46 protein-coding genes and 1 riboswitch (2 of these 47 only partly in view) are annotated in these 57,671 nt (G+C 41.9%); of the genes, 40 read left to right on the forward strand and 6 right to left on the reverse strand.

The window, feature by feature from the left end:
* The 5 genes from gltB to iadA form a co-directional block, all read left to right on the forward strand.
* On the forward strand, nt 1-4,315 hold the 3' portion of the coding sequence (gene gltB, locus E2626_RS08920) for a glutamate synthase large subunit (protein WP_134381396.1). It extends 263 nt beyond the left edge of the window; 4,315 of the gene's 4,578 nt are visible here — the last part of the coding sequence; the start codon falls outside the window, past its left edge; its stop codon occupies nt 4,313-4,315.
* A gap of 18 nt (nt 4,316-4,333) precedes the next feature.
* Nucleotides 4,334-5,821 (forward strand): glutamate synthase subunit beta, encoded by a 1,488-nt coding sequence (locus E2626_RS08925; protein WP_134381397.1) that lies wholly within the window; start codon nt 4,334-4,336, stop codon nt 5,819-5,821.
* Between the two features lie 458 nt (nt 5,822-6,279).
* Nucleotides 6,280-8,316 carry a catalase gene (locus tag E2626_RS08930; RefSeq protein WP_244094284.1) on the forward strand — a complete coding sequence of 679 codons (2,037 nt, stop codon included), beginning with the start codon at nt 6,280-6,282 and terminating at the stop codon, nt 8,314-8,316.
* A gap of 105 nt (nt 8,317-8,421) precedes the next feature.
* A complete protein-coding gene (locus tag E2626_RS08935) occupies nt 8,422-9,855 on the forward strand; it encodes a DEAD/DEAH box helicase (protein ID WP_134381398.1) in 1,434 nt (477 codons plus the stop codon).
* 10 nt (nt 9,856-9,865) lie between these two features.
* Entirely contained in the window at nt 9,866-11,032 is a 1,167-nt protein-coding gene (gene iadA / locus E2626_RS08940; RefSeq protein WP_134381399.1) for a beta-aspartyl-peptidase, read from the forward strand.
* Between the two features lie 220 nt (nt 11,033-11,252).
* Here iadA and E2626_RS08945 read toward each other — a convergent pair whose 3' ends face one another.
* Entirely contained in the window at nt 11,253-11,861 is a 609-nt protein-coding gene (locus E2626_RS08945; RefSeq protein ID WP_134381400.1) for a YIP1 family protein, read from the reverse strand.
* Nucleotides 11,862-12,189: 328 nt separating this feature from the next.
* On the opposite strand from E2626_RS08945, the gene E2626_RS08950 reads away from it, so the two are divergent.
* Nucleotides 12,190-13,368 (forward strand): ParM/StbA family protein, encoded by a 1,179-nt coding sequence (locus tag E2626_RS08950; protein ID WP_134381401.1) that lies wholly within the window; start codon nt 12,190-12,192, stop codon nt 13,366-13,368.
* Between the two features lie 10 nt (nt 13,369-13,378).
* Nucleotides 13,379-13,909, forward strand: a complete 531-nt coding sequence (locus E2626_RS08955; protein ID WP_134381402.1) for a hypothetical protein — start codon at nt 13,379-13,381, stop codon at nt 13,907-13,909.
* A 281-nt stretch (nt 13,910-14,190) separates the two neighbouring features.
* Here E2626_RS08955 and E2626_RS08960 read toward each other — a convergent pair whose 3' ends face one another.
* From E2626_RS08960 to E2626_RS08970, 3 genes are all read right to left on the reverse strand, one after another.
* Nucleotides 14,191-14,391 (reverse strand): hypothetical protein, encoded by a 201-nt coding sequence (locus tag E2626_RS08960; RefSeq protein WP_134381403.1) that lies wholly within the window; start codon nt 14,389-14,391, stop codon nt 14,191-14,193.
* A 20-nt stretch (nt 14,392-14,411) separates the two neighbouring features.
* Nucleotides 14,412-15,638 carry a peptidase T gene (gene pepT, locus E2626_RS08965; RefSeq protein ID WP_134381508.1) on the reverse strand — a complete coding sequence of 409 codons (1,227 nt, stop codon included), beginning with the start codon at nt 15,636-15,638 and terminating at the stop codon, nt 14,412-14,414.
* A gap of 109 nt (nt 15,639-15,747) precedes the next feature.
* On the reverse strand, nt 15,748-16,323 hold the full coding sequence (locus E2626_RS08970) for an ECF transporter S component (protein WP_134381404.1): 576 nt from the start codon (nt 16,321-16,323) through the stop codon (nt 15,748-15,750).
* A 133-nt stretch (nt 16,324-16,456) separates the two neighbouring features.
* Nucleotides 16,457-16,591: riboswitch (FMN riboswitch) on the reverse strand.
* A gap of 252 nt (nt 16,592-16,843) precedes the next feature.
* Here E2626_RS08970 and E2626_RS08975 point away from each other — a divergent pair.
* The 21 genes from E2626_RS08975 to E2626_RS09075 all read left to right on the forward strand — a co-directional run bounded on the left by E2626_RS08975 (nt 16,844) and on the right by E2626_RS09075 (nt 40,096).
* Nucleotides 16,844-18,628, forward strand: a complete 1,785-nt coding sequence (locus tag E2626_RS08975; RefSeq protein WP_134381405.1) for a S9 family peptidase — start codon at nt 16,844-16,846, stop codon at nt 18,626-18,628.
* Nucleotides 18,629-19,056: 428 nt separating this feature from the next.
* Nucleotides 19,057-20,886, forward strand: coding sequence for a nucleoside-diphosphate sugar epimerase/dehydratase (locus tag E2626_RS08980; protein ID WP_134381406.1), 1,830 nt, complete (start codon nt 19,057-19,059; stop codon nt 20,884-20,886).
* A 17-nt stretch (nt 20,887-20,903) separates the two neighbouring features.
* On the forward strand, nt 20,904-21,503 hold the full coding sequence (locus tag E2626_RS08985; protein WP_134381407.1) for a sugar transferase: 600 nt from the start codon (nt 20,904-20,906) through the stop codon (nt 21,501-21,503).
* A gap of 1 nt (nt 21,504) precedes the next feature.
* Nucleotides 21,505-22,152 carry an acetyltransferase gene (locus tag E2626_RS08990; protein WP_134381408.1) on the forward strand — a complete coding sequence of 216 codons (648 nt, stop codon included), beginning with the start codon at nt 21,505-21,507 and terminating at the stop codon, nt 22,150-22,152.
* Entirely contained in the window at nt 22,149-23,312 is a 1,164-nt protein-coding gene (locus tag E2626_RS08995; RefSeq protein ID WP_134381409.1) for an aminotransferase class I/II-fold pyridoxal phosphate-dependent enzyme, read from the forward strand. Before E2626_RS08990 ends, E2626_RS08995 begins: the two co-directional genes overlap by 4 nt.
* A gap of 24 nt (nt 23,313-23,336) precedes the next feature.
* Nucleotides 23,337-23,684 carry a helix-turn-helix domain-containing protein gene (locus E2626_RS17480; RefSeq protein ID WP_134381410.1) on the forward strand — a complete coding sequence of 116 codons (348 nt, stop codon included), beginning with the start codon at nt 23,337-23,339 and terminating at the stop codon, nt 23,682-23,684.
* A 27-nt stretch (nt 23,685-23,711) separates the two neighbouring features.
* Entirely contained in the window at nt 23,712-24,485 is a 774-nt protein-coding gene (locus E2626_RS09005; RefSeq protein ID WP_166786780.1) for a YveK family protein, read from the forward strand.
* A complete protein-coding gene (locus tag E2626_RS09010) occupies nt 24,454-25,155 on the forward strand; it encodes a CpsD/CapB family tyrosine-protein kinase (protein ID WP_134381412.1) in 702 nt (233 codons plus the stop codon). Before E2626_RS09005 ends, E2626_RS09010 begins: the two co-directional genes overlap by 32 nt.
* Nucleotides 25,156-25,179: 24 nt before the next feature.
* The gene (locus tag E2626_RS09015) at nt 25,180-26,415 is read left to right on the forward strand and encodes a glycosyltransferase family 4 protein (protein ID WP_134381413.1); all 1,236 of its coding nucleotides are present in this window, start codon (nt 25,180-25,182) and stop codon (nt 26,413-26,415) included.
* A gap of 32 nt (nt 26,416-26,447) precedes the next feature.
* Nucleotides 26,448-27,341 carry a glucose-1-phosphate thymidylyltransferase RfbA gene (gene rfbA / locus E2626_RS09020; protein ID WP_134381414.1) on the forward strand — a complete coding sequence of 298 codons (894 nt, stop codon included), beginning with the start codon at nt 26,448-26,450 and terminating at the stop codon, nt 27,339-27,341.
* Between the two features lie 31 nt (nt 27,342-27,372).
* The gene (gene rfbB / locus E2626_RS09025; RefSeq protein WP_134381415.1) at nt 27,373-28,395 is read left to right on the forward strand and encodes a dTDP-glucose 4,6-dehydratase; all 1,023 of its coding nucleotides are present in this window, start codon (nt 27,373-27,375) and stop codon (nt 28,393-28,395) included.
* A 30-nt stretch (nt 28,396-28,425) separates the two neighbouring features.
* On the forward strand, nt 28,426-29,448 hold the full coding sequence (locus E2626_RS09030; protein WP_134381416.1) for a polysaccharide biosynthesis protein: 1,023 nt from the start codon (nt 28,426-28,428) through the stop codon (nt 29,446-29,448).
* Nucleotides 29,445-30,554 (forward strand): polysaccharide biosynthesis C-terminal domain-containing protein, encoded by a 1,110-nt coding sequence (locus E2626_RS09035; RefSeq protein WP_134381417.1) that lies wholly within the window; start codon nt 29,445-29,447, stop codon nt 30,552-30,554. Before E2626_RS09030 ends, E2626_RS09035 begins: the two co-directional genes overlap by 4 nt.
* A 2-nt stretch (nt 30,555-30,556) precedes the next feature.
* Entirely contained in the window at nt 30,557-31,687 is a 1,131-nt protein-coding gene (wecB, locus tag E2626_RS09040) for a non-hydrolyzing UDP-N-acetylglucosamine 2-epimerase (RefSeq protein WP_134381418.1), read from the forward strand.
* A complete protein-coding gene (locus E2626_RS09045; protein ID WP_166786781.1) occupies nt 31,684-32,676 on the forward strand; it encodes a glycosyltransferase in 993 nt (330 codons plus the stop codon). Before wecB ends, E2626_RS09045 begins: the two co-directional genes overlap by 4 nt.
* 32 nt (nt 32,677-32,708) lie before the next feature.
* Nucleotides 32,709-34,073, forward strand: coding sequence for a hypothetical protein (locus E2626_RS09050; protein ID WP_134381420.1), 1,365 nt, complete (start codon nt 32,709-32,711; stop codon nt 34,071-34,073).
* Nucleotides 34,036-35,049, forward strand: a complete 1,014-nt coding sequence (locus E2626_RS09055) for a glycosyltransferase family 2 protein (protein WP_134381421.1) — start codon at nt 34,036-34,038, stop codon at nt 35,047-35,049. The genes E2626_RS09050 and E2626_RS09055 overlap by 38 nt, the downstream gene beginning before the upstream one ends.
* Nucleotides 35,050-35,051: 2 nt before the next feature.
* Nucleotides 35,052-36,812: an ABC transporter ATP-binding protein gene (locus tag E2626_RS09060; protein WP_134381422.1), complete on the forward strand. Its 1,761-nt coding sequence runs from the start codon at nt 35,052-35,054 to the stop codon at nt 36,810-36,812.
* A 23-nt stretch (nt 36,813-36,835) separates the two neighbouring features.
* The gene (locus E2626_RS09065) at nt 36,836-37,798 is read left to right on the forward strand and encodes a glycosyltransferase family 2 protein (protein WP_134381423.1); all 963 of its coding nucleotides are present in this window, start codon (nt 36,836-36,838) and stop codon (nt 37,796-37,798) included.
* Nucleotides 37,799-37,833: 35 nt separating this feature from the next.
* On the forward strand, nt 37,834-39,060 hold the full coding sequence (locus tag E2626_RS09070) for a type III PLP-dependent enzyme domain-containing protein (RefSeq protein WP_134381424.1): 1,227 nt from the start codon (nt 37,834-37,836) through the stop codon (nt 39,058-39,060).
* Nucleotide 39,061: 1 nt separating this feature from the next.
* Nucleotides 39,062-40,096 (forward strand): ATP-grasp domain-containing protein, encoded by a 1,035-nt coding sequence (locus E2626_RS09075; RefSeq protein WP_134381425.1) that lies wholly within the window; start codon nt 39,062-39,064, stop codon nt 40,094-40,096.
* Between the two features lie 15 nt (nt 40,097-40,111).
* Here the strand turns inward: E2626_RS09075 and E2626_RS09080 are convergent, their stop codons facing one another.
* Nucleotides 40,112-40,912 (reverse strand): hypothetical protein, encoded by an 801-nt coding sequence (locus E2626_RS09080; protein WP_134381426.1) that lies wholly within the window; start codon nt 40,910-40,912, stop codon nt 40,112-40,114.
* A 235-nt stretch (nt 40,913-41,147) separates the two neighbouring features.
* Here E2626_RS09080 and E2626_RS09085 point away from each other — a divergent pair, with 235 nt between their 5' ends.
* Nucleotides 41,148-42,224 carry a lipid II:glycine glycyltransferase FemX gene (locus E2626_RS09085; RefSeq protein WP_134381427.1) on the forward strand — a complete coding sequence of 359 codons (1,077 nt, stop codon included), beginning with the start codon at nt 41,148-41,150 and terminating at the stop codon, nt 42,222-42,224.
* 12 nt (nt 42,225-42,236) lie between these two features.
* Nucleotides 42,237-43,223 carry a metallophosphoesterase gene (locus E2626_RS09090; RefSeq protein WP_134381428.1) on the forward strand — a complete coding sequence of 329 codons (987 nt, stop codon included), beginning with the start codon at nt 42,237-42,239 and terminating at the stop codon, nt 43,221-43,223.
* An 18-nt stretch (nt 43,224-43,241) separates the two neighbouring features.
* Here the strand turns inward: E2626_RS09090 and E2626_RS09095 are convergent, their stop codons facing one another.
* Nucleotides 43,242-43,796 carry a biotin transporter BioY gene (locus E2626_RS09095; RefSeq protein ID WP_134381429.1) on the reverse strand — a complete coding sequence of 185 codons (555 nt, stop codon included), beginning with the start codon at nt 43,794-43,796 and terminating at the stop codon, nt 43,242-43,244.
* Nucleotides 43,797-44,435: 639 nt separating this feature from the next.
* Here E2626_RS09095 and E2626_RS09100 point away from each other — a divergent pair.
* The 10 genes in view from E2626_RS09100 to E2626_RS09145 are tightly spaced (at most 29 nt apart) and all read left to right on the forward strand, a layout consistent with a single transcriptional unit that may run on beyond the window.
* The gene (locus E2626_RS09100; protein WP_166786782.1) at nt 44,436-46,601 is read left to right on the forward strand and encodes an NAD-dependent epimerase/dehydratase family protein; all 2,166 of its coding nucleotides are present in this window, start codon (nt 44,436-44,438) and stop codon (nt 46,599-46,601) included.
* Nucleotides 46,594-47,457 (forward strand): hypothetical protein, encoded by an 864-nt coding sequence (locus E2626_RS09105; RefSeq protein WP_134381431.1) that lies wholly within the window; start codon nt 46,594-46,596, stop codon nt 47,455-47,457. Before E2626_RS09100 ends, E2626_RS09105 begins: the two co-directional genes overlap by 8 nt.
* A gap of 17 nt (nt 47,458-47,474) precedes the next feature.
* The gene (locus tag E2626_RS09110; protein WP_134381432.1) at nt 47,475-49,304 is read left to right on the forward strand and encodes a DUF2194 domain-containing protein; all 1,830 of its coding nucleotides are present in this window, start codon (nt 47,475-47,477) and stop codon (nt 49,302-49,304) included.
* 2 nt (nt 49,305-49,306) lie between these two features.
* On the forward strand, nt 49,307-50,734 hold the full coding sequence (gene pelF / locus E2626_RS09115) for a GT4 family glycosyltransferase PelF (RefSeq protein ID WP_134381433.1): 1,428 nt from the start codon (nt 49,307-49,309) through the stop codon (nt 50,732-50,734).
* Entirely contained in the window at nt 50,722-52,176 is a 1,455-nt protein-coding gene (gene pelG, locus E2626_RS09120) for an exopolysaccharide Pel transporter PelG (RefSeq protein WP_134381434.1), read from the forward strand. Before pelF ends, pelG begins: the two co-directional genes overlap by 13 nt.
* Nucleotides 52,160-53,887 (forward strand): CotH kinase family protein, encoded by a 1,728-nt coding sequence (locus E2626_RS09125; protein WP_166786783.1) that lies wholly within the window; start codon nt 52,160-52,162, stop codon nt 53,885-53,887. The genes pelG and E2626_RS09125 overlap by 17 nt, the downstream gene beginning before the upstream one ends.
* A gap of 15 nt (nt 53,888-53,902) precedes the next feature.
* Nucleotides 53,903-55,450, forward strand: coding sequence for a CotH kinase family protein (locus tag E2626_RS09130; RefSeq protein WP_134381436.1), 1,548 nt, complete (start codon nt 53,903-53,905; stop codon nt 55,448-55,450).
* Nucleotides 55,451-56,161 (forward strand): polyphosphate polymerase domain-containing protein, encoded by a 711-nt coding sequence (locus E2626_RS09135; protein ID WP_134381437.1) that lies wholly within the window; start codon nt 55,451-55,453, stop codon nt 56,159-56,161.
* A gap of 29 nt (nt 56,162-56,190) precedes the next feature.
* Nucleotides 56,191-56,871 (forward strand): DUF4956 domain-containing protein, encoded by a 681-nt coding sequence (locus E2626_RS09140; RefSeq protein ID WP_134381438.1) that lies wholly within the window; start codon nt 56,191-56,193, stop codon nt 56,869-56,871.
* A 15-nt stretch (nt 56,872-56,886) separates the two neighbouring features.
* Nucleotides 56,887-57,671, forward strand: the 5' portion of a protein-coding gene (locus E2626_RS09145; RefSeq protein ID WP_134381439.1) for a DUF4832 domain-containing protein. Its footprint extends 601 nt past the window's final position; 785 of the gene's 1,386 nt are visible here — the first part of the coding sequence; its start codon is at nt 56,887-56,889; its stop codon lies beyond the right edge, outside the window.

The raw sequence follows: 57,671 nt of genomic DNA on the forward strand, positions 1-57,671 counted from the left end.
AGACGAAGGCAAGTATGGAGTAGGAATGGTTTTCCTTCCGCAGGAACATACGACCAGAATGAAAAGTAAAGAACTAATCGAAACGATCATACAGGAAGAAGGTCAGGGATTCCTTGGCTGGAGACCGGTACCGATTAACGATTCATTCGTTGGTAAGGTTGCTACAAAGTCAAAACCGGCGATTCGACAGGTATTTATAGAAGCTTCTGAAGCCCTTACAGATCAAATGGACTTCGAGCGGAAGCTATTCGTGATCCGCCGGAGAATTGAACGGGAATTACCAGTTATTGAGGGCTTTGAAGACGTATATGTGAGCAGTCTTTCAACGAGAACCATCGTGTACAAAGGGATGTTGATCCCGGAACAACTGGATTCTTTCTACATTGACTTGAATCACCCAGACTTCAAATCCGCGCTTGCGCTAGTCCACTCACGATTCAGTACGAACACCTTCCCTAGCTGGAAACGTTCCCACCCGAACCGTTACACGATTCATAATGGGGAATTTAATACGCTCCGGGGAAATGTGAACTGGATGAGAGCACGTGAAAAAATGTGTGCTTCTGAACATTTTAACGAAGATGAACTGCAAAAAATCCTTCCAGTGATTGATGATGACGGAAGTGATTCATCTATGTTTGACAACGCATTTGAATTCCTTCACCTTTCAGGACGTTCGCTTGCACATACTGCCATGATGATGGTTCCGGAACCATGGTCAAATGACAGTACAATCCGTGAAGAAAAAAGGGACTTCTATCAATACCACAGTACATTGATGGAGCCATGGGACGGACCAGCTGCGCTTGTGACAACAAACGGCAGCCAGATTTGTGCTTTCCTAGACCGTAATGGCCTGCGCCCGGCACGTTATTATGTCACAAAAAGCGGCATGATTGTGCTTGGTTCAGAAGTTGGTGCACTTGATATTTTTGCTGATGATATTGAATATAAAGAGCGTCTTGCACCAGGAAAAATGCTGCTTGTGGATCTGGAAAAAGGCACAATTATTCCGGATGAAGAAGTGAAGCTCCAGGTAGCATCTGAGAAGCCATATAAAGAATGGCTGTCAAACCTTAAAAACTTGGAAGATGTAGAAGAACCAAAGGAAATAGCGCCTGAAATTACAGGAGAATCACTTGCTGAACAGCAGGTTGCTTTCGGTTATACACGTGAAGAACTGAATAAGATCATCAAACCGCTTGTTTCAGAAGGAAAAGACCCGGTTGGTTCAATGGGCTATGACTCACCAATCGCTGTACTTTCCAAAAAACCTCAGCTTTTATATAACTATTTTAAACAACTGTTTGCACAGGTGACCAACCCTGCAATTGATGCGATACGTGAGAAGTTAATTACGATGGTTGAAACAACGATTGGACCGGAGGGTAGTCTTGTTCAACCGGGACCTGAAAGCTGTAAACATATTCGCTTGAAAACGCCGCTTTTAAATAATAAGCAGCTTGAATCACTCCGACAGCAGAATCTTGATGGGTTTGGAGCAGTTACGATTTCAACGCTGTTTGATGCAAAAGAGGGCAGCCTTGAGCCGGCGATGGAAGAGATTTTTGAAAAAGCCGATCAGGCAGTAGCCGATGGCAAAGTGCTATTGATTCTATCTGATCGCGGTGTGACTGCTGAAAATGCTGCGATTCCTGCACTACTTGCAGTAGCAGGTCTGCACCACCACCTGATTCGCCAGGGAACACGTACAAAAGTCAGTATTTTAATTGAATCCGGTGAACCGAGAGAAGTACATCATTTTGCGACGCTGTTGGGTTATGGTGCTGAAGGTATTAACCCTTACCTTGCGTTTGAAACGGTGCGTGACTTGATTAAAACCGGTGAGATTGAAGATAAAACGTATGACGAAGCAGTAGAAAGCTATATTAATGCTGCTACAGACGGCGTGATTAAAGTGTTGTCAAAGATCGGTATATCGACAATCCAGAGTTACAGAGGTGCACAAATCTTTGAAGCATTCGGTATTCATGCTGAAGTGGTAGACAAATACTTCACAAGAACGCCATCAAGAATCGGCGGAATCAAGATGAATATGATTGAAAAAGAAGTGCTTCTTCGTCATGAACGCGCTTATAAAGATAAGCGTGCCGGTACGCCAAGCCTGGATTCAGGAGATGATTATCAGTATCGTGCAAACGGCGAGGATCACACGTATAACCCAAGCACGATCCATACATTGCAGCATGCCTGCCGCACCAATGATTATGCAACATTTAAAAAATACTCATCGCTGCTTTCAGGAGAAGGTGCAAATCTCCAGTCGCTGAGAGGCCTGATGAGATTTAAGAAGGGGCAATCGATCCCGATCGAAGAGGTTGAGTCAGTAGAGGCAATCTGTCGCAGATTTAAAACGGGTGCGATGTCTTATGGTTCGATTTCACAGGAAGCCCATGAAGCACTTGCAATTGCGATGAACCGTATCGGAGGACGCAGTAACTCAGGTGAGGGCGGTGAGTCACCTGAACGCTTTAAGCCGTCGCCGAACGGAGATTCACGCAGAAGTGCAATCAAGCAGGTTGCATCAGGACGCTTTGGTGTAACGAGTCATTATCTTGTCAATGCAGATGAAATTCAAATTAAAGTAGCGCAGGGTGCGAAGCCTGGTGAAGGCGGGCATCTGCCTGGTAAGAAAGTATATCCGTGGATTGCAGAAGTCCGTGGTTCTACGACGGGTGTTGAACTGATTTCACCACCGCCTCATCACGATATTTACTCAATTGAGGATCTTGCTGAACTGATTCACAACCTGAAGAATGCAAATCCAAGCGCGCGTATCAGCGTGAAGCTTGTATCAGCTGTCGGCGTCGGAACAATTGCTGCAGGTGTCGCGAAGGGTCGTGCAGACCTTGTCCTGATCAGTGGTTATGACGGCGGTACAGGTGCTGCGCCGAGAACAAGTCTGAAGCATACAGGTCTTCCGTGGGAAATCGGTCTTGCTGAAACGCACCAGACATTGCTGCTGAACGGTCTTCGTGACCGTATTGTGCTCGAGACTGACGGAAAAATGATGACCGGGCGTGACGTTGTCATGGCTTCACTGCTTGGCGCAGAAGAATATGGTTTTGCTACAGCGCCACTCGTTGTACTAGGCTGTATTATGATGCGGGTATGTCATCTGGATACATGTCCGGTTGGTATTGCGACGCAAAACCCTGAACTCCGTAAAAAGTATACTGGTGACGCTGAGCACGTAGCAAACTTCATGCGATTCATCGCGATGGAAACACGTGAAATCATGGCAGAGCTTGGGTTCAGAACAGTCAATGAAATGATCGGACGCACAGATTTCCTTGAGCGCAATCCGAACATTGATCATTGGAAAGCTGGAGACATTGACCTTGCTCCATTGCTTTATTCACCGGATCTTCCGGCAAAAGTGGGCCGTTATCATATGCAAAATCAGGATCACGGCTTAGAGAAGACGCTTGATTATCAGGAACTGATTCCACAGGCGAGAAAAGCAATTGAAGAAGGAGAAAAAGTCTACTTTACAACAGCAATCAGAAATATTAACCGTGTAACAGGCTCAATGCTCGGCAGTGAAATCAGCCGCCGTTACGGAGCAGAAGGGCTGCCGGAAGACACGATTAACTTTACATTCAAAGGATCAGCGGGCCAGAGCTTCGGTGCATTTGTACCTAAAGGAATGACGCTCCGTCTAGTCGGAGATGCCAATGACTTTGTTGGAAAAGGACTGTCCGGCGGAAAGATTATCGTCCACCCGGATCCTGTTGTCACATTCCAGCCTGAAAAGAACATCATCATTGGAAATGTTGCTTTTTATGGCGCTTCTGATGGAGAGGCTTATATTCATGGTATTGCAGGAGAGCGATTCTGCGTACGTAACAGCGGAGCGGAAGTCGTAGTTGAAGGTGTTGGAGATCACGCATGCGAATATATGACCGGAGGACGTGTAGTTGTGCTCGGTGAAACCGGACGGAACTTTGCAGCCGGTATGTCCGGCGGTGTCGCATACATTTTTGATGAAAATGGTACGTTCAGAGAGCGTTGCAACGAAGATCTCGTGCTTGTAGAGTCAATCGGCGATGCGCAGGAGAAACAGGATGTTTATCACATGATTGAAAAGCACGTTGAATATACAGGAAGCGGCCACGGAAAACGCATTCTGACATATTGGGAAAAGTATTCGGAGCAGTTTGTCCGCGTTGTGCCTAAAGCTTACCTGAAGATTAATACACGTATTAATGAGTTGGTTGAAGGAGGCGCAACAAGAGACGACGCTGAGATGACAGCATTCGAAGAAAGTAAGCGTCCGATGGTTGCACAATAATCGTTAAGGAGGGGTTTGATGGGGAAAGCTACTGGATTCATGGAATATGAACGTCATTCGCAGCATGAACGCGATCCTAAAGAGCGAATCAGTGACTGGAAAGATTACACTGCACGGATGCCTGAAGAAGAAGTGAAGCTGGAAGGAGCGCGCTGCATGGATTGTGGCGTGCCTACCTGCCACACAGGAACAGAAATTAACGGACAGACAACGGGATGCCCGGTTAATCATTTAATCCCTGAATGGAATGACCTTGTCTACCAGGGGAAATGGAAAGAAGCGCTTGCGCGTGAACATGAAAAGAACAACTTTCCTGAATTCACAGGACTTGCATGCCCGGCTCCCTGTGAAGGTGCTTGTGTGCTTGGAATCAACGAAGACCCTGTTGCGATCCGAACTGTAGAACGTTCGATTATTGAGCGCGGGTTTGATGAAGGCTGGGTTGTGCCTGAACCGCCAGAGCAGCGGACAGGGAAAAAGGTTGCTGTAGTAGGATCAGGTCCTGCAGGCTTGGCAGCAGCAGCTCAATTGAACAAAGCAGGTCACTGGGTGACTGTATTTGAAAAGAGCGATCGCGTAGGCGGACTGCTGACTTATGGTATACCTGAAATGAAGCTGCCTTATTCAGTTGTTGAAAGACGTGTGAATATCCTCAAAGAAGAAGGTATTCAATTTGAAACGAATGCAGAAATCGGTGGAAATGTACCGGTCCAGAAGCTTCGTGACGAATTTGATTCGATCATTCTATGCGGCGGCTCACAGGTACATCGTGATATCCCGGCTGAAGGTCGTGAACTGAAGGGTATTCATTATGCAATGGACTTCCTTCATGCCAACACAAAGAGCCTGCTTGACTCAAATCTTGAAGACGGTAACTATATTTCGGCTAAAGGGAAAAACGTCATTGTAATCGGCGGTGGCGACACAGGAACTGACTGCCTGGCAACTGCTATCAGGCATGAATGCAGCAGCCTGACCCAGTTTGATATTTATGATAAAAAAGGGTCAATCCGCGATGCGATGGGTAACCCGTGGCCGCAGTATCCAATTGTACACCGTATCGAATACGGACAAAAAGAAGGCGAAGCAAAATTCGGCTCTGATCCACGGGCATTTGCTGTACAAACAACAAAGTTTGTTGGCGATGAAAATGGTCAAGTGAAAGAAGTACACACGGTAAACGTAAAGCTGCGCATTGACGAAAATGGCAACCGCATCCGTGAAACAATCCCAGGCACTGAGAAGGTCTGGAAAGCAGATCTTGTACTGCTTGCAATCGGATTCAGCGGACCGGAGCAGGGGTTAATCAAGCAGCTTGAGCTTGAAACAACTGAGCGTTCGACCGTGAAAGCAGAATACGGAGATTACCGTACAAATGTAGAAGGTGTCTTCTCGGCAGGAGATATGAGACGCGGACAAAGTCTGATCGTTTGGGCAATCAACGAAGGCCGTGAAGCGGCGCGCGAATGTGACCGCTACCTGATGGGAGCTACAGTATTACCGTAAAATATTGATTTTACTGTACACTTAAACCGGTTCATTTCCGCTCCAGGCGGGAGGCTTTCCGGACGGTGGACCGTTTTGTGGTCCGATATGGCCTCCTCGGCTTCGCCTGTGGGGCCTCAGCTTCCCTCTAATCGTCCCGGAGTCCCCCGCCTTCCGCTACAATGAACCTGGGTGTAGCTATGATATTAAGTTAAAAGAGAAGATGAAGCTCAAGTAAACGAGTTTCATCTTCTTTTCTGGTTGTTAAATGGCTATGACCACACAATCTCTTTTGTTAAGTTAAACAATATATTTATTGAAATCATAGTGAAGCGCAGCGAAACGACTATTGAACCTGAGACTTTTGTCCGGGTTCTTTTTATTTTCGAAATTTTTCGCAATAAACTGTTTGTCGCAACAACTAAAAGGGAAACAGAAAAAGGTAGATGCATCACTTATTTACATAAGGAGGAATAGCAGTGAGCAATGACAGCAACCCTAACAAAAAGCAGCAGCAGCTCGAACAGTTCAAGACAGATGACTCCGGTAAAAAGATGACAACCAATCAGGGGCTTAAAATATCAGAAGATGAATTTTCGTTGAAAGCAGGGGTAAGAGGACCGACGCTTCTCGAAGATTTTCAATTTAGAGAGAAAATGACACATTTTGACCATGAGCGTATCCCAGAGCGAATTGTACACGCAAGAGGATCAGGTGCACATGGTGAATTTGAATTATATGACTCGCTTCAGGACGTAACAAAAGCGAAGTTTCTGACAGATACATCACGTAAAACGCCTGTTTTTGTCCGTTTTTCTACGGTGGCAGGTTCAAAAGGGTCAGCAGACCTTGCGAGAGACGCGCGTGGATTTTCAACAAAATTTTATACTGATGAAGGTAACTATGACTTAGTCGGTAACAATATACCTGTATTTTTTATTCAGGATGCAATTAAATTCCCGGACCTGGTGCATGCTGTAAAACCTGAGCCGCACAATGAAATCCCTCAGGCCGCATCTGCGCATGATACATTCTGGGATTTTGTTGCGAATAACCAGGAATCTGCGCATATGGTTATGTGGACAATGTCCGACCGTGCGATACCGCGTAGCTACCGTATGATGGAAGGTTTCGGTGTCCATACATTCCGTTTCGTAAACGAAGAAGGCAAGGCGCATTTCGTGAAATTCCACTGGAAGCCAGTGCTGGGAACTCATTCAGTTGTATGGGATGAAGCGCAGAAACTGAACGGTAAAAATCCAGACTTCCATAAAGCTGATCTGTTTGAATCTATTGAGAATGGTGATTATCCTGAGTATGAACTGGGCGTTCAGCTTTTGGCTGAAGAAGATGAATTTAAATTCGACTTTGACGTATTGGATCCTACGAAATTGTGGCCGGAAGAAGATGTGCCGGTCCGTATTGTAGGGAAAATGACGCTGAACCGTAACCCGGATAATTTCTTTGCGGAAACTGAACAGGTAGCGTTCCACCCGGGTCATCTTGTGCCGGGTATCGATTTTACAAATGATCCGCTTCTGCAGGGACGACTATTTTCGTACACAGATACACAGCTGATCCGTTTAGGCGGCCCGAACTTCCATGAGCTTCCGATCAATCGCCCTGTATGCCCATTTTATAATAATCAGCGCGATGGCTATGGCCGTCAGACAATAAATAAGGGACAGGTAAGTTACCACAAAAACTCTCTCGCTAACAATACACCTGAACCTGCAACGCCTGAAGAAGGCGGCTTCGAGCACTATCAGGAAAAGATGGAAGGCCGTAAAGTGCGCGCAAGAAGCGAAAGTTTTAAAGACCATTTCTCTCAGGCAACACTTTTCTGGAATAGTATGAGTGCACCTGAAAAAGATCACATTAAAGAAGCATTCAGCTTTGAACTTGGAAAGTGTGAAAGTGATTCAGTACGCCGTCAGGTAGTCGACATGTTTGGAAACGTCAGCATGGAACTGGCATCTGAAGTTGCTAAAAATATCGGTATTGATGCACCTCAGGGCAGTGATACCGGCGTAACAAAATCTTCTCCTGCGTTGAGTCAGGAAAACACAATTAATTCTGCAGCAACGCGAAAAGTACTGCTGATTGCAGGAAATGGATTTGAAGGAGACGTTCCTTCAATTATTGAAAAGCTTGAAGCTGATGGTGTAGAGGTTGAAGTTGTAAGTGATTCAATGGGTGTACTGAAAGGTACAGATGGTTCTGAACTGAAAGTGGATCAGACATTCCTTACAGCCGACTCAGTCCTCTATGATGCACTGTACGCTGTTGGTGGCAAGGAACTCAGTAAAAAATTCGTACAGACGACTTCTTACTTCCTGAACGAAGCCTTTATGCACTTTAAGCCAATTGGTGCAACGCATGAGGGAACAAAATGGCTTGAAGCAAATGATATTGCAGACAGTCCAGGTGTCGTTCACAGTAATGATACTGACAGCTTCACACATTCATTTATTGAAGCAATCAAAGCACACCGTCACTGGAGTCGTGAAGTTTAAACCTATATATGATTGGCAGACTGCCCGCATCTTATCTGATGACGGGCAGTTTTTTCTGTTTCTGCCGTGGTATACTAAACAACATTACTGAAAAAGGAGCAACACATGACTACTAAATGGAAACAATTTGATCTCAGTCCTTCGATCTTAGAGGCGCTGGAAAAACTTTCTTATACATCACCGACAGAAGTACAGGAACAAGTCATCCCGGCTTTAAAAAGCGGAAAAGACCTAATGGCTAAAGCTCAGACAGGGAGTGGAAAAACAGCCGCTTATGCGATCCCGATTTGTGATCAGGTAGAGTGGGAAGAAAACAAGCCTCAGGCACTGGTGATTACCCCTACACGTGAATTGGCAGACCAGGTACGTCTTGACGCACTTGCAATCGGACGTTTCAAACGTCTGAAGGCGGCAGCATTATTCGGCAGACAGCCATTTGCAAAGCAGAAACTTGAATTGAAGCAGAAAACGCACATCATTGCAGGGACACCGGGCCGGTTGCTCGATCATTTAGAAAAAGGCACATTCGACCCTTCTAAATTAAAGTACGTCATTATCGATGAAGCGGATGAGTTGTTTAATAGAGGATTTGTAGAACAGGTAGAAGCAATTATGGCATTCATGCCGAAAACGAGGGTCACAGCGCTCTTCTCAGCGACTTTTTCTAAAGAAGTAGAGTCATTGGCTTCTAAATGGTTAAAAACCCCTGAGCGCTTTGAGATCGCCTCTGAGAACAAGGTGGAGGATTTGATTCAGCACTTCTATATGCAAACAGATGAGAAACAGAAGTTTGAGCTGTTGAAGCAGGTTACGATGAGTGAGAATCCGGATACATGCATGGTTTTCTGCCGGACTCAGGATCGAACTGACGAGTTAACCGAGCGCCTGGATCGTGCAGGTTATTCATGTGATAAAATCCACGGCGGTATGGTACAGGACGAACGATTTGATGTCATGAATGAATTTAAAAGAGGCGATTTTCGCTATCTGATCGCAACTGATATTGCAGCAAGAGGAATTGATGTTGCCAATGTATCCCTGGTAATCAACTATGATCTACCTCTCGAACTGCCGGCTTACACGCACAGAAGCGGCAGAACAGGGAGAGCAGGAAACAGCGGGAAAGTGGTCTCTTTTGTTGAAACAGGACGCGAAGAACATCGTCTTGATTCGATCAGAGAATACACAAACGCAAATCTGGTTGAATTAAGCGCCATGCCTTCAGCTGATATCGGTGCATTCTGGGCGAAAATGGACGAGCAGCAGGAACGAAAAACTGCGGCGATCGAAAAAGTAAGTGAAGATATCCTGAAAATCTATATTAATGGCGGTAAGCAGAAAAAGCTGAGAGCCGGGGATTTTGTAGGGACGATCACTGCAATTGATGGAGTAACGGCGGATGATATTGGCATTATCACGATTGAACCAACTTGTTCATTCATTGAAATCCATAATGGGAAAGGCCACCATGTCATCAAAGCATTAAAAGAAACAACGATCAAAGGGAAGAAGTTAAAAGTTTACCCTGCCAAAAAGTAGGAGGAATTTGATGCTGACACTGATTAAGAATGCTGATGTATACGATCCGGTTCATCTGGGGATCAAAGATATTCTGATTGCAGATAAAAGAATCGCTGCAATTGAAGATCATATTGATTTTAATGCACCTGGCTTAATGACTATAGATGCACGTGGAAAGATAGCAGTTCCCGGATTCATTGATTCCCATGTTCATATTATTGGCGGGGGAGGGGAAGGCAGTTATCGTACACGTACCCCTGAACTGCAGCTGACTGATGCCACACTTGGTGGTGTTACTACGCTGGTTGGCGTCATTGGGACAGATGGAACGACGCGTACGATGCCTGCTCTCATTGCGAAGGCAAGGGGTCTTGAAGAAGAAGGGATTACCTGCTATGTTCATACAGGTTCTTATCAAGTGCCTGTTAAAACCTTAACGGGCAAAATTGAAGATGATCTGATTTTGATCGATCGCGTGATTGGTGCAGGAGAAATTGCCATATCTGACCACCGTTCCTCACAGCCCACTGCTCAGGAACTTGCAAAAATAGCTTCTGCATCAAGAATAGGTGGGATGCTTTCCGGTAAGGCAGGCATTGTTAATGTGCACGTCGGTGACAGCCATGATCATCTTTCCTTAATCGAGGAAGTGATTAAAACGACAGATATCCCGATCAAACAGTTTTATCCGACTCATATCAATCGGAATCCACATCTATTTGAGGCAGGAATCAGCTATGCGAAAAAAGGCGGCTATGTAGACTTCACGACCAGTTCAATTCCTAAGCTCCTGGAAGAAGGAGAAGTGAAATGTGCCACTGCGCTCAAAAGAATGCTGGATGCAGGAGTAAATTCGTCGCTGATCACTTTTACATCAGACGGACAGGCAAGCTTGCCTGATTTCGATGAGAATGGTGACTTAATAGGGTTACAGTTAGGTAAAGTAACATCATTGTTTGAGGCAGTACGCGAGGCTGTTATTGAAGAAGGAGTTGAATTCAGTACAGCCTTGCGTGTGATTACGCAGAATCCTGCTAAAATCCTGAAGCTTTCACAAAAAGGAGAGCTTAAGCCAGGAAAAGACGCTGACCTTGTCCTGCTGGAGCCTGAAACGTACAGAATTAATACCGTAATGGCTTTAGGTAAGGTGATGGTGGAAGCGGGTACTCCAACGGTTAAAGGGTCCTTTGAATAAAGATTTTGCTTATGTTTCCTTATAAAAAAGCGCTTCGCCTTTAATTCAATAAAGGCGGAGCGCTTTTTACTATATAAGCTCTGTTAAAGTTGGCTGTTGATTTCCGCTTCAGGAAGGACGCCGCGGCCGGGCGCTGAGCCATCTGGCTATGACTCTCTCATCGGTCCCTTCCGCTCCAATCACCAGCAGTGCAGAATAACAATGGACTTTAACACAGACATTATATAAAGACTAAAATTAGCACGAGTGGAATGAAGATAATAGCCAGTGAAACACCTATGACTAATGATACCCCAAACCCTCTCCAGCTGGAGAAGTGGTGTACAACCCCGATCATTTTACTCGTAATCACGACATTCCATATCCCGACGGTTAAACTGATTACATTAAGGAGCATAGCAGCTTCAAATGGAAGTATTGACGACTGTGGCCATTCTGGTCTTTGAAAGAACTGCTCTCCAAAGATTGCGATATAAACGACTAATACAATCAATAACACCATATTAGGAATGGCTGTAACACCAATGGCTCTTTTCATATCACTCAGCTTCCCGGTACCGCCCATCCATTTCCCGACTAGCGTATATAACCAGCTCCCCGTGTATAACCCAATCAGCCCTGCAATCGGTCCGGATATTAATATGATGACCGTAAGCATTGCGTTCGATAGATTATCAGTATCAGTAAAACCTGTTCCCTGTAAGCCATTTAACACGCCTCCATATGAAGCAATTATGAAGAGAATAATAGAGTATTTAATACTCTTGTGAGCCATTAAATATTCAGTTGTCTGTTTAGGTTTTAACCATACTGAAAAAATAGGATTCATTTTCGCAGCTCCTTTCTGTTCCTTAAGGTACGAATGACACTGTTAAATAGTTTCATAAAATAGATATTTTTTCATAAAAACATAACTGTATACAAATACGTGTACATGTAAACAAATTGTAAACATGGTGTATACAATGCAGTGTACATGTAAACAAATGTGTATACATGCTGTTAAATCAATATGTTTACACTAATGTAAACACGTGTACATATTTGTATACAATCAATCTGATTTTTCAGTACTTAAGGTTGATTGACGTTTCAACAGACTTTATATAGAGTAAGAAAGAACGGTTTAATCCGTAGATTTTATCAGGAGGTTTATTATGACTAATACAAGAATTGCAGCAGTAGATGTTGGAAATGATTCAGTAAAAGCTTTATTTGGAAAATCAGATTATGAATTAAATATGCCGAACGTAATTGCAAGAGACCGTGAAGATCGACCGGTAATCGGAATTGAAGATCTTCATCAGAAAGATCCGCTTGATGGCTTACATATTCGCGTGCACTCCCCTGCCCTGCAGGACAACAACGCAATTTACCGAGTGGGTAACCTTGCTACTAAAAGTGATAATGCAACGGAATTAGATCCCGGCAGCAGTAAATCAGAAGAAGATCAGTCGCTGGTTATGTTATTTGCAAGTATCGCACTGGATGCTGCGCGTGAAAACAGCGGATTTGAAGTGAAAAATAACGTAATTGATGCATCTTACACGCTTGGAACAGGCCTTCCTTTAAGAGAAGTGAAAGAAGGAAAAGACGTTGGTTTCCGTTCTCAGCTACTGGGCTCTGTTCACCAGGTAGAGTTCCTGGTTACACCTAAGCATCAAGGTAAAAAAGTTAATATCAAATTTGAAGAAGTGAAGGTTTATCCTGAAGGATTCGCAGCATTTATCAACCTTGTCATGGACAATGAAGGCAAAATTATCAACCGTGACTTAATTGATAAACAGATCCTGATTCAGGATATCGGCGGTTTATCAACGGACATCGCAGTTATTCGCAACCGTAACGTTGATGATGACAAGGCACAGGGCTTTAATCTCGGTGTCTCTGAGTCTCTTGAAGCCATTCGTGAGGAAATACGTTCACGCCATGGTGTTGAGCTTGATACGCGCCGTGACGTAGTCGATATTATTACTAAAAAGAATGACCGTAATCACATCATGGTAAAAGGTTCCCGTACGAGCGTTCACGATATTACTGACCGTATCCTGCTTGACTTAGCTAAAAAAGAATACCGTCATTTGCGTAACGTATGGCAGAAAAACTCACAAACTGAAATCTGTTACTTTGTCGGCGGCGGATCGATGGTTCTCAAAGACTACCTGAAAACACTTAATAACAACCTTGATGGCTACAATATCGACTTCTTTGAAGACGAAAAAGAAAGCATCTGGATGATGGCTAACGCTTATCATAAACTGATCAGTGACTTTGTTCGCAAAAATAGTAAGGAAGCTGCTCCGAAGAAGTCTGAAGCGAAAGCAGCTTCAAAGTAAGGTGTATTGAATGAGCAGTAACATCAAGAAGGGACAGGCGATTACATTTCGCCTGCCTTCTGATACCCCTGATCATTTATTGCGCGAGCTGCAAAGACTGAAGGAGAACGAGAAAAGAAATTTTTCAAGCAAGATAGCCGAATTTGCTCTTGAAGGACTAGGGCAGAACTCGCAAAAAGAAAGAGAAACAATTACAGTTCCGCTTCCGAAACAGCTGTCTAAAGAACAACGTGCATGGATCAGGCACGCGCATTCAGAAGCGCTTCTTGGTAACATTGTGTATCAGCTTTTAAATGATCCGGTAAGAGCAACAGCCATACTGGCATCCATGAATAGCACATCTCTATCAGTAGATGAAGCACTCTATTTGCAGGAAGAAACACCGATGCCAGCAAAAGAGCGTGTAGAGAATCATATCTCTGATCATAGTGACCTCGACCAGATTGATTCGATTGAAATTGAACGAGAAGAAGTTCAGGAAGAAAAAGAAGAGGAACTGGATGATTTACTAGGTAGTTTCTTGGATAAAATGAATAAATAAATGATTAAAAAGGAATCTATTGGAATGGATTCCTTTTTAATTTTAATTAAATTACATTTAATTGAATTTTATATAAAAATAAATTAATAATATGGAATTAAATTTAATTAATTAATCGTTTTCCTGGATTTATTGAAATTTGAGGAGAGTTAAGCTGAAGATGGTGGTTCCAGCGTGAGTAGGGCAGGCAGCGCGGAAAACAGCACCTGCAGCGCAGTGAACCGGTCAAAAAAAGCTGAGACACTTTTGTCCCAGCTCCTGCTCAGAATATTGAGTAGTAATTATTCTTCCAACGTACCATCTTCTTTCATCTTTCTCCGTCGGCTGTTCATAAATAGAATGACTGCACCAACCGTTGAGAAAAAGAGAACCATATAATCAAATGGTACCGGATCATCGTTGTTAATGATCAAATAAAAAATTCTTATCGAATTGATCAGTAAGACAACGCTTAGAATTAAATCAAGTTTTCTTAAATTCACAATGTACCCCGCTTTCCTGGTTACTTATTAACATGTGGATAACGTTTTGCGATTTCAACAATCACTTTTGATGCTTTTTCCATGTTATCCACAGAGATATACTCAAATTTTCCGTGGAAGTTTTCTCCGCCGGTGAAAATATTTGGCGTTGGCAGTCCCATATATGAAAGCTGCGAACCATCAGTACCTCCGCGAATCGGCTCAATGATTGCTTTAATATCAAGTGAATTCATTGCTTCTTCTGCAATATCCACAATATGGCGCACAGGTTCAATTTTTTCACGCATGTTATAGTACTGGTCTTCAATGGTCAGCTCAACCGTGCCATCTCCATGTTTTGCGTTGACTTCATCAGCAACACGCTGCAGCGTTTTTTTGCGTTTTTCAAATTTGTCGCGGTCGTGATCACGAATAATATACTGCAATTCAGTTTTTTCAACGTCCCCGTTCATTTGCATCAGGTGGAAAAATCCTTCATATCCTGATGTGAACTCAGGTGCTTCATCAAGAGGAAGTGTCTGATTAAGCTCCATCGCAATTTTTAATGAGTTCACCATTTTATTTTTAGCTGTTCCAGGGTGAACGTTGGTGCCGTGAATCGTCAACTTAGCACCTGCAGCATTAAAGCTCTCATACTGAAGTTCGCCTAGAGGTCCGCCGTCAATTGTGTAGGCATAGTCAGCATCAAAGCGTTTTACGTCAAATTTATGAGGGCCACGGCCAATCTCTTCGTCAGGGGTAAAAGCAACACGGATTCTGCCATGCGGAATGTCTGGATTTTGGATCAAGTACTCCATCGCCGTCATAATTTCAGCAATTCCCGCTTTATTGTCTGCGCCTAAAAGTGTTGTTCCGTCAGTTGTAATCAGCGTGTGCCCTTTATATTTGCTTAACTCAGGGAATTCACCTGGAGACATCGTCACTTTTTCGTTTAAAGGAATATCCCCGCCTTCATAATTCACTACCTGAGGATTTACATTTGTTCCTGTGAAATCAGTTGCAGTATCGACATGTGCCAGGAAGCCGATTGTCGGGATATCGCCTTCAGTGTTGGCAGGAAGTGTAGCCATTAAATAACCGTGTTCATCCACACTTACTTCCTGCATGCCAATCTCTTTCAATTCATTTTCTAAATGGCGCAGCAGGTCCCATTGCTTTTCAGTAGAAGGAGTTGAAGGGGAATTCGGGTTAGATTGTGTATCAATTTTTGCGTATGTAATTAATCGATTCATTAGAGTATCTTTCATCATCAATACCTCCGGGTTTTTTCTTATTATAACATTTCCTCATATGAACGTTCAGGTGTGCATATTAAAATGGTGCAGAAAAGCTTCAAGCTCTCTGCACCCATATGTTTTATGATTCAGGTAGTGGTGTTTGCTGCTGAATCCACGGTTTTAATTTGACGAACAGCGGAATAAACAATGCTGAAACGAAAGCTGCTTTAATCAGATTAAATGGAATGATTGCGCCGGTTGTGAGTCCTAATTTAACAGCAGGATCAAGCATGTAGTCCATTCCGAAGAACCATGCGTATGCAGGCAGAATCAAGAAATAATTTAACACTGCAAGCAACAGGACCATGATTACAGTTCCTGTGACAAGCCCTTTGGCCAGTGCACCTTTAGTTTTACGTTTGTGATAAAAGAATGCAACAGGCAATATAAATGCACAGCCTGCTATAAAGTTTGACAGCTCACCAATCGGTACGCCACTGCCGCGAAAGAGATAGTAAAGGATATTTTTCAACCCTTCTACGATTACGCCAGCCATTGGCGAAAAAATAATGGCTGCAAGTAAAGCTGGCACATCACTGAAGTCAATTTTCAGGAATTCCGGTAAAAATGGAAGTGGAAAATTGAGCATCATCAGTAAAAATGCCACTGCGCTAAGCATTGAAAGCTTAACAAGAAGTTGTGTGTTTTTTAACATGAGTAGCTCCTGTCCTCGTTCCACACAGAAGTTTCGGCTTCGTACACAAATAAACCCTGCAGATTCGGCGCAATCAGCAGGGAGAATTCAGCACGAAATAAAGGGTCAGCTTTCGCAAATCCCTTATTCTTGCCTCCATCTTCTCCCATCCAGACTATACTGTCGGCCTCCGGTTCTCACGGAGTCAGCAAATAGCTCCCTATTCGCTCGCGGGCTCAATCTAAGATTTACCGCCGGTCGGGAATTTCACCCTGCCCTGAAGATGGAACGATATATAGTTTAGGATTTTAGTATAGCGTAAAATGAATGAGTATTCAATTTTAAAGTTTGTCAGTTGCAGCTTCACTTTTGTCAGCCCGCACGCCGGGTTCGTAATCTTCTCAACCGGATTGGTCAGTTCAAACCATTTTTTGTGAGCTCAGTGAAAAAATACCCAGATTTTAAAGTTCAAAAGAAGGAATATATAACATAGAACGAGAATGTATTACGTGAAGCGAAATAATGGAAGGGGATTACACCAATGATCAAATTCAAACAGCCGGATGTTGAAAACTTTTTTCAGACATTTGGTATTCAGGCATTTGCAGTGAATAAAGATGAATCACAACTTGCGTTCAGCACCAATTTAAACGGGAAGTACAACCTGTGGGCGATGGATCTGCCAAATGCGTTTCCATATCCGCTCAGTTTCCATAATCAAAGCTGCTCAGAGCTGGCATTTGATAAGCAAGGGCGCTACCTGTTGGCAATCATGGACCAGGACGGAGATGAAAATGGACAGATTTATGCTGTACCGCCAAAAGGAGGTAGTCTTGAACCACTCCGTACTCATGAAGGCGCCCGTCACATGGGACTTAATCTGAGTAAAGACGGAGAAAGACTTTATTACACCTCAACAAAAGATGATCAGACCTTTCTAAAATCATATTGCTATGACATTAAAAATGAGGACGAGAAAGTGATACATGATGGGAAAGATGCCGCTACTTATCTGGCAGCGAAAAGCCCTGATGAGCAATCGTTTGTCTACGTAAAACATTATGCGAACACATATGTGCTGGCATTTGTAAAAAAAGACGGGCAGGAAATTTATCTGACACCGGACCGAGAAGAACAGCACACAGTATCAGGTGTAGAGTTTGTATCAGATTCTCTCATTTACTTTACAACAAATTACGGTGAAGATTTCTCGTATCTTGCACGTTTTGATCTTGAAAAAGAATCATTTGAAAAAGTGGCAGATGTAGAGAAAGAGGATTTTGATTCTGTTTATTATGATCAATCATCGAACAGCCTTTATATCCGTGCAGAAAAAGGTGTAAAAGATAAACTGTATCAATTTAGTCTAAATGAAGAAACACTGAACGTAATCGATATCCCTGTAAATGAGATTGCCGGCTTAAAAGTTGCTGAATCCGGAAATCTTTATTTGATGGGCAGAACCGCAGTCAGACCGCCAAACATTTACATGAGAAAAGACAGTCAATGGAAGCAGCTGACGAAGTACAATGTGCCAGGTGTGAAAGAAGAAGAAATGGCTGAGCCGGAACTGCATACGTATAAATCGTTCGACGGGTTAGAAATAGAAGCACAGTTCTTTAAAGCGAAACCAGAAAACAGCAATGGACACGTGATCCTATGGCCACACGGTGGACCACAGGCTGCAGAACGTGCAACATTCCGTTCGCTATTCCAATTCCTTGTCTACCGCGGATACAGCATCTTTGCGCCAAACTTCCGAGGCTCAACAGGCTATGGACTGAAGTTTTCAAAAATGGTCGAAGGCGACTGGGGACACGGTCCGCGTCTCGACAACATCGAAGGACTCGAATACCTATTTAAAAAAGGACTCGCAGACCGTGACAAAGTGTTACTGATGGGCGGAAGCTACGGCGGTTACATGGCACTGCTCCTGCACGGACGTCACGCAGACTACTTCAAAGCAGTCGTAGACATCTTCGGCCCTTGCAACCTGTTCAGCTTTATCGAATCAGTCCCTGAACACTGGAAGCCGGTCATGAAGCAATGGGTAGGCGACCCGGTAGAAGACAAAGAAAAACTGACAGAAGATTCGCCAATTGAATATCTGGATTCCATGACAAAACCAATGTTCGTCATTCAGGGAGCAAAAGATCCGCGCGTTGTTAAAGCAGAGTCTGACCAGATTGTTGAAGCGCTTAAAGAGAAAGGCCGTGATGTGAAGTATCTTGTATTGGATGACGAGGGGCACGGGTTTTCTAAGAAGGCGAATGAGATGAGGGTTTATGAAGAAGTGTTGGCGTTTTTTGATGAGTATATAAAATAAGTAACTACTTTTCTGGCTGGCTGATCTATTTCAACCAGCTGGAAAAGAATTATATTTGGTTAATAAAATTCTATTGACACGTTCTTTATAAAGAACTAAAATGAAAACAAGCAAACAAATTATATAAATACTTAGGCAAGGCATTTATTTTTTGGAATCATCGTTCTTTATATAGAACGTAAATATTTTTTGGTTTTGATGTTCTATATTGAGAACGACAGGTGATGTCTCCTTACCTTTATCAATGAAGGCACTCGTCCATGTTAAGGGTTGAAATACACCTTAGACGCCAGTCGTCGTTGGCAGGGAGTGAGGTGGGGTTAAATGCCCCGCTTTAATTAAAACAATGATGTGTCGGGTCTTACTTTAAGACCTGACACATCATTGTTTTAATTATTTTCGCCTTTATAAATGAAAGGAGGGATTTGATGTCTTATAAAAAACGGTTATCGTTATTTATTTTATTGGATTTAGTTCTGGTTTTTTCGGCATTTTTACTTAGCCATTTACTGGTCAACGATACAGTGGCGATCACCCAGGCTTTTATCCTCAGCAGCATCTTACTAATTGCAATGTATATCGGTTTTTCGGGCTTGTATAAACTTTATAAAAAAGCCTGGGAGTACGCTGGTGTAATCGAATTGCTAATTATTTTAAAAGCCACTGTACTATCAATTACTGCGGTTTTGTTGATGCAAACAGTAGTAACCGGTCAGCCATTATTAAGAGTGATGACTGTCACCTGGTTGCTGCAGATTTTAATGATTGGCGGCTCAAGATTTGTATGGAGAATTTATCGGAACCAAAAACATCATTATCGTTATGATCACAAAAGAACGTTAATTATTGGTGCTGGCTCTGCAGGGACTATGGTGGCAAGACAGCTGCTAAACGGAAGTGATTGTGCACTTAAACCTGTTGCCTTTATTGATGACAACCCTCACAAGCACAAGCTCGATATACTCGGAATTCCGGTATATGGAGGAACAGAAGAAATCGTAGATGCTGTTGAAGAGCTCGATATACTAAAAATAATTATTGCGATTCCTTCATTAAGCAAAAAACAAGTAAATAGAATCTATGCAGAATGTGCAAAAACGGAAGCTGATACTAAAATTCTTCCAATGATTGAAGATCTGATGACGGGTAAAGTATCCGTCAGTCAAATGCGTGAAGTGCAGGTGGAAGACTTACTCGGCCGAAAGCCGGTGGAATTAAATATAGAACTATTGTCAGAAACACTGGAATCCAAAACGATCCTCGTCACTGGTGCCGGCGGTTCGATCGGTTCAGAGATTTGCAGGCAATTAGTAAAGTTTAACCCTTCTGAGATCATCTTACTCGGGCACGGTGAAAATAGTATTTATAACATAGAAATGGAATTGATACACGAATATGAAGATACAGAAATAAGATTTATCACTGAGATTGCTGATGTACAGGATGCTCAGAAGATGATGGAAATTATGTATGAATACAAGCCGGATATTGTTTATCACGCTGCAGCACATAAGCATGTTCCTTTAATGGAAAGAAACCCGGAAGAAGCAGTAAAAAATAATATTATTGGTACACGTAACGTGGCACAGGCAGCCAGTTGGAATGGTGTCGACACATTTGTCATGATCTCAACTGATAAAGCTGTGAATCCGACAAATGTGATGGGGGCATCAAAAAAACTCGCTGAAATGATCGTCCAGGGCATGGATCAGGTCAGCAATACGAAATTTGTGGCTGTCCGCTTTGGCAACGTTCTTGGCAGCCGAGGCAGTGTTATCCCGCATTTTAAAAAGCAAATTGAAAGAGGAGGACCGGTGACAGTCACCCATCCCGATATGATCCGTTATTTTATGACAATTCCGGAAGCATCAAGGCTTGTGATACAGGCTGGGGCTCTTGCGGAAGGCGGTGAAATATTTGTACTTGATATGGGGGATCCGGTAAAAATTGTAGACTTGGCCAAGAACTTGATCACAATGTCTGGTAATTCACTTGAAGATATTGATATCGTCTTTACGGGTATCAGACCTGGTGAGAAATTGTTTGAGGAGCTATTGAACAAAGATGAGGTTAGATCTGAACAGGTGTATCCAAAAATTTATATCGGGCAGAGAGCAGAACTTTATTTGGATGAAATTGAAGCGATTATCGAAAATTATTCTTTAATGGAAAAAGAGTACCTTAAGCAAAAAATGCTTGAGCTGGCGAATCGGACATCAGTATATCAACGGAAGAAAAGCTGGCCAATTTCTAGTTGATGGGAGGAGCTAAATAAGTGAAAAGGATATTTGATGTGATCTTATCATTTTTTCTATTAATCTTACTCTCTCCTTTATACGTAATTTTGACCATTTTAATTTACTTAATAATGGGGAGGCCAATTTATTTTAAACAACATCGTCCAGGTTTGAAGGGTAAACCTTTTGTCATTTTAAAGTTTCGTACAATGAAAAATGCTGTGGATGAAAACTTTATTCCCCTTTCTGATAAAGAACGTTTAACGAAATTGGGGGTTTTTTTAAGAAAATATAGCTTGGATGAGATGCCACAAATTGTAAATGTTCTAAGAGGTGACATGAGTTTTGTAGGTCCACGCCCTCTTCTAATGGATTATTTACCATTATATACAATGGAGCAAATGAAGAGACACGAGGTTAGGCCAGGAATAACAGGATGGGCACAAGTTAATGGGAGAAACGGGCTTTCATGGGAACGAAAATTTCAAAAAGACATCTGGTATGTCGAAAATAAGTCCTTTTTGCTTGATCTGAAGATCTTAGCTTTAACAGTAAATAAAGTGTTGATAAAGGAAGGCATTACTCAGCCTAACCATCCAACAACTGAGAAATTTACAGGATCGAAGGAAGTGATATGAAATGGAGCTTATCCTCATTGGTTACGGCTGTCACAGTAAGGTAGTGCAGGATATTTTATCACTCGATAAGACGATCAAAATTGTTGCCATCTTAGATGACCGGTTTGGTGAGTGTTATCACCTGAAGGATATCGTTTACGGACCCATCTTCCTCTTTCATCAGATGGATCAGCCGGACAGAAGAGTATTAATTGCCATTGGAGACAATGTCCGGAGAATGCAGGTAGCAGCATATTTAAAAAATGACGCTGAGAAGTATTATACGGCAATTCACCCTTCAGCTGTCATCAGCCCATCAGCTGAAATTGGAGCTGGAACAGTCATCATGCCACATGCGGTCGTCAATCCCGATGCGAGAATACATTCTTTTTCTATTATAAATTCAGGAGCCATTGTAGAACATGATTGTGAAGTTGGTGCATACACACACCTTTCTCCAAATACAACTTTAACAGGTGGTGTAAAAATAGGAGAGGGAAGTCATGTGGGAGCGGGAGCGACTATTATACCGGGAAAAATGCTGGGGAAATGGGTGACAGTTGGAGCAGGAGCGGTTGTGACGAAGGATGTTCCGGATGGTCAGCTTGCGGTGGGATGCCCGGCGTATCTGGTTGATCGATCAGAACTGAAGAAGGAGGCTCGGTTATGAATATGATTCATCTGTCAACCCCTCATATGAGCGGACTTGAAAAACAATATATTGAACACGCCTTTTCGGAAAATTGGATTGCTCCATTGGGAACGAATGTATTCGAATTTGAAAAAGAACTATCAGCTTACGTCGAATCAGAAAGCGGTATCGCACTAAGTTCCGGAACAGCCGCTATTCATATGGCGTTAAGGCTGCTCGATATTGGACCGGGTGATATTGTTTTTTGTTCAACTTTAACCTTTGTGGCAAGTGCAACCCCGATTCTATATCAACATGCTGTACCGGTGTTTATTGATTCGGAGCCTGAAACATGGAATATGAGTCCACAGGCTCTGGAACGCGCGATGAGAGAGGCTGAAAAACAAGGAAAGCTTCCTAAAGCCGTTATTGTAGTTCATTTGTTTGGTCAGTCCGCCAAAATGGATGAATTGGTGGAAGTTTGTAACAGATATGACGTCCCAATCATTGAAGATGCTGCTGAATCGCTTGGATCAGCCTACAAAGGAAAGGCGAGCGGTACAATCGGACGTTTCGGGGTTTATTCGTTCAATGGAAATAAAATTATTACAACATCCGGTGGCGGTATGCTTGTGTCAAATCGCCCGGAGGATATCGACAGAGCACGTTTCCTGTCTGCTCAGGCAAAAGAACCGGCGCTACATTATGAGCATCGCGAAGCCGGATACAACTATCGGTTAAGTAATGTACTGGCTGGTATTGGCCGTGGACAGCTGAAGGTGCTGGATTTGAGGGTAGCTGCCAGGAGAAGAGTGTTCCAACGTTATGAGCAGGAGTTGTTGTGTTATCCGGGTATTTCATTTCAGCGTGAACTTCAACACACAAAATCTAATCGCTGGTTGACCTCACTCCTGTTGGACATTGATGTATTTCCATTATCAGCCGAAGAAACGGTTTCCCAATTGGCTGATTACCAGATAGAAGCCAGAAGAGTATGGAAGCCGATGCATTTGCAGCCGTTGTTTAAACATGCAGATTACTATACTCACACAGTGGAAGAGGATATCGCATTGAAGCTCTTTACAGAGGGCATTTGCCTTCCATCAGGATCGAACCTGAGTGAGCGTGACCAGACCAGGGTGATTGAATCCTTAAAGAATGTATTATCTATCCGTCATTCTTATCGAGAGATTCTTTAACCCGGAAGCGATGAGGGGTCTCATATGATCGGACCAAATATTTATAAATACAGGGTCGAAAAGGGGTATACATTATCGGAGCTGGCTGAAAAAGCAGGTGTTTCAAAGTCCTATTTAAGCAATATCGAACGAAATCTTAAACAGAATCCATCCATTCAGTTGTTGGAAAAAGTGGCCAATGTGCTGGAGGTTGATTTGAAGGAGCTGCTGCTCAGCGTGCAGACAGCAGATAAGCCTTCAGAAGACGAGTGGACGAACTTCCTTAATGAGTTAAACAGCAGCAAATTGGAAGGAGTGGAGATAAAGGATTACCTATCTATTCTGGCGTACATCAAATGGAAAAAGAAACAAGATGATCAGAAAAACTTATAAAGTCCTTTTGACGGGAGGAAACAGATCGTGGATGAAATCATCAATTTTAAAGAGCTGTTTAAAAAGATAAAAAGGTATTTATTTCTTACAATTACGGTTGCTATTTTCAGCGCAGTCATCGCAGGGGTTGTGACGTTTTACTATTTAACACCTGTGTATCAGGCAACGGCTCAGCTGTTAATTAATACGGAACAGAATGAACAGACGGGGATTTCATTTTCAAATATCCAGACGGACCTTCAGTTAATTAATACTTACAGTGTCATTATTAAAAGTCCAGTCGTATTAGAGCAGGTGGCAGAGGAGCTTGGGGGCGTTTTTACAACGGATGAACTGAATGAAAAAATAATGGTTCAGACAGAGAGTAGTTCTCAGGTTGTCAATCTGACCGTCACAGATACAGATCCTTTACAGGCAGCTGAGATTGCAAATATCACTGCAGACATTTTTCAAAATGAGATTGTTGATTTAATGAGTGTTGATAATGTAAGGCTTCTTACTCCTGCTGCAGCTTCCACAAACCAGTCCCCTGTAGAGCCGAATTTAATCGTGAATGTAGCGGTTTCCGGGCTGATTGGAGCGATGTTCACACTGACCATTGCGATGATGAAGGAATATCTGGATATCACAATCAAGGCTGAGCAGGACCTTGCAGAACTTGACCTTCCGTTTTTAGGTGCTGTTAATTTATTGTCTGATCAAAAAATGAAAAAGATCTATACAACGAAGAAAAGCGGGGAAAAGGTCATTCCTGTAAGGAGGGATTTATATGAAGATCAAAAGGAAAAGCAAACCATTTGACTACACAATCCGTCATTTAATTACTGAGGTAAGTCCGATGTCACAAGAAGCAGAACAGTTCAGAACAATCCGGACTAACATTATGTTTTCATCTGCTGAACAAAATAGTCGCATTCTGATGGTAACCTCAGGGGGCCCTTCGGAAGGAAAGTCTACGGTAGCTGCCAACCTGGCGATTTCTTTCGCTCAGCAGGGAAAGAAAACGTTACTAGTCGATGCCGATCTCAGAAAGCCTACTGTCCATATTTCGTTCAGATTGATTAATACTTTGGGACTGACAAACTTTCTGACCAGACAAATAGAACTGGAAGGTGCTGTGCAGTCAACGTCGATTAAAATGCTGGACGTGTTAACATCGGGCCCTATTCCTCCTAATCCGGCTGAGTTACTCGGTTCATCAGTGATGCAGCGTTTTTTGGAGGAAGCACTGAAAGGTTACGACCTGGTTTTATTTGATACCCCTCCTGTAACTGTCGTGGCGGATGCCAAAATCCTGTCCAATGTTTGTGATGGAACCATTCTGGTTTGTAAGCATGGGAAAACGGAACGGCAAAGCCTGGTGAAATCAAAAGAACTGTTATCAGCTGCTCAATCAAAAATTCTGGGAGTCGTGATCAATGGGAAAAAAAATAAAAAGAAAGAAATGAATTACTACTACGGAACCTCGTAAAGAAAGAGAAGGGAGCAGATGTTTATGAACATCCTTTTTCTGACGCTTGCTTATCCTGAAGAGGAGAACCAGACTAACCTCTACACGGATTTGATGACAGAATTTGTTCGTCACGGTCACACCGTCCGGGTTATTTGTCAGCGCGAAGCAAAATCTGGTGGACAGACCGGGTGGACAGCCCACCGTGGTGTAAAGGTGTTACGGATCAGAACAGGCAATATAACACAATCCTCATTTATTGAAAAAGGGATCAGTTTAATCCGGCTGAAGCAGCAATTCATTAATGGATACCGGAGTTACTTGCAACAAGAATCGTTTGATCTTCTGATTTATTCGACGCCACCTGTTGATTTCGCAGACGTTGTGGCGTTCATCAAACAGAAAAACAGGTGTAAAACTTATTTGTTATTAAAGGATATTTTTCCTCAGAATGCAGTGGATATGGAACTGATGAGAAATGGAAGTCTACTTCACCGGTATTTTCGAAACAAGGAAAGAAAGCTTTACCGGAACAGCGATCATATTGGCTGTATGTCAGAAGGAAACAGACAATTTTTGTTGAAGCACAATCCAGAGCTGTCCGCACAAAAAGTGGATGTGAATCCCAATTCCATTCAACCCGGTGATGTAAAGACACTGGTGGAAAAAGATACATTAAAAGAAAAAATGGGAATCCCAATCGATGCGACCGTTTACCTATATGGTGGAAACCTAGGTAAACCACAGGGCATCGATTTTTTATTGGAAACAGTCAAAAGTCTGAAGGGGCGGTCAGACATCTATTTTCTTATTGTCGGATCCGGAACAGAATATGAAAAGATAAGCTATTGCATTCAGGATTATCAGTTATCTAATGTAAAGCTTTTAACGGCTCTTCCTAAAACGGACTTCGATGCACTGGTCAGCGCGGCCGATGTTGGCATGATCTATCTCGACAGGCGATTCACAATTCCGAACATTCCATCAAGATTATTGTCTTATATGGAGCAGTCCACATGCATCTACGCCATAACAGACCGTCATACAGACCTTAAAGAGATCATTTCTAGTGCTGACTGCGGTTTTTGGAGTGAGGCTGGGGATCTAGCGGCATTTAAAGGTGTTATTGAAAAGATTCAGAGTCACAACAGCCTGTCCCGGTTGGGAGAAAACGGTCGAGCGTATTTGGAAAATCACTTTACGGTCAGTATTTCATACGACAGAATTATCGGAGCAATAGGCATGGATGAACAGCAAGGATTATTTTCAGTATCCGTTTAGTGTCAAACGTAAAAAGTGTGAGGAGGAGAGTTATGAAGGGGATTATTCTTGCTGGTGGATCAGGTACCAGGCTTTATCCGCTGACACGTTCAATTTCAAAACAGATTTTACCAGTTTATGACAAACCGATGATTTATTATCCATTATCTGTCCTGATGCTCGCGAATATTAGGGAGGTGTTAATCATTTCGACTCCCAGGGATATTCATTGCTTCAAAGCACTGCTGGGTGACGGGTCAGAGCTTGGTATGTCGTTCGAGTATGCGGTTCAGGAGGAGCCGAACGGTTTAGCTGAGGCCTTTATCATCGGTGAAGACTTTGTAGGACAATCCAATGCGGCACTCATCCTTGGGGACAACATTTTTTATGGATCAAATCTTTCAAATACACTGCTCGAAGCGTCCCGTATTGAAAGTGGAGGAGTCATTTTCGGCTGTCCGGTGAGAGATCCCCGCGCTTACGGTGTTGTAGAGATAGATGAAAATCATAAAGCGCTGTCTATTGAAGAAAAACCGGAATTTCCAAAGTCATCACTTGCGGTACCGGGGCTTTATTTCTTTGATAATCAAGTTTTCGAGATTGCGAAAAACGTAAAGCCATCAGAAAGAGGGGAAAAAGAAATCACCTCTGTCATTGACGTTTATTTGAAGCAGGGCAATTTACATGTAGAAGTAACGGGGAGAGGACTTGCATGGCTGGATACTGGAACCCATGAATCTCTGAATAATGCAGCCAACTTCGTTGAAGCGGTTCAAAAAAGACAGGGATTATACATTGCCTGTATTGAAGAAATCGCGTTTCGGAAGGGCTATATCACGAAGCAGCAGTTGCTTGATCTGGCTAAGCCCCTGTTAAAAACAGAATACGGACAGTACATGGTTGAGGTTGCACACAGTGTGTACGAAAAAGAAATTATCACTGCTTAAAATACTTCATAAACCCAATGGGAGGCTTGCTATGAAGATACTGGTAACCGGTGGAGCTGGATTTATAGGCTCTCATTTTATCAAATACATGCTGGCGCAAACTGAGTTTCAAATTGTAAATCTGGATGCTTTAACTTATGCAGCAGATCTGGACAGCCTTGAAGCCGTTGCAGGGTCTGAACGGTATACGTTTATTCAGGGAAATATCAATAACCGGTCACTTGTACAAAGTATTTTTCGTGAGCACAACATTACAATAGTCGTGAACTTTGCTGCTGAATCACACGTAGACCGGAGCATAGTGGATCCAGAGATTTTCACAAAAACAAATGTGCTTGGCACACAGGTGCTCCTGGATACAGCATTAAAAAGCTGGAGCAGGAAGCCCGACAAATATGCACCGGATTTAGGTGGTCATCATAAATTCATTCAAATTTCAACTGACGAAGTATATGGATCTTTACAGGCGTCCGAATACTTCACAGAGCATACGAATCTTTCTCCCAACAGTCCTTACTCAGCTTCAAAAGCAGCGGCGGATATGTTGGTTCGTGCTTATCATCAAACTTATGGACTTCCAGTCAATATCACGAGGTGCTCGAATAATTATGGGCCGAATCAATATCCTGAAAAATTAATTCCCTTTATGTTTTCAAGAGCAATGAAGGGTGAAAAGCTGCCTCTTTATGGTGACGGGCTGCAAATCAGAGACTGGCTGTATGTAGAGGATCACTGCTCCGCCATTGCAGTGGTGCTTGAAAAAGGGAAAGACGGAGAGGTTTATAACATCGGTGGAAATAACGAAAAAACAAATATAGAGGTTGCCCTGAACATACTCGCACATGCAGGTAAAGAAAAAGAGGAGATTTGTTTCGTCACAGACCGACCTGGACATGACCGGCGCTATGCGATTGATTCCTCCAAAATACAACAAGAGCTCGGGTGGTCGCCTGTTTATACGTTTGAAAAAGGAATAAAACTTACCCTGGACTGGTATCAGCAGCATCCGGAATGGTTTAAGAAAATCGCAGCAGCCAAAAGTCAGATCAGCTGAAAAAACATCTGAAGATCGGAGTTGAATTCAATGTTTGAACATAAAACGCTTTTAATTACCGGAGGAACGGGCTCTTTCGGTCACGCTGTTATGGAACGGTTCTTATACACCGACATACAGGAAATCAGAATCTTTTCACGGGATGAAAAAAAGCAGGATGAGATGAGAAGAAAGTATGCAAATGACAAGCTGAAGTTCTACATTGGTGATGTCAGAGATCTTCAGAGCGTGAAAAATGCGATGTACGGAGTGGATTATGTCTTTCACGCAGCTGCGCTGAAACAGGTGCCTTCCTGTGAGTTCTTTCCGCTTGAAGCGGTTAAAACAAACGTCATAGGAACAGACAACGTGCTGACAGCAGCGATCGAAACTCATGTTAAAAAAGTGATCTGCCTGTCAACTGATAAAGCAGCCTATCCGATCAATGCGATGGGAATTTCAAAGGCAATGATGGAAAAAGTATTTGTCGCTAAATCAAAAACAATTCACCCGGATCATACCCTTATTTGTGGGACCCGTTACGGAAACGTCATGGCGTCTAGAGGGTCTGTGATTCCATTGTTTATAGAACAGATTAAAAGCGGCAAACCAATCACCGTCACAGACCCTGATATGACAAGATTTCTGATGAGTCTAGAGGATGCAGTCGAGCTTGTTGTATTTGCATTCCTGAACGCAAAAGCAGGAGATATTATGGTGCAGAAATCACCGGCATCAACGATCGGGGATCTGGCCTTTGCTCTTAAGGAACTGTTCGATGCAGATAATGAAATTAAAGTCATCGGCACACGTCATGGGGAGAAGCTGTACGAAACACTTCTCACACGTGAGGAATATGTGGTTGCTGAGGACATGGGCGGCTTCTACCGGGTTCCTGCAGATGTCAGAGATCTTAATTATGATAAGTACTTTGTAGAGGGTGATCATAAAATCTCCTTCAGCTCAGAATATAACTCTCACAATACATTGAGATTGAGTATTGATGAAATAAAAGAAAAGTTGCGTGCCCTCCCTTATGTGAGAGAGCAGCTGGAAAGCTGGATTACAGTATGAAAGTGCTGATTACAGGCTCAAATGGATTTATTGCTCAAAACCTTATGGCTGAATTGCAGCAGCATCCGGACTGTGAGCTCTTCCTGTTTAATCGAAACACCCCTGAAGACTTGTTCGATCAATATTGCCGGGATGCAGACTTCGTTTTCCACCTGGCGGGAGTGAACAGACCGCTTCATACCTCAGAGTTTGAAGCAGGAAATAAAGGACTGACAGAGGAGCTTGTGACGAGGCTGGAAAAGCACCATAATCAGTGCCCGGTTGTTTACTCTTCCTCCATTCAGGCAGAGCAGAAAAACCCTTATGGCTTAAGTAAACAAAAAGGCGAAGAGGTACTGCAGGTGCATGCAGCCCTTCAGCAATCGAAGGTTTTTATCTACAGACTGCCAAATGTGTTTGGTAAATGGAGCCGTCCGGATTACAACAGCGTCGTTGCTACGTTTTGTTACCGGATCTCAAGAGGGCAGTCCATTACGCTTCACGATCCATCCACGACACTGATGCTTGTTTATATTGACGACGTCGTAAAATCTTTTGTTCATTTAATGCGTCACCATTTGTCGGTGGAGAGTGGGTACCGTGAGATTGTTCCTGTGTATCACACAGAGCTTGGGCGTATCGCTGAAACCATTGATTCATTCAGGAAGTGCCGTGAAGAGCTCAGTCTTCCTGACATGTCGAAAGAATTGATTAAAAAGCTTTACAGCACGTATTTAAGCTATCTTCCGACAGATAACTTCAGCTATTCGTTAACGATGCACCGTGATCATAGAGGCTCATTTTCAGAGTTCTTAAAAACAAGCGAACGAGGTCAGGTATCAGTAAACATCTCAAAGCCCGGGATCGTAAAAGGAAACCACTGGCATCACTCCAAAAATGAAAAATTTCTGGTCGTGAGCGGCAGGGGCGTTATCCGGTTCAGGCACATTCTGTCGAAAGAAGTGATTGAATACTTTGTTAGTGGAGATGAACTTCAGGTAGTGGATGTTCCGGTTGGTTATACACATAACATCGAGAACCTGGGCTCAACCGACATGGTCACCCTGATCTGGGTCAATGAAATTTTTATACCTGAGGTTCCTGATACGTATTATTTGGAGGTGTGAGAATGAAGCGCTTAAAAGTGATGACAGTCGTAGGTACAAGGCCGGAAATCATACGGCTGTCAGCTGTAATCAGCCGTCTTGAGGAATCGGCAGCAATAGAACATGTACTCGTACACACTGGTCAAAATTATGATTACGAGCTGAACGAAGTGTTCTTTGAGGACTTCAACCTGAGAAAGCCAGATTTCTTCCTGAATGCAGCGGTTGGCTCATCAGCTGAAACAGTGGGGAATATTTTAATTAAAATTGACCCGATTCTCGATGAAGTAAAACCTGATGCGCTGCTGGTTCTCGGTGACACAAACAGCTGTTTAAGTGTGATCGCTGCTAAAAGGAGGAAAATTCCAATCTTCCACATGGAAGCAGGGAATCGCTGCTTTGATCAACGGGTTCCGGAAGAAACGAATCGCAAAATTGTGGATCATACAGCAGATATTAATCTTCCCTATAGTGAAATTGCCAGAGAATATTTGTTAAGAGAAGGATTTCCTGCAGACCGGATTATCAAGACAGGGAGCCCGATGGCTGAAGTCATACATTCAAAAATGGAGGATATAAAAAAATCAGATGTCCTTCAAAGTCTCAGACTGACAAAAGAAGAATACTTTGTTGTCTCTGCACACCGTGAAGAAAATATTAACAATGAAGAAAATTTTTATGCACTGGTTGAAAGCTTAAATGAACTGGCAAATCATTATGAGTTTCCGATTATTTTCAGCACCCACCCGAGAACAAGAAATATGATTCAGGAAAAGGGCGTTACATTTAATCCGCTGATTCAAAATGTGAAGCCGCTTGGATTCAACGATTACATTCATTTGCAAATGAATGCAAAGGCTGTCCTCAGTGACAGCGGTACAATCAGCGAGGAATCATCAATCCTCGGTTTTCATGCACTGAATATCAGAGAGGCACACGAAAGACCGGAAGCGATGGAGGAAGGGGCTGTTATGATGACCGGCCTTGAAAAAGAAAGAATTCTCCAGGGGCTTGCTGCACTTGAGGGTCAATTATTGAAACCTGTGCAACACGTGCAGGATTATATCCCGGTAAATGTATCTGATAAAGTGCTTAAAATCATTTTATCTTATACGGATTACGTGAATCGGGTTGTATGGAGGAAGCAGCTATGAAAATCCTTGTATTTGATGTGCCGGCAGAGCGGGGTGGAGCGTTGACGGTTTTACATCAATTTTACCAGAAGGCCATTGAAGACACCGTAAACGAATGGGTGTTTGTTGTCAGCACCCCCCAGCTTGAGGAAAAGGGTCATGTGAAAGTGATCAATCGTCCGTGGGTGAAGAAAAGCTGGCTTCACAGGTTGTGGTTCGATTATTTATTTGCTTCAAGACTGAGCAAACAGCTAAAGCCGGACGAAGTGCTATCCCTGCAAAACATACTGATACCGCGGATTAAAGTGAAGCAGGTTGTATATATGCATCAATCACTGCCATTTGCTGAAAAGAAGTACAAGCTGCGGGAAAATCACCTGCTCTGGGTGTATCAAAATCTCATTGGCAGGCTGATCTTCAGGTCGATTAAACGAGCAGATAAGGTGATCGTTCAGACAGAGTGGATGCGCAATCAGTGTGCAGCGATGTTAAAGGTTCAAAAAGAAAAAATTGAAGTTCAGGCACCAACCTATTCGATGAAAATTGAGAAAAAGTTTGAGCAGGAACGTCTCTTAAAAGAGGTTCTTTTCTTTTATCCCGCAGACGGAATGGATTACAAAAATCATAAAGTGATATTTGAAGCAATGAAGCAACTGAAAAAAGAAAACATAGATCAATACAGGGTCGTTCTGACGCTTTCAGGTGATGAAAATAAGCATGTGAAAGCTCTTTATCAGGAAGCAAGACTGCACCATCTGCCGGTAGATTTTACAGGGAAGCTGACGCAGGAGCAAGTATTTGATTATTACACACGCTCTGTTTTACTGTTTCCATCATTTATCGAAACATACGGTCTCCCGATGCTTGAAGCCAAGCTCCATGAATCACCGGTTATTGCTTCTGATTGTCTGTTTTCGCATGAGGTACTCGATGGATATGCGCATGCAGCATTCTTTAATCCTGAACGTTGTGACGAGCTGAAGGTGCTGATGGAAAAATATTTGAAGTGAACAGATCATATGCAGGGAAATGAGGGGGTACTGTGAAACGCAAAACGATCAATCTGGTCGCGCTCGGATGGTGGCTGATTCTTGCTGTTATGACTGTCTTTCTTAAAGATCCAGCGTCCAGTGAGCCTTATAAAGATGGGATCAATCTTCTTGGTATTTTAATTATTGTGCATGGTATTTATGCGTTTTACCGGCACGGCGGCAGGTACATTACACCAACTGGGGTATTTATGCTGACATCTGTCATCGTAGGAGGCTTCGCTGCTCTCTATCTGAATAATTTTGAAGGGTTTTTCATGGTGGAAGGACACTATTTGGCAACGCTCATTGTCTTTGTCAGTCAACTCTGTGTTTATTATTTGTTCTCGAACACCCCCATTTCATTGGGACATCATTTGGTAGAGCCGGCTGTCCGGATTCAGTTCTCAGATGACTTAACCAGATGGGTGTTTCTTGTAGCGATACTGACGGCAGCAGGAGGAAGCGTGATTTTTTATACGATTCCGTCATTGTCCCTGTTTCAGGCACCAGCCGTTTATGTATCAATCATTATGATTGCGATTGCTTTATTCAGGGATGAAAACAAGAAAGTAAGAGTATCAAGTTTATTATTTGTTCTCTTTCTTTTTTTCATATACTACTTCTGGTTATTCAGTGGTTTTGGAAGAATCGACCTGGCTACATTAGTGTTCGGTTTATTAATCAGTGTTCATAAAAGGCTATTTAAAAACCTCGTAAAAACGATGATTGCAGTTGCGGCATTGCCATCCGTCATTGCGGCTTCATTACTGAGGGGAGGAGACTTAAGTGATCTGGACGGAGGAATCGGCTCTGTTGTCTCACCGCATTACCGTTTTGGTCAGCTGATAGAGCTTTATCAGGATGGGTTGCTGCAGCTTCAGTGGGGGAAAACAATCTGGGCAGCTGCTGTAACACCTGTTCCAAGAGCGATTTGGCCTGAAAAGCCGTGGAATTTCAATCGTGAAATCACTTATATTTTCAATCCCGAATACGTCATTTACGGGCATTCAGAAGCCGCTGTTTTATACGCTGAGTGGCTATTTAACTTTGGATTTGCCGGTATTCTATTTTGTGTAGTTTTTTTAGGTGTATTGCTGAAATGGCTGGACAGGAAATATTTCAGTCTGCTTTTTAAATCATCTTGGTCTTCAGGAGACTTTATCAAATTTACCGTTGTTGTGATCATGATGGGCGGAATGCTGAATCTTTACTGGGGCGGATTTTCTACCTTTATGGCAAGAGAGGGGATCAGGCTCATGGTTCTGGGTACGGTCCTGGCATGCTTGATCATTTACGTTCCGGTTAAAAGAAAGCATATAATCATTGAGGAGGTGAAACATGAAAGTATCAGTCATCATTCCCGTGTACAACGTTGAAAAGTATCTGGATGAATGTATAAAGAGTGTGTTAAAGCAGGATTATCATGACATGGAGATTCTTTTGATTAACGACGGGTCTACAGACAACAGCCTGAATATATGCAGGGAATATGAGCAGGCTTATGCCAGTGTAAGAGTGATTGATCAGCCAAACAAAGGCTTATCTGGCGCAAGAAACACAGGTATTTTGGAAGCGAAAGGTAAATATTTGATTTTCCTGGATTCGGATGATTATTGGGGAATGAATTTTATGTCAGAATTAGCGGACAGAGTCATTGAAAACCCTGGTCTGGATTATGTTTTTTTCAGATTTAAGTTTTATCATCAGAAGAAAAACAAATTTGATGAGCCTTATTACCCGTTATTAAGAAAAAAGGTAAAAGGGAAAAAAGGAATGGAAGGGTTGGCATACATTCTGGAAGAGATGAAGCACTATAACTGGTTTGCATGGTGCGGGCTTGTAAAACGCTCTTTCCTTCTTGAGCACCGGTTGTTCTTTATTGAGAAAGTTAAATATGAAGACGTGTTCTGGACGCCTAATATTTTTCTCAATGCAGAACAAATTGATTTTTATGATGCACCTGTGTATGTATACCGTTTGGAACGGGAAGGGCAAATCACCTCCAACCTGTCTTTTAAAAATCTGTCCGACAGTCTTACATCAGCAGTTTACTGGAATGACCAGGTTGAAAAAGAAAATGTGTCAGCAGCGCTGAAAGAAAAGCTGTTGATCAATACAACCAATCGTTACTTTTATGCTCTTTACTTTGCAGGCTTTTTATCAGAAAAAGAACAGGCAGAGCTGATTCAGATGCTGAAAAATCATCGTCATTTAACACGGTACCGCTCTTCCGGAATTTCAACAGTGTCTTCCTTTATGTGCAGAACAATCGGGTTTAAAGCAACGACATCAATCATCAAATATTCAATCATGCTGAAGCAGAAGAAAAATACATCTAGACTGGCGGTGTGAATATGGATAGTGTGAGAAAGATTAATCAGTTATTCGAACAGGCACAAAAGAAAAAGTTATTGGCAGTGTTTTTATTAATGGTCTTTGCCGCATTGTTTGAAACAATGAGCGTGGGGCTGATTGTTCCATTTGTCCAGATTATCTCTGATCCTCAGGTGGTACAGGACTCGGCCATATTCTTCCGCATATATGAGTTTTTTAATTTCAGCAGTCACTCTGCGTTTGTCATAGGCGCATCACTCGTGTTTCTTTCTTTTTTCATTTTTAAGAATTTGTTTTTAACTTTTTTTTATTACGTTCAATTCAGAGTGCTTTTCAATGAACAGGTGAGGTTATCAGAACGCCTGTTTCGGACTTATCTGATGAAGCCGTATGTATTTCATCTGGAAAAGAATTCTTCCGAGCTCGTCCGAAATACGAATACGGAGGTACAGTCATTATTCAAATATCATATCATTCCAATTTTCACATTGTTGACAGAGCTGCTTATAACGGCATTTATTTTTGCGCTGCTATTAATTATTTCCCCTGTTGCCACATTGATGATTGTGGTGATTCTAGGAACGTCAGTTGGTCTGTTCCTGCGGGGCTTTAATCAAAAAATCACTCAGGCGGGAAAAAATCAGCAAATGGCACTTGGCGGAATGATCAAATGGGTGAATCAGGGACTTGGAGCAGGTAAAGAAATTAAAGTATCAGGAAAAGAAGAGTACTTTGTTAAAGCCTATCATGATGAATCCAAGAAATATGCAACAGCCCTTCGCTTTCACGAGCTGGTTCAACAGGTACCGCGAATGTTTATTGAAACGGTGATGATACTAACGGTGCTTGCAGTGATCGTCGTCGTTCTTTTTCTGACGAATAACATGACTGACCTGTTTTCAATTTCTGCCCTGTTTGGTATGGCTGCTTTTCGACTGATGCCATCCATCAATAGAAGTATGAGCGCTGTTTCCATTATTCGTCACAGCAAGCCGGCTTTGGATGTTATCTACCGTGATCTTGTAGAAGAACAAGAAGAGGTGATCACTCCTGAGGAAGCAGATCAGGAGTTGTTTGCAGGTCAGGCTATGAAAATTGAAGTGAAAGATCTGTTCTTTCATTACCCAGGCTCTTTGGTAAATGTAATCAATGGGGTGAATGTCTCTATTCCTGCTGGTAAAGCAACTGCTTTTATAGGGGAAACCGGGTCAGGAAAAACGACACTCATTGATCTGCTGATCGGGGTTTTGGAACCGACAGAAGGGACCATCGAGGTGAATGGCCTTTCTATCCAAAAGGATCTGACATCATGGCATCAAAAGATTGGATATATTCCGCAATCCATCTTTTTGACAGATGAGTCAATCAGAAGCAATGTCGCTTTTGGCATAGCGGATGATGAGATCAAAGATGAAGCGGTCTGGGCAGCTCTTGAGAAAGCGGCTTTAAAGAAATTTGTGATGAACCTTCCTGATCAGCTCGATACGATCGTAGGTGAGCGTGGTGTGAAAATTTCGGGAGGACAAAAGCAACGGATCGGTATTGCAAGAGCCCTATACCACGACCCGGAAATTCTTGTGATGGATGAAGCAACGTCTGCATTGGATAACGAAACGGAGCAGGAAATTATTCGGGCCGTTGATCGTTTAAAAGGACACAAAACCTTACTCATTATTGCGCACAGACTGACTACAATTCAGAACTGTGATCTCGTTGTAGAAATGAAAGATGGCAAAGCATTCACAAATCAAGTAGCAAAAGAAGTGGCGAGGACTTCTTAATCATTTCTGAAGGGGTGGGTTTTTTGAAGGAGAACATTGAAGTAAGCATCGTATGTGAGACGTATAATCATGAAAAATTTGTGAAAGATGCAATGGAAGGTTTTCTGATGCAACAAACAGAATTTAATTATGAAATACTGATCCATGATGATGCTTCTACAGATGGTACTCAAGCCATCCTATTAGAATATGCAACACGTTATCCGGATAAAATCAAACTGTTGTTTCAGCACAAAAATCAATATTCAAAAGGGGTCAAGGTAGACCACCTGAACCGGGACAGGGCGGTTGGAAAATATATTGCCATGTGTGAGGGGGATGATTACTGGACGGATCCTAACAAGCTACAGAAACAATATGTATTCATGGAGAAAAATCCGGACTGCAGTCTGCATGTACACGGTACTTACAGGGTAGACGAAGAGAAAGTAATGCTCCCGGTCCATGTGCTTCCGAGTCGAAAAGACCGATATTTCTCTGTGAAGGAGGTCATTGAAGGAGGCGGAGCGCTTTTTTCAACAAATTCAATGTTTTACAGAAGAGAGATGGAGTATGAACGGCCGGATTTTCTGCTCGATGCAGATGTCGATGATTATCCTCTTACCATTCTTCTTTCCTTAAAGGGGAAGGTATTTTATTCATGTGATATCATGTCTGCCTATCGTACTGGGGTGAGAGGATCCTGGACGGAAACTGAGTACAGGGATTTGAAAAAGAGAGAAGCGCATTATATGAGAATCGATCGTATGCTTGATCAATTAAATGAATACAGTCATTTTCAGTATGATAAATCAGTTAAACGTACAAAAATCCGAAATGAGTTTTCACTGCTTGAAGAAAAAAATCAGGTGGAGAAGATGAAAAAAAGAGGATACTGGCATCTGTATATCAAATATTTGATTAAACAATCCAAACTGGCACAACGAATTAAAAAGGAAGAGCATTTACTGACAGATGCACGGCTTTTATTGAGGAAAATGCTATAACTAAAAAATATTGAATCAGGCAGGTGGTGAAAAGGATGACGAAAAGAGAATCCATCTTTATGGATCATGATGAACTCAAGACCCCATGTTATGTGATCTATCAGCATAAGTTGCACGAAAATCTGTATGCGATCTATACAGAGCTTGCGAAACGATGGGATGGGAATGTAAGGCTCGGCTACTCATTTAAAACGAATAACTTTCCCTATATCCTGGATTACATTAAGCAGGAAGGTTTTTTGGCGGAGACTGTCTCAGATGATGAGTACCACCTTGCTATTCAGCACGGATTTCAGCCGGATCAAGTAATCTATAACGGTCCTCAAAAGACAGAACAGCTTTTAATAGAGGCGATTAATCAAAATAGCATTGTAAACGTTGATAACCTGCAGGATGTGGAGTTAATAGAAAAAAATCTCCACCGGATTAACCAAAATGACCCTGTTATCGGTCTCAGGGTGAATGTTGATTTGGAAGCCCTGTGCCCGGGTGAGACCTCAGCAGAAAACGGAATCAGCCGACTGGGGTTGAGTGTGGAAAGTCTGGAGTTCCGGCAGGCAGTTGAACGTTTAAAAAGAGCCGGTTTTTCAATCGCAGGACTTCACATGCATTATAGTACGAAGACCAGAAGCGTACGCGTATTCAGAGAGTTAAGCAGACAAGCATGTCAGTTAATAAAGGAGTATGAGCTTGTCGATTCGATCTCCTATATTGATATAGGTGGAGGCTTTTTTAAAAGCAGTGATCCAGATGTAAGACCTACTCCTTCTGAATATGCAGCCTGTATAACAGAAGAGCTTGGAAAAATACTGAATTCTTCTAGGGTGCAGGTGATTATCGAACCAGGTGCTTCGGTTATTGCAGCTTCAGTTGAGTATGTCACGCGTGTGATCAATACCAGGGATGTCAGAGGGAGCAGAATCGTTACAATGGATGGGTCTTCACTTGATATAAATCCTTTCATGGCAAAACGGATGCCGGTTTTCTACACCTCAGAGTTATCAGATACTGTTGAAAAGGAGCAGATCATTTGCGGGAGCACGTGTATTGAAGGAGATCGGTTTGCTGACTTGCATAAGCACCGCCAATTCAAAAAAGGCGACTTAATGATCATACAAAATGCCGGTGCTTACACAATGGTTTATAATAACTACTTTATTAATACACCTCCATACGTGTACGCAAAGGAAGAAGATCGTTACTATTTATTAAGGGATAAAGTCCGGACTGGACTGTTCGTTCATAACCAGGAGGTGAGGTAAGATGAATATTTTACTAACGTCTGCCGGCAGAAGGGGTTACCTCGTCAGCTATTTTAAGGAGGTACTCGCTGGATCAGGAGAAGTACATGTGACAAACAGTGAGAAGAATGCTCCTTCTTTTCATTATGCCGACCAGACCGCTGTCTCACCTTTAATTCATGACCCTGACTATATTTCATTTCTTTTAAATTACTGCAGGGAACATCAAATTCATGCCATTATACCTTTGTTTGATATAGACCTTCCAGTGCTGGCTTCTCAAAAAAAATTATTTGAACAGTCAGGGGTTCAGGTTGTTGTTTCTGATCCTGAGACCATTTTCCGGTGCAATGATAAGTGGGAAACGTTTCTGTTTTTGAAGAAAATCGGTGTGCGAACACCAAGAACACTTCTTTCGATCGAGGAGACACTTGAGGAAATTCACCTCGGAACAATGAAGTTTCCGGTCATCATAAAACCACGCTTTGGGATGGGATCTATCGGTATTTATGAGGCGGAGAATGAAGAGGAACTTAGCGTGTTTTTCAATAAAATTAAAAAAGACATTCAGAAAAGCTATTTAAAATTTGAATCCGGTCAGGATTCCTCACGCGCCATCATCATTCAGGAAAAAATGAATGGGGATGAATACGGGCTTGATGTGATGAATGATTTGGATGGGAATTATCAAAATACGGTCGTTAAAAAGAAGTATGCCATGCGCTCGGGTGAGACAGATTGTGCAGAGATCGTAAACAGTTCTGAGCTGAAAGAGCTTGGGAGATGGATTAGTGATCACATGAGACATATCGGGAACCTTGATGTTGATGTGTTTTCAGATGGTCAATCCGCTTATGTGCTGGAAATGAATGCCCGCTTTGGAGGAGGCTATCCATTCACTCATATCAGCGGTGTTAACCTTCCGTTCGCTATTTGTCAATGGCTGCAGGGAAATAAGGCCGACCCTGACATTTTACGTGAAATGCCAGGTACAATCGGTCACAAAGATATTCATATCATCAAAATCGAGAACCAGAAGAGCTCGCATACGTATTGACTGGAGTTCTCTGATTTAGTGCAAAGTACTTCTGATAAAATTAAGTGCTTTGAAAGTATTGTCTTCTATAGGGGTTGCCATATCCAACCGCAACAGAGGGATATTAAGCTTCTCCATTAATTCTGTCTTTTTTCGACCTTCATTCAGCGCGTCGAGGCATTCCGTATAAAGCTCATCACGGGTCAAGTGTTTATCAAGAAATATCCCGTGCCCCTTTTCGATGCGCGCTATTCTTCTTTCGTAATAAAGGTCAATGTCCAGATCACAATGAATCACACAAGCCGGGTGAAGATGATCCTTTCTAAAAGGGGAGTGATCCAGGTCAGTTAAATAGTTGAATGGATCGATCATCCCTTCGTTATTATGAATAATCCCTTCTTCATAAATGACCGTATCTTTCACGTCAAAAAAGTCCAGCAGTGCAACGTCCTTTACAATGATTTTGTAGTAAAAATCAATTATTGCTGTTTGTGTAGAAGGGGAAAGTTTTCCTGAATCAGCCATATGTTTAATCAGAATTTTAAAGAAAAAATCATAATCAGAAAGCTGGGTATGCAGAATATCCGGTACAACTGTTCTTAATAGGTGGTCAATCATAAAGTGGTGACGGTCCTTAAACAGATCCATTTTTAAAAAAAGGTAAAATAGTTTGTCTAATTTATTTTTTGCAAGGTTGGATTGGTGAGTCAGTGCAATCTCTTTTTTTACCTCTGTGACACTTCTAAAAGAATCTTCATCAGTTCGGTTTTTTAACATTTCAAAATATAGGGTGGATTTTCCAGTAGCGGGTCCGCCAATAAACTCGATTCGCTCCAAGGCTCATTCTCCTAGCTGTAAGGTGGTATGTAAATTTTCGGTATAGTAAGTCTATTATAAATTTCTGTTTTGGAAATATCACTCACTTTTTATTTAAATAAAATTTAAATCAAAGACATCCTTTTTATAGGGGTGTTTTTTCTTTTTGAAAAGATGCTTGCTGGAGATCATCACTAAAAAAGCGCCTTACCAGCAGCTGCTAAAGAAATAATAACCCGTGAACGGAGGATGAAACATGAGTATGTTTGAAGTAATTACACAAAAAGAATGCTGGAATCAGGCGATGGAGCAGTTTCAGCAAATAGATGGCTACTATACTTTTTCATATGGACAGGCTTTTGCTATCAGAGAAGAAGGAGAATTAATGGCTGTTTATTTTGAGGCCGAAAGAGTAAAGCTGTTTTACTCCTTTATTAAAAGAAAGATTGATGGAGTTGACATGGATGTGTATGATCTCGTTTCTCCTTATGGTTATGGCGGTCCTCATATTGAATGTCAGAGAGGGAATAGTGTGTCTGAGGTACTTCCGGAATTTCTGAAGTGTTTTCGAAAGTTCTGTCTTGAAAATAATATTGTGACGGAGACGATCCGGTATCATCCACTCTATGGAAATGGGGAGTTATTCAAAAATGATTTGCCTGTTGACTATGTCAGAAAGACAGTTGGCGTGGATCTTTCTCCATCGCTAGATGAAATCCGAATGGGTTATTCAAGCTCCAACAGAAGAAATATACGGGCAGCAATCCGCAATGGTTTATCCTGTGAGGTGGTTCCAAAAACCGAACGAAACATCCGGTTGTTCACGGAGATGTACCACGAAACGATGAAAAGAAACGAGGCGGCACCTTATTACTTTTTTTCGGAAGAATTACTGCACTTACAATTAGAAGATACAAGTACAAACAAAACAGAATTATTGTTTGTAGAGCACAAGGGAAAGATCGTGGGCGGAGCGATTCTAATGATTGGTCCTAAATATGCCTATTACCACTTAGGTGCTTCCCTTTCGGAGGCGTTATTGCTTCGGCCAAATAACCTTCTGTTTGATTTCATGGTGAAGCGTGCCAGAGAAGAAGGCGCAGAAGTACTGTATCTTGGAGGAGGAACTGGGGAAAATGACAGCCTGTTTCGATTTAAAGCATCCTTTTCACAGGGGTGTCATTACAATTTTTATGTAGGTAAGGTCATTCACGACAGTGATTTATACACTCGGATTCTGCAAGAGGGCAAAGCTGATGGGAATACAGATTATTTCCCTCTTTACAGGAGTGGGCAATGGAGATTTAATGTGAGATTAAAAAATGCAAAGTAAAGGAACCTGACCATGAAAAAATACAAAGTAGTGATAGCGGGGCTGATGATCTGCCCCCTGCTCATATTCCAGTATTACAAGGACAATCAATGGATCGTGATCAAACAGCACGATATTCAATTGCCTGAACTTTCATCCGGTGAATCGGTGACCATTTTACAAGTTACTGATTTGCATGAAAAAAAATTTGGAAAAGAGCAGCAGCACCTGATTGAGAAAATAAATGAGTCAGAGTACGACATGATCATTTTCACAGGTGACCTGATGGCTGAAAGGACGAATGAAGATTTCGGAATGATCTTTTCATTGATAGAAAGAATAGACAATAGAGATCTTGCGTATTTTGTACAGGGGAATACAGATCCACCTGTTTATCAGCTCAATGATCAGAACGAAGTGGAAAAAAGTGATTTTGTGAAAGGATTGGAGGAGAGAAACGTAAAGCTTCTTGAAGGACCTGAAAAAATACAAACAGGTAATACAAGTCTTACTCTAGTTAATTATGATTTAGCTTCAGCTGCGCTGGATGGGACATTTCAGTACGTGGCCAGAAGAACGCTGACTGAACTTGAGAGAAGCATAAAGTATGAGAATTACCAGAATGATCTGCTAGCCGCATTTCAGGAACCTTTGAAGTCCAGTGAAACGATTGTTGGGGTGACTCATTATCCAGTTGTCGATAATCAAATTGACTATTTATTAAGCGTTGGTCATCAAAATGTTGAATTAATTGATCTAATCATCGCAGGACATTATCACGGCGGACAAATACGAATCCCATTTATGGGTGCGTTTTTTGTTCCAGAAGGATGGTATGATAACCAGTTACTCCCCCCTCAAAATCGAGTAAAAGGTTTATGGGAATATGAAGGCATCCAGCAGTATGTCAGTACCGGTCTTGGCAGCAGCAATGCGATACCTTTTTTAAATTTTCGTCTCTTTAATCCGCCTGAAATCAATTTAATTACACTAAAAAGCGCAGAATCTCAAAATAACTGAGAGATTCTGCGCTTTTCACTATGCCGTCTGTCCAAAACTCATCTGCGAACTCCTCAACCTATCCCTCACAGCGATCCCAATCCAGGCTGCAAGTAAAGCCTTAATCACACCTACTGCTAAAAACGGTGTCACACCTGATGCCAGTGCTGCCGGCCATGACAGATCGAGCAGAATCTTAAGCCAGATGGTACCGAATGTTAGAGTAACGATCATGCCGATCAAATTTGCGATGATCGCCATTTTGTATGTAAATGCTGTTTTTTCTAAGAATAGTCCTGTAAAAAAAGCTGCTGCAATAAACCCTACAATATATCCGCCCGTTGGACCTGCTACCACATGGGCGCCTCCTGCAAATCCTGCGAATACAGGCAGTCCAATAACCCCAAGCATCATATAGATCACCATTGAAAAAGCACCGTACCTGCTCCCTAAAATGGTTGCGGCAATACCGACGGCTAGTGTTTGCCCGCTGATCGGCACAAGCGGCAGCGGAATTTCAATTTGGGCAAAAATTGCAGTGACGGCTGCGAGCATACTGCTGAATAGATACATTCTTAGACGGTTTGATGACATCTGAATTCCTCCTAAATGAGTTAACTTACATCAAATTATAGTTTACACAAACTTTACTGAATAAACCATTTATTTTTTCTCTTAGTTATTTTAAGAGTATTGTTGTTTCATCATAGATTGTAATTGGAGCAGAAATCGCAAGCCAACTTTAATCATGACATTCTTTTAGAAAATACAACGACTGGATCGTATGAATAATATAGTGAGGGCTACAATAGACTGTTTATTAGTTATTTTTATATGGATGAATTCAAATGATTTTAATGTTTCTGCTTTAGTCCCAATAAATACGACTTGAAGAAAAAAAGCATAATGTCAAGAAGGAATATAAAATGTTCTTTACTAAGAACATTAATTTCTTTATAATGAATAAAATACTTTGTTGTCTGAATCTGTGGAAGAGGCCGATCAAATTTTAGGTTAACTGATTAAAAGTTTCATAGAGGGAAAGTGTCCAACTTTATCTTAACCATCTTAAATGGTCAATGTTTTGAAATCTCATTAAAGTCAAATTTAACGTAACATTCAAACAAATCCATTGGTCGATGTCATGTTAAGGAGGGTTTATGTTTTAATAGTTGGTCTATATTCACTGATTCATCACGAGAATGCTAAGTAATTAATGAAGGAGTGATCAATTTGAGGGTACTGGTTACAGGTGGATACGGTTTTATTGGATCCCACACAGCTGAGAAATTTTACAGAGAAGGGCACGATGTAACGATCATTGATAATTTAAGTACAGGTTCAAAAAAAAATGTGTCATTCAAACACAAATTTTATGAAATGGACGTTACCGATCATGCTTGTGATAAAGTTTTTGATTCAAGAAAATTCGATGCTGTCGTTCATTTAGCTGCGCAGGTGGACGTGGGCGTATCAATGAAGGATCCGTATAAAGATTCAGAGTCAAATGTACTTGGTCTTGCAAATATTCTGCAGCTTTCCCATAAGCATGGTGTGAAAAAAGTATTTTTCGCTTCTTCAGCAGCCGTCTACGGGTTGAATGAGCAAATTCCGCTGCAGGAAAGCGAAACGTGTGACCCTATCTCAACCTATGGCATGAATAAGCATGTTGGTGAGATGTACTGCAATAAGTGGGGATCAATATATGACCTTGATACAGTTACGTTCCGTTTTTCGAACGTGTATGGTCCGCGTCAGGGAATGACCGGAGAAGGCGGAGTTGTGTCAAAGTTCATTATCCAGGCGTTGCAGCATGAGCCACTAACTGTCTTTGGAGATGGAGAACAGACAAGAGATTTTATTTATGTAGAAGATGTGGCTGAAGCGATCTTAAAAGCAATGGAATCACCTGTAACCGGCATTTACAATTTATCAGCCAATACACAGACCAGCGTCAACAATCTGATTGATGAATTGAATAAGTACTCTGACCTTGAAGATGTAGTTTATACAGATGAAGCGCCGGGAGACATTAAGCATTCGAGGCTTGATAATACGAGAGTGAAAAAAGACCTTGACTGGGTTCCACTGAATACTTTTGGTGAAGGATTCGAAAAAACTTTTGAATGGTTTAAAGAAAATACCGAGTTTAAGAGGGAGAAAAAGAAAGCAGCTATTCCATTCTCTGAAAAAATTAACCGTTTTGGGTCAGGGCTGCCTTACGCAGAGAATCTGCTGCTGTTCGCTCTGGCGATCACTGCAAGTGTGTTTCTGCAGGATACATTCTTCATGGTTGACTTTATCCTTTTCTACATCGTTATTGCCGCTTCACTGTTTGGAAGAAATCAGTCACTGATCTCAGTCGGTCTCGGACTTTCATGGTTCCTGTTTGTTAACATTTCGAATGGAAGAGAACCAATTTCAATGCTTGTAGATATGAATGCACTGATTCTGATGGGACTCTATGTGTTTGTCGGTCTGACATTGAGCTATGTGCTCGACAGAAAGGAAAAGGCGATTCAGTATACTCAGGAAGAATATCGAACGCTTGATGAAAAGTATGGTTCATTACATGAGGTATATAAAGATACACTTCATGTGAAAAATGAGCTTCAGGAACAGGTTCTTTACACAAATAACAGCTACGGCAATGTCTATGAAATTGTAAGAGAATTAGATAGTTTAGATGAAGAAGAATTGCAGGAAGCTTCTGTCAAAATGGTAGAAAAGCTGATGAACAGAGGAGAAGCCGCTTTATTCAAAACTAATTACGACGGTAGCATGTCTGCAGTTGCAAAGTCAGATCTATTAATCGTCCAGGACACACTGTCACTACCCGAAGAAGCAAAAAATCAGATTTATGCGGGTAAAGTGTTCGTTAATAAGAACTTCAATGCAATGCTCCCCTCTATGCTTGCACCACTCTATATAGAAGGAAAAGTGTATGGGGTGATGGGCGTTTATCATCTGCCATTTGAAAAGTGTACACTGTTCTATCAGAACCTGTTGTCTATTGCTTTAAAGATGGTTGCTTCAGCGATTGGAAAAGCACTTCTATACAAGTCCAGTGAGGAGTCGCAACGTTACATTGATGGAACTTCAGTGCTGAGACCGGGTTATTTTATTGAACTGCTTGAAAACCGGGAGCGTGTAGCGAATCCATTCCAGGCACCGCAGACTTTGATTACGGTCGTTCACAATAACATTGAATTAGAAGAGCTCGCGAAAGTATTTGAACCTGCACTTGAAGAAAATGAATTTATGGGCCTCGATCAGGACGGTCATTTATGCTTTTTGATTTTCAATGACCAGGAAAACAAAGTGGAACATTTCCTTCAGCTGCTTGAGAATTCAGGATTTGAGTTGAACGTGACGCAGGAGGAAAAATACTATGGCTGAGTTCCTGATCATTTACTATATCGGATCTATTATTCTCACAGGATTTCTGATTTTTAAAAGTAAGAAAAACAGACTGCTTAAAGTAGCGGCAGTCTTTTTCCTGCCACTTATCGGCTGGTTTGTACTATACGCATTGCTGAAATCAACGGATGAATCAAAAAAGTATTCGTTTGAAGACAATGAAGCAACAGAAGATAACCTGTCCTCCACTTTTATGACTGTGAACGTTAAAGAAGAGGTAAATGTGATTCCGATCCAGGATGCTTTACTGCTGAATGATAATCATACAAAACGAAAGATGCTCATTCATTCACTGAAAGAAAATACGATGTCTAATATGCAGGTGCTGCAAAAGGCACTGGAAAATGAAGATTCGGAGACTTCCCACTATGCAGCTTCGGCCATTGTTGAAATGAAAAGAAAAAGGCTGAATCATATAAGGGAAATCGAAGAAGCATTAAGCCGTAGAACAGATTCAGCTCTGCTGGCAGAGCATGCAAATGCGATACAGCTTTATATGGACAGCGGATTTCTTGATGATACTGCTGAACAAAAGTACAGAGAAAAATTGACTCACACATTGAGTTTGTTAATTGAATCTAATGAAGCACTCCCTGAACACTACAAAATGAAGGTGGAAGCAGAACTGAGCCTGAGAAGATTCAGAGAAGCTCAAAATGCTTCCGGATTATTTTTAAAACAATATCCACTTGAAGAAACTGCATACCTCACGTCATTAAAAGTCTACTATGCGTCTAATGATTACTTTGGAATCAAACAGACGCTGAAAGAGATCAGAAAAAATCGGGTATTTCTTACGACTGAAGGGGCGAATGCGATCCGCTTCTGGAACTGACTAGGAGGGAATTGAACATGGGGTACCGATTTATATTAAGCAAAAGTACCATTTTTATTATACTTTTTCTGCTGGTGATTGGGCCCCTTGTTCAATTGCCGAGAGCCAGTTATTTTATGCAGACCCATGAAGATATAGAGATGAATATCAAAGGCCAGCAGCGTGCAACTTCAGCATTCAGTGAAACAGAAGCATCTGCTTTTTCACATGAAAATCATTTAGTGATTTACAGTGAAGAGCTCGCTTATACAGAAGCGATCAAGGACGAAGTGATGCAGACGCTCTCCTATATGAAACGCACTGGTACCCCGGTTCGGACAGAGGAGATTCCTGAGGATTTAAGCGAATTTAAATCTATCATTATCACAACAGAGAAAATAGATGCATTGGAAGATTTTTCACCTATTCTGGAATACGTGGAAAATGGCGGTTCACTCTTTTTTGCAATCAGGCCTGATATATCAACAGCTTTTGAAAAGATATATAGAAAGCTGGGAATTTATGAACTTTCAGGTGAATATAAGCAGACCGAAAGTATCATTATGACATCAGACCTCCTTGTAAATGCAAAAGGGCTTAAAGTAGAGGACGAGTTTTTCAGTAATTCGTCTTTGCTTCTGCAGGTGAACAGTGACGTTGAATTACATGCAAGATCAGAAGAAGGCATCCCCCTCATGTGGAGTAATTCCTTGGGGAAAGGGGAGGTCATGGTGTTCAATGGAACCATGCTAATCAACAAAATGCACAGGGGCTTAATTGCAGGAGGATTGAGTCATATCGCAGGCCCTTTTATATACCCGATAATGAATTCCAAAGTTTTTTATATAGACGATTTTCCGGCGCCATTTCCAACTGGACGACATGAAGGAATCTTTGCTGAGTATAACCGTGATCTGCCTACTTTTTTCAGAGATATCTGGTGGCCTGAAATGCAGCAGGTTGCAAGAGATACAGGAGTGAAATACACGGGCGTATTTATTGAAACCTACAACGATCGTGTACAAGGTCCTTTTGAAGAGAGAGTTGGAGAAGAGAATCTGAGAATCTATGGCAGGGAACTGATCAATATGGGTGGAGAAATCGGATTGCATGGATATAACCACCAGTCATTAACCCCTGATCATGAAGTGTCAAAGCAGTATAAGTATAAAAACTGGGGTTCTCAGGAAGATATGGAACAGGCGCTGACAGAAGCACAAACATTCTTTAATACAATTTTTCCGAACTATGAATTAAAGACTTATGTGCCGCCATCTAACGTAATCAGCAAGGAGGGAAAGGCAGCCATTAAAAACACGATTCCTTCGATGAATATCATTGCTTCACTTTATCACAGAGACATAAAAGGACTTGAGTACACCCAGGAGTTCGAAAAAAATGAATACTTTATTGATCTTCCCCGTATCTCGTCAGGCTTTCAGTTTACAGATGAAAACAAGTGGATTTTTTCTAATATGGCTACACTGCTGGGGGTTTTTTCACACTTTCTGCACCCTGATGATGTCATCGATTTTGAAAGAAGTAATAACGAGACCTGGCAGCAGATGTATAAGCAGTTCAAAGTAATGATGGAAGATCACAGTGAACGTTATCCGTGGATGAAAAATGAAACAGCTGCAGAAAGTGCTGTCAGCCTGATGAATTATGAGGATACCGAAGTGTTTGTTCAATCATCAGAACAACAGGTTGAAGTGTGGCTGAACCAGTTCACAGGTGAATATTCTTTCCTGTTAAATTCAGATAAAAATCTTACTGACATTGAAGGAGCTTATGCTGAAAAGATCAGTGACCATCACTACCTGATAACTGCAACGTCCAATACAGTGAAAATTGAACTGGGGGAATAATGATGAAGATCTGCCTGATTGCCGAAGGTTCTTATCCCTATGTAATGGGTGGTGTTTCGAGCTGGATTCAGATGGTGATGAATGCTATGCCGGATCACGAATTTATTATTTATGCGATTGGTGCTGAGAAAAAAATGAAGGGCCAATTCAAGTACACGCTGCCACCCAACCTGATCGAAGTACATGAAGTATTTCTGGATACATTCCATGATGAGGAGTCCGGTGTACAGCGGGACTATAAACTATCTAAAGAAGAAAAAGTAGCAGTAAAATCATTATTAACGAACCGCTACACTGACTGGAATCAGTTGTTTGAACTGTTTTCTGATAAAAAAATTGACTCAGTAAGCGGCTTTGTATCAAGTAAAGATCTGTTTGATATAATCCAGGAAGTTTGTGAAGAACACTATGACCAGATTCCATTTACTGAATTTTTCTGGTCTGTCAGATCTATGATGATTCCTTTACTCTCTCTCCTCAAACACAATGTGCCTGAAGCAGATCTCTATCACAGTGTAGCTACAGGATACGGAGGAGTCGTTGGTGCGTATGGTCAGTACTTATATGAAAAGCCTTTTATCCTGACAGAACACGGCATTTACACAAGAGAACGTGAAGAAGAGATCATTAAAGCTGACTGGATTAAAGGGATTTTTAAAGACTTATGGATTGCTTATTTTTATTCTTTGTCTATGTGTTCTTACAAAGCTTCTGATCAGGTCATCAGTCTCTTTAATCGAAACAGGCACATCCAGGAAGAAATCGGCTGTGACACCAATAAAATTTCCATCATTCCAAATGGTGTTCATCCGGATGAATTCCTTCATCTTGAAGGGAAGGGAAATGATCAGCTGGATCATTTGCTGATTGGAGCAATTGTCAGAGTTGTGCCAATCAAGGATATAAAAACCATGATCCAAAGCTTTGATATTGTGAAGCGCTCCATACCAAACACCACTTTCTATATATTCGGCCCTTATGATGAAGATCCGGAATACTACAGAGAGTGCAGGGAGCTTGTCGATTCCCTGGGCGTTCAGGACATTATTTTTACAGGACAAGTGGCAGTGAAAGACTACCTTGGAAAAATGGATTTGTTAGTGCTGTCGAGTATCAGTGAGGGACAGCCACTCGCAATTCTTGAAGGGATGGCAGCAGGTAAGCCTTTTGTCTCAACTGATGTAGGCTCATGCAGAGAACTGCTCTATGGAGACGGGGATGGTATCGGTCCTGCAGGAAGAGTCGTTCCAGTCATGCACTACGAAAAAATGGCAGACGCGATTATAGAGATCGGCCAGGACGAGAAGTTAAGAAGAGCAATGGGTGGCAATGGACGAAAGCGAGTGACCAGACACTATACAAAAGATCAGTTTATCAGCGATTATAGACAGATCTATGAAAGTAGAGGTGTCATACAATGGCAGGAATAGGATTCGAGTTGAAAAGACTGTTTTCTGAAAAGAGTCTGTTTTACAGAGGAAGAGCGTACGCAACCTCAACGATTGTTATTGCCGGGCCGCTGCTTCTGTGTATTCTGATTATTACTGCTTCACAGCTTTTTTTAAGGTACATTGAAGCGCCTTTTGGTCAAAGAGAACTGTTTCTTGGTGCAGTGCAGTACAGCTTTATTTTCTCTCAGCTGGCTGCGGGAGGGTTTGTGTTACTGCTTTCAAGATATTTGTCAGATCAGCTCTATAATAAAGACGAAAACAATATATTGTCTTCACTTTACGGCGTCATGATTACTGCAATCGTGCTGGGAGGCACAGTAGGAATGGTCTTTTACTTATTCTCGCCGCTTTCACTCGTATTTAAGGTTGCAGCATACTTGCTATTCATGCAGCTGATGATGATCTGGATTCAGACGATCTATATCACTGCACTTAAGGAATATAGAAAGCTGGTATATGGATTTCTTACAGGAGTAGCAGCATCCATACTTGCCATCTGGATCGGCTACCAGTTCTTTGGAATGGATTCTGCCAGCGGTCTGTTGATTGCGCTTAATGCTGGATTCTTTATTATACTTTCTTTGTTCTTTATTGAGATCAAAAAGAGGTTTCCTGTAAATAACGGGAAATATTTTGAGTACATCACATACGTGGCACGCTACCCTGTTCTTGTGATCATCGGTGTCCTTTATACACTTGGACTATTCGGGCACAACTTTATTGTCTGGATGAGCAGTGCAGGTGTAACAGTAGGAGGGACTTACAGAATGGCACCGTTTTACGATGTACCCGTATTCTATGCTTATCTGACAATCCTGCCGGCGATGATTATTTTCGTTGTATCACTTGAAACAGCTTTTTATCCGCATTATCAGCGGTTTTATAAAGTAGTCCTGAGCTCTTCCACATTAAAAGAAATTAAGCATGCGCAGGACCGGATGTTTGGGATATTGAGCAGGGAAATTACATTCGTAATGGAATTTCAGCTATTTTTCACCATATGTGCACTCGTCTTCGGAGGGAAAATTTTACCGATCACAAGATCACAGGTCGATATTTTTAACATTGTGACAGTAGGCGGATATTTCTTTATCACAATGTTCGTTCTGATGCTGGTCCTTCTCTACTTTGATGATAGAAAAGGTGCTGCAGCAGCGATGGGAAGCTATACAGTCGGACTGCTTGTGATCACGCCATTAACTGTATCCTATGATAACTTTGGTCTCTCGTGTTTCATTGCGGGTATTATCGGTCTGGTTGTTGCACTTTTGAGATTGCAGCATATCAGTAAATCTTTCGGATACTATACGTTCTGTTCTCAGCCTCTCATGATGAAAAAACAAAAAGAAAAAGTGGAAAGTACAGTCAGAAGACTGAATTCACTAAATGGAGTTGGAAGGGATTATGAAACGAAAAAATAACATTTTATGGTTAATGTGTTTTGTGCTACTCATGCCTGGGTGTTCATATCTGACTCAGCCGCCGGCAGAAGACCAGGAATATCAGGATGCAATCGCAGGCTCGACAACTGATATTGTGAACTCAATACCTTATTCAGAAAAACTTGTAGAAGACCGTAAAGTATATGAGCAGGATGATGACAGCAGCGTGGTTCATATGTACCTTACCGTAATGGAGCAGGAGGAAGGGCAGACGTTTTATGACCTGAATCACTTTTATGATATGCAGGAGGATCTGACACTCAGCCCTCATCCGCTAAAAGCGATTATTCAGGAAGGAGATGAAAATGGCCCATCTCCCGAAATGTTTCAAGGGGATCAGGAACTTGCAAACAGTACTGTGGAGTTGAGAGGAAATACTACCCGTCTTGCAAGACAAAAGTCCTTTCAGATCAAGCTTGAAGAGCAAGCAGGTCTATGGAAAGGCCAGACCATTCTCAACCTGAATAAGCATCCATTTGATTACACGAGGGTGAGAAACAAGTTGAGTTTTGACTACTTTGAAGAGATCCCGAACTTTACAAGTATGAGAACGCAATTTGTCAAACTGCATGTAAAAGATTTGTCAGAGGGAGAGAATAGTGGCTTTGTGGACTACGGGTTGTATACACATATTGAACAGCCGAATAAACGATTCCTCTTCTCTCACGGTTTGGATCCGAACGGCAACCTGTATAAAGCTAATTTCTTTGAGTTTTTCAGGTATCCTGATCAAATTAAGCTCGCTGATGATCCGGAATATGATAAGGCAAAATTTGAAGAGGTTTTACAGATCAGGACCGGTGAAGACCATACAAATCTGATTGAAATGCTTGATTCAGTTAATGATTATTCGCAGAACATTAATGACGTAATCGACACACACTATGACAGAGATAATTATCTCACATGGATGGCAATTAATATTTTAATGGGAAACACAGATACAACTACACAGAACTTCTTCCTTTATAACCCAATTAATTCGAAGAAGTTTTATTTCCTGCCGTGGGATTATGACGACGCCTGGAAGCTGGAAGCAAATAATGAAGGGACGGATATAGGAGACGTTACAAAATGGAACCGCGGAATCAGTAATTTTTGGGGCAGCGTACTTCACCAGCGCTTTCTGAAAGATCCGGATAATGTGGAAGCCGTTGAAGATAAACTTTCAGAAGTGTTGAATATAATCACACCTGAAAGAACCCAGGAATTGATTGATCAGTATTATCCGATTGTTAATGAGGCAGTGAGACAAAATCCTGATCTTTCCGGGCTGCCGATCAGGGTCGAAACATTTGATGACTTATATCAGGATCTGGTCTACGCACCTGATGAGAAATCCAGCCTGTTCTATGAAAATCTCGGCAATCCAATGCCTGTATATATGGCTGACCCTGAAAAAATAGAAAATCATATGCTGTTCAGTTGGGGTGCTTCCTATGATTTGCAGGGCGATGATTTGACATATTCAATTGAAATCAGCAAGACAATTGATTTTGCTGAAACTTATTATTCGAAAAAGAATTTGGAAGACACACAGATAGAAATTCCGCTTAAAGACCTCCGAAAAGGTGAGAATTTCTGGCGGATTATCATTACAGATGAAGAAGGCAACACGCAGGAAGCTTTTGACCGGATATACCTAAACGACATTTTCTATAACGGTCTGAAGGAATTCTTCGTGGACTAGCAGGGAGGGTTGGCAGTGAAAAGATGGTCATTTGCACTTTCAATTATTGGGGTCGCATGTATGATGCTTGGTACGGTGTGGATCGCTTCGCTTCTAAATGGGAAAAGCAGTGGTGAAGTGCTGCAGAATAGTTTGAACGGAGGGAACAATGCAGGTGAGACCAGCTTTTCACTGCCCTCTGGATTATATGAAGATGGAACAGAAGTCAGTCTGTCAGCCGATGTGAGCGAAATTTATTACACACTTGACGGCAGTGAGCCGAGCGAACGTAGTAATCGTTATACAGAACCACTTCAGGTCAGTGATACAACCGTGATCAGAGCAGCAGCAAGATTGCCGGATGGAACATTAACAGTACCTTATATGCAAACGTACTTCACAGAATCGAATGATCTGCCTGTGATCTCTGTCGCTGCTGACCCGGAAGATCTCTGGTCTGAAGAAAAGGGTATCTATGTCGAAGGACCCGGTGCATCAGCTGAGTATCCATATGACGGGGCTAATTACTGGATGGACTGGAAAATTACTGTTCAGATGGAGTACTTGAGGGATCAGGAGGGAGTCTATTCATCACTTGCTGATATGGAGATCTTTGGAGGAGAGACGAGAACGAAGCCCCAGCGTTCCTTCATGATTGATGCAGAGAGTGAATATGGGAACAGTGAACTGCTTTACCCGTTCTTTGACAGTTTGCCATACAGTTCATATGAATCCATTATTCTCCGTAACGGGGGACAGGATTTTGAAAGAACTCATATGCTCGATGCACTTGTATCCACACTCGCCATTGAAATCGGACTGGATGCGCAGGTCTACCAGCCGGTTGTGCTGTACCTGAATGGTGAGTACTGGGGGCTGTATGATCTGAGAGAAAGAATTGATCACCATTACTTCTCAAGACATCATAAAGTAAGCAGAGATAACCTCATTCTGCTTGAAGCTGATGCAGAGGAAAAAGAAGGGTCTGATGAATCCTATATCGGGATGATTGCTTATATTCAATCAAATGATACCGCTGAACCGGAAGTGTATCAGGTGATTGAGGATGAAATGGATATTGATAACTTTATTGACTACATCCTGACCGAACTGTATATCGGTAATACAGATTGGCCAAGTCATAATATCAGGTTTTGGAAGAATACCAACCCCGAAACGAAATGGAAATGGATCGTCTATGACAGTGATGTGAGCTTTCAGGATGCATCAGAAAATACTGTTCAGCGGTTTTATGATTATAAAGGTAAAGGTGACGATAAACTATACAGCTCATACCTGTTCCGTGAGCTGTTGAAAAACGAGGAATTCCGGGTGCGTTTTGAGGAAAGGTCACGCGAACTTTACAGCAGTACACTGTCTTCAGAATACATCGTAGCCACAATAGAGCGACTGGCAGCCGAGATTAGACCGGAAATGGATGGTCATCTGGAAAAGTGGGACGGTAATCTACAGGAATGGGAAGCTGAAGTTCAAGCATTGAAAGCATTTGCCCGAGAGAGAAACGACTATATGACACGCCACATTGATGAATTAATGGACCAATATCAGCAGGGGGGATCCTGAATGTATTATCAGAATAAAAAGATGAGGCACGAACTTAAATACTACATCACATATTATGAATTTGAATTGCTCAGGCAACGTCTGCGCATGACTGTACAGCGTGATAAACACTCAGTTAACGATGATGGTTACCATATCAGAAGTCTATACTTTGATAATGTCACAGACCTTGCGCTGCATGAAAAAAACTGGGGTGTTTTCAGAAGGGATAAATACAGAATCCGTATTTATAACGAGTGTGACCGTGTGATCAAGCTTGAGAGGAAAAGTAAATATAACGACTTTATCTCAAAAGATTCAGTGACATTAACAAGATGTGAATACGAGACGATTATGGATGGTGAGTATGATTTCCTGCAGAAAAAAGATTCTCCTGTTGCAAGAGCTTTCTATCTGAAGAGCACGCTTGGAAAAATGGAGCCTAAGGTCATCGTGGACTATATCAGGGAAGCATACGCTTATCAGTATGGTGATGTCAGAATCACATTCGATAAAAGACTGAAAGCAGGTGTGAATACATTCGATATTTTTAATCCAAACGTAGTAACAGTCAATGCAATCCGCCAACCGCAGATGGTACTTGAAATCAAATATAACAGTTATTTGCCAACTCATATCAGAAATATACTACAGCTTTCTTCACATAGTAGATCAGCCATTTCAAAATACGTGATTTGCCGTGAAGAAAGTATCAGACACTTTTCGTCATAAAAAAACGACAATTAAAGGAGTGATTCCCCATGCTTGGACAAATTAATTTTTCTGATATTTTCAGTCCGGATATGCTGAACTTTAACATGTTTGAAAGAATCTCTTTTGAAAACATATTTATCAGCATGTTTGTTGCGTTTGTTGTCGGTCTTTTTATCTTTTTAGTCTATAAGAAAACGTTCCGCGGCGTTATTTATAGTCACAACTTTAACGTGACGCTGATTCTTATGTGTATGATTACAACTTTGATCATCATGACGATCAGTACAAATATTGTTCTTTCTCTGGGAATGGTAGGCGCACTCAGTATTGTCCGTTTCAGAACAGCTATTAAAGATCCGCTTGATGTAATCTTTATGTTCTGGTCAGTGGGGATCGGTATTACCACAGGAGCGGGAATCTATATCCTGTCAGTCGTGGGGTCAATTTTTATTGGTCTTGTAATGTATATTATGACAAGAAATAGAAGCCGGGAACAAACCTTCCTCCTTGTCGTTCATTATGATGAAGATGCAACAGATAACGTAAAAGTCCAGCTTTCAAAAATTAAGCACAGCATCAAATCCAAAATTGTCCGCAGTGATGAAATTGAACTGACAGTTGAACTGAAAATAAAAGGTGACAACACAGCATTTATGAGACAGATTCAAATGGTAAATGGTGTGAAGGATGTTGCGCTGATTAACTATAACGGCGATTATGCAGCATAAGTTGTGAAGATAAAAATGAAAAGAAAAACTGTGATACTCATTGTTCTGATCGTAATACTGACGGGGTCGATTTCGGCCCTTTATGCAGAACAGATGCAAATTGTCACTGAGCATCCGCCTGAAAGTGGTGAGGTTATATTGAATCCATATATCGGTTTCGCCCCCATGGCAGAAGGGGGTCCATATACAAAAGATCACTCACTCGTCTACGCGAATATTCCGTGGTCAGAGCTTGAAAGCAGCAAGGGTGTGTACGAATTCGGACAAATTGAAACCAAGTATAAGTTCCATTATTGGAAAGAGAGAAATGTCAGGTTCATATTGAGAATTATTATGGATAAACCTGATCAGGAAGCCTCTATGGAAATACCTGAATGGCTATATGAAGAAATCGGGCGGGACGGAACCTGGTATGATGGCGAATATGGCAAAGGATTCAGCCCGAATTACAGCAACAGTGTGTTGATTGAACGTCATAAAGAGCTGCTGAAGGCTTTTGGTGAACGCTATAATGATGATCCCTATATCGCATTTATTCAGCTCGGCAGCATCGGCCACTGGGGAGAGTGGCATACAATTCAAAACGATGAATTATATATTCCTTTTCCTGATAGAACAGTGACAACCCAATATGTAAATCACTATTTGGCGTTTCTGGACGGGAAAATGCTCATGATGAGGAGGCCTCATCAAATTGCAGCAGAAAACAACATTGGTCTATACAATGATATGTTCGGTGATGAGAACAGCACAGTAAATGAATTTCTCAGATGGGTAAATGAAGGCTACACACTTTGGTT

It is taken from the genome of Jeotgalibacillus salarius (genome assembly GCF_004405125.1).
In the GTDB taxonomy this organism is placed as follows: domain Bacteria; phylum Bacillota; class Bacilli; order Bacillales; family Jeotgalibacillaceae; genus Jeotgalibacillus; species Jeotgalibacillus salarius.

Excerpts from the sequence above, each read along its gene's own strand:
- E2626_RS08925 (WP_134381397.1), top strand. The coding sequence starts at position 4,334 with ATGGGGAAAGCTACTGGATTCATGGAATATGAACGTCATTCGCAGCAT.
- E2626_RS08935 (WP_134381398.1), top strand. The coding sequence starts at position 8,422 with ATGACTACTAAATGGAAACAATTTGATCTCAGTCCTTCGATCTTAGAG.
- iadA (WP_134381399.1), top strand. The coding sequence starts at position 9,866 with ATGCTGACACTGATTAAGAATGCTGATGTATACGATCCGGTTCATCTG.
- E2626_RS08945 (WP_134381400.1), bottom strand. The coding sequence starts at position 11,861 with ATGAATCCTATTTTTTCAGTATGGTTAAAACCTAAACAGACAACTGAA.
- E2626_RS08950 (WP_134381401.1), top strand. The coding sequence starts at position 12,190 with ATGACTAATACAAGAATTGCAGCAGTAGATGTTGGAAATGATTCAGTA.
- E2626_RS08955 (WP_134381402.1), top strand. The coding sequence starts at position 13,379 with ATGAGCAGTAACATCAAGAAGGGACAGGCGATTACATTTCGCCTGCCT.
- pepT (WP_134381508.1), bottom strand. The coding sequence starts at position 15,638 with ATGAAAGATACTCTAATGAATCGATTAATTACATACGCAAAAATTGAT.
- E2626_RS08970 (WP_134381404.1), bottom strand. The coding sequence starts at position 16,323 with ATGTTAAAAAACACACAACTTCTTGTTAAGCTTTCAATGCTTAGCGCA.
- E2626_RS08975 (WP_134381405.1), top strand. The coding sequence starts at position 16,844 with ATGATCAAATTCAAACAGCCGGATGTTGAAAACTTTTTTCAGACATTT.
- E2626_RS08980 (WP_134381406.1), top strand. The coding sequence starts at position 19,057 with ATGTCTTATAAAAAACGGTTATCGTTATTTATTTTATTGGATTTAGTT.
- E2626_RS08990 (WP_134381408.1), top strand. The coding sequence starts at position 21,505 with ATGGAGCTTATCCTCATTGGTTACGGCTGTCACAGTAAGGTAGTGCAG.
- E2626_RS08995 (WP_134381409.1), top strand. The coding sequence starts at position 22,149 with ATGAATATGATTCATCTGTCAACCCCTCATATGAGCGGACTTGAAAAA.
- E2626_RS17480 (WP_134381410.1), top strand. The coding sequence starts at position 23,337 with ATGATCGGACCAAATATTTATAAATACAGGGTCGAAAAGGGGTATACA.
- E2626_RS09010 (WP_134381412.1), top strand. The coding sequence starts at position 24,454 with ATGAAGATCAAAAGGAAAAGCAAACCATTTGACTACACAATCCGTCAT.
- E2626_RS09015 (WP_134381413.1), top strand. The coding sequence starts at position 25,180 with ATGAACATCCTTTTTCTGACGCTTGCTTATCCTGAAGAGGAGAACCAG.
- rfbA (WP_134381414.1), top strand. The coding sequence starts at position 26,448 with ATGAAGGGGATTATTCTTGCTGGTGGATCAGGTACCAGGCTTTATCCG.
- rfbB (WP_134381415.1), top strand. The coding sequence starts at position 27,373 with ATGAAGATACTGGTAACCGGTGGAGCTGGATTTATAGGCTCTCATTTT.
- E2626_RS09030 (WP_134381416.1), top strand. The coding sequence starts at position 28,426 with ATGTTTGAACATAAAACGCTTTTAATTACCGGAGGAACGGGCTCTTTC.
- E2626_RS09035 (WP_134381417.1), top strand. The coding sequence starts at position 29,445 with ATGAAAGTGCTGATTACAGGCTCAAATGGATTTATTGCTCAAAACCTT.
- wecB (WP_134381418.1), top strand. The coding sequence starts at position 30,557 with ATGAAGCGCTTAAAAGTGATGACAGTCGTAGGTACAAGGCCGGAAATC.
- E2626_RS09045 (WP_166786781.1), top strand. The coding sequence starts at position 31,684 with ATGAAAATCCTTGTATTTGATGTGCCGGCAGAGCGGGGTGGAGCGTTG.
- E2626_RS09055 (WP_134381421.1), top strand. The coding sequence starts at position 34,036 with ATGAAAGTATCAGTCATCATTCCCGTGTACAACGTTGAAAAGTATCTG.
- E2626_RS09060 (WP_134381422.1), top strand. The coding sequence starts at position 35,052 with ATGGATAGTGTGAGAAAGATTAATCAGTTATTCGAACAGGCACAAAAG.
- E2626_RS09070 (WP_134381424.1), top strand. The coding sequence starts at position 37,834 with ATGACGAAAAGAGAATCCATCTTTATGGATCATGATGAACTCAAGACC.
- E2626_RS09075 (WP_134381425.1), top strand. The coding sequence starts at position 39,062 with ATGAATATTTTACTAACGTCTGCCGGCAGAAGGGGTTACCTCGTCAGC.
- E2626_RS09085 (WP_134381427.1), top strand. The coding sequence starts at position 41,148 with ATGAGTATGTTTGAAGTAATTACACAAAAAGAATGCTGGAATCAGGCG.
- E2626_RS09090 (WP_134381428.1), top strand. The coding sequence starts at position 42,237 with ATGAAAAAATACAAAGTAGTGATAGCGGGGCTGATGATCTGCCCCCTG.
- E2626_RS09095 (WP_134381429.1), bottom strand. The coding sequence starts at position 43,796 with ATGTCATCAAACCGTCTAAGAATGTATCTATTCAGCAGTATGCTCGCA.
- E2626_RS09105 (WP_134381431.1), top strand. The coding sequence starts at position 46,594 with ATGGCTGAGTTCCTGATCATTTACTATATCGGATCTATTATTCTCACA.
- E2626_RS09110 (WP_134381432.1), top strand. The coding sequence starts at position 47,475 with ATGGGGTACCGATTTATATTAAGCAAAAGTACCATTTTTATTATACTT.
- pelF (WP_134381433.1), top strand. The coding sequence starts at position 49,307 with ATGAAGATCTGCCTGATTGCCGAAGGTTCTTATCCCTATGTAATGGGT.
- pelG (WP_134381434.1), top strand. The coding sequence starts at position 50,722 with ATGGCAGGAATAGGATTCGAGTTGAAAAGACTGTTTTCTGAAAAGAGT.
- E2626_RS09125 (WP_166786783.1), top strand. The coding sequence starts at position 52,160 with ATGAAACGAAAAAATAACATTTTATGGTTAATGTGTTTTGTGCTACTC.
- E2626_RS09135 (WP_134381437.1), top strand. The coding sequence starts at position 55,451 with ATGTATTATCAGAATAAAAAGATGAGGCACGAACTTAAATACTACATC.
- E2626_RS09140 (WP_134381438.1), top strand. The coding sequence starts at position 56,191 with ATGCTTGGACAAATTAATTTTTCTGATATTTTCAGTCCGGATATGCTG.